Here is a 57671-nt window from a genome sequence, read left to right as displayed (position 1 = left end):
TGCTCGCGCTACTAACTGTTCATCCCCGAAGCGGGTAGCCAGCATATCTCCGGTCAAAACCACGAGGTCATAATCCTGAAATGCCCGCTCCGCGAGCCGGCCCAGCCAAGTCACCAAGTCCTCTCGCCCCTGATAGAAATGGGTATCGGACAAGTGGAGGATACGAAGCGAGGCTGTTTCCACCCCAGTCAAGCCGTCCCTCGACAAACCGTCTCGCGACAAGCCGGAGGCGCGAAAGGAAAAATGCCGCACTTGATAATCATGGGAGGCACGCTCCGCTAAGAAGGCACTCCCTCCGGCCGCAACTAGGCCGAGCTTCGCGAAAGTCGCGAGTTTATTGTGGTTTCTCATCCGTTTCTCCTGGGTTGGACTTCTTTTCTCAAATCACTCGCCTTGATGCCCTCATAAGACCGAGCATCGACTGGCAAAGTCAGTCTCTTCACTGCCTGGGATCCCCAGACTTAGCCACAACCGACTTAGCCGATACCGGTCTCGCCGCTACTGGGCTGAAGCCGGGTTAGCCGCGGGATTCGCGGCTGGATTCGCTGGAGCCGCGGGCGCGGGATTCGTCGGAGTAGGAGCCGGAGCGGGAGCGCTCGGACCAGCCCCGCCGGTTCCACCGTTTCCTCCAGTTCCCGGGGCGTTCCCGCCCGCACCCGGATTACCGGGATTAGCGGGGGGCGCACTCGGGGCTGGATTCCCGGAAGCTCCTGGTGAAGCCGAGGCTGAGGGCGAGGGAGATTCTGACGGTTTCTTTTCAAGATACCCCCCGAAGTTGCGTCCCCCTCCGAGATTGACCCGCGGGAACGGCGCCACCGGAACTCCGTCTAAAGCGGAAGTCATAAACGCCCCCCAAGTCGGCGCAGCAATGGAGGAACCGAACAAGGAGCCGTAGTATCGGCCCCCGATTCTTTGGTAGCCCACCGGAATGTTGCCGTTGGAGTGTCCCACCCAGATCGCGGCAGAAACTTGGGGAACAAATCCAGCGAACCAGGTGTTTTCATTCTCGTCTGTTGTCCCCGTCTTTCCTGCTGCCGGTCGGGAGATTGCTGCTGCCCGACCGCCGGCTCGCAACACGCCTTGCAAGGTGACGGCGACTTTATCGGCGACATCCGGCGTCAAGACCTGGTGGCAGTCTGGAGCGGGAACATCGTAAGATTTTCCGGTGGAATCAGTAACGGAAGTGATTCCTACCGGCGAGCAGTAAACGCCATGAGCTGCATAGGTAGCGTAAGCGTTAGCCATTTGGAGCGGGGTCGCATTACCGGCACCAATAATGAACGACGGGTTCGGGCTGAGCGGGGCACCGTTTGGCTTGGTCACCCCGAGTTTCGCGGCGGTGTTGGCAATGTCACAAAGGTCCAATTTCGCACCCATATTGATGAATACGCCGTTCACCGAGTTGGCTGTGCCGTTGGCCACCGTCATGGCACCGCGCCGGGCCCCGCCGGTTTCGGAAAACTTATAGTTGGTGGCGAGTTCCGGGGCGCAAGAAATCTTCCATTCGCGGTTCGGAATGTAGTAACGTCCCCCAATGACATCGTATCCGCCGTACCCTTCGATATACCACTGGGTCAGCGTGAATACCTTGAAAGTTGAGCCCGTCGGGAAACCAGCGTTTCCGCCGTGGGCGTAGTCGGCGTTGAACGAGGTTTCCGTCACCCCGCTGTTGCCCGGTTCCACCCCGAATTTCGTGTTTTGCGCCATCGCGAGAATCTTGCCGGTTCCCGGTTCCACGCTCGAAATCGCGATCTTCACATCTGAAGGATCCCCGATGGGGATTCGCGCCGTAATCGCGTTGAAGGCGGCCGCCTGGGTTTTCGGGTCAAGCGTCGTTTTAATTTCCAACCCACCGCGCAACAAGAGGCGCTGACGCTCGGCGTAAGTCGCGCCGAACTCCGGAGAGGACAGAATCTCGCCGACAACCCAGGAACAGAAATAGGCCGCGTCTCCCGCGAGCCCACAGCCCTGCTGGGCATTGGAAACATTGAGGAGACTTTCGACCGGAACCGCAGCCGCCTCTTTATTCTGAGCCGAAGTAATGTAGCCGTCTCGCTCCATCGCAGCCAGAACCGCGTGTTGGCGAGCCGTGGCGGATTTCGGGTTAGAAACCGGATCGTGTCCGTTCGGGGACTGGGGGATTCCCGCGAGAAGCGCGGCTTCCGCGAGCGAGAGATCCTTTGCTGACTTGGAGAAATAGTGGCGGGAGGCCGCTTCTACCCCGTAAACCGAGGGACCGAACTGGGCAATGTTCAAGTACCCTTCGAGGATTTTCGATTTGGGAAGTGTTTGTTCTAGCGACAAAGCGAGCTTCGCCTCGCGTGCCTTGCGCTCGATAGTAGTTTCGCTGGCGGCCTCGATCATATCCGGATCTCCCGCGACACGCCCTTGCTCAATCAGAAGATTCTTCACATATTGCTGGGTCAAAGTAGATGCACCCTGGAGGTCGTTTCCGGCAAGATTCGAAAGCACCGCGCGGCTCATGCCCTCCATATCCACGCCCTGATGTTCCAGGAAACGCCGGTCCTCGATGGCAACAACCCCTTGTTGGAGCGGCAAAGCGATGTCTTTGAGTGGAACCACGATGCGGTTTTCGGCGAAGAACTCGGCGAGGGGAGTGCCGTCAGCGGCGGTGATGATGGATTTCATGGAGGGTTGGGAGGCGGTGAAGCCTTCAGGGAGGTCATCAAGGGTTTCGGCGCCTTTGGCACTCACCAAAGCGGCTGCCCCCACCACCGGAAGAGCCAGGCCGGCGGTGAAAATCCCCGCCACGGCACAAGCTGCCACAAAAGCAATGAGAAGACCCATCACGCGAACTTTGCGAGTCTTGGTTCCACTCGCGTCTGATGCTTTGCCCATGAACCCAGTTTAGAGCCAATTCGCGCGAGTTTCCAAGGCGCCGCCAGATTTGAGTCGGGGCGAAAAACCCGCTGGTCTAGACAATTCGAAAATTCACTCTTGAAGTTTTACTTTTTGATGACTAAGGTTTTATGTGCAAGCTGGATTTTCAATCGAGAGAAAGAAAAACATGTCAGTCAACGAAGACCAAACCTGGGCAGCTCGAGCACTGTGCGCAGATTGTCCCCCAGATCAGCTTTTCGTTCAAGGCGCAGCTCAGCGCGAAGTGAGATCAATCTGTTTTGGTTGTCCTGTTCGCATTGAATGCCTCGCCGATGCTTTGGATTCTCGGGCTAGTTTTGGCGTGTGGGGAGGTCTGACTGAACGCGAGCGTCGCGCCATGTTGCGTCGCTATCCCGAGGTGAAATCCTGGGAAAAATGGCTGCGGGAGTCCGACGATGAACTCGCCGCTGAGTTGCGGACCAAGCACACTCCGCACGTGTTGGCTCATGTTCGCGCCGCCAAGCGGGCCGCGGCTTTGAAGTAGCCTCCGAGTAGCTTTCGAATAGTCACCAAGTAGCCGCGCGAGTTATTACTCGCCGGCAAAAACTTCTTTTCCAGTTAGACTGGGTTCATGACTAAGTGGGAATATATGTCTGCGCCGCTGTTGGTGCACTCGACTAAAGAAATTCTTGACCAATTCGGGGCGGAAGGTTGGGAACTCGTCTCGATTGTCCCGAGCCCCGGCCACCCCGGTTACGACGCATTGGTGGCGTATTTCAAGCGTCCGCTGGAATAGGCGGGACGTTCCGGATTGCTCCTAACTAGCGCGACGGATAAGGCGTTCCGCGTCGAGAATCGTGATGACGCGGGTTTGCTGTTGAATCCAGCCACGCGCCATAAAGTCGGCCAACACCTTATTCGTAGTTTCCCTTGAAGAACCGACCATCTGCGCCAACTCTGACTGGGTCAAGCCGCGCGGTAGAACCACTCCAGCCTCACCAATCTCCCCGAAACGGCGCATGAGCAGGAGCAACACCGCCGCCACTCGCCCGGGAACATCGAGGTCTCTCAGGTCCATCGTCCGCTCGTAACGCTGCTGGGTTTGCGCGCCGAACAGCCGGAGAAACTGGACTTCCAGATTCGGGTTACTGGCGAGATATTTCCGCATGTCTTCCACTCGAATCCACTGGATTTCCGCCGGTTCCAGGGAGGTTGCCGTGTAAAACCACACATTCTCCCCCGCCAGGGATTCCAAGCCGAGGACATCGCCCTCCCCGAGGATTTCGAGGACGTGATCGCGACCCATTGAGGAGGTGCGGGTGAGTTTCACTTTCCCGCTTTGCAGCGAAAAAATCCGGTCGAGAGGGTCGCCGGAGGCGAGGAATTGGAAGCGACCCTCCATGGTGGCGCCGTGGATTTTATCCGGCAATTTCCGCGCTACCTGGTCAAACAGTTCACCGGTTCGGAACCGCATGGTCGCTAAGTTGGTTTCCCCAGCCATGTTTCCTCCTCCCGAATAGCCTGGTGGGCGTGAACCCCAGTGGATTCATCAATTTGTTGGCTGTGTCGCGCGAGGCGACTGGCACTTACTGACTTCGCAAAGTCCCCGGTCGGCCTGGTGGGCGCTTCGGACCCCGCGGACGTTAGGTTTCTCGCCAGCCACTTTGTGCCGTTCCCAAGGTCTAGGGGCGCGCTTCCGCTTTCGCCAGAGCCTTGTCAGCAATCTGGTCGGTGCGGCCGCGACGTCGCGCGGTGTGACCGATAACCCCCACCATCAGCATAACTACGCCGATGACGAGGAATTGTCCGGAGAACGCTGAAGATTCCAAGAAATAGGACAGGTTCCTGAAGGCGATAATGGTCGATTCTGACAACCACGTCAACGTCGGACCCGCGAGTTCCTGCATCAAAAACGGTGCCGCCACGAAGGCGAGGCCGATAGCGGTGAGGAGAATTCCCCCGACAAACATCCCCAGGGAGGACAGTCGCACCGCGAGCCCCACCACTACGAGTAGAGCGAGTCCCAAACCGAGATAGACCAGGCCTTCCACGGAGTAGGCGCCTTGTTCCCAGGCGGAGTTGGCGCCCCCGTAGAGCATCCCGCTGGCGTGTTTCAAGAAAGCCCACGCGAAAGGCAGCGCGAGCAGGGACAACACCAGGGAGGCCGCGTGTGCGCCGGCGCGAGAAATCTTGGCGGGCTTGATGGAGGCTCCGGCGAGGACGGTAGCTTCGTTGAGAGACTGGTCATCGTTACCGAGGAGTTGGGCTTGGCGCGGTTGCCACTGGGGTTCAGCATCCTGGGCGTCTACGGGCTTCACCGGCGCGTGAGTTTCGGTGGTTTCTCCGCCGAGTAAGGATTTCCGCCGCACGACCGTAGTCTCTAATTCGCTGTTTTCTTCGGGCTGAGTAGTTGACGTGGTTGACGTTTCTGACAGGTAGGGGGTGGGCGAGGATTCGGCAACTGTGGGCGTCACGGTGTCGGTGGTTTCAGCAAGGGCCGGCTCGGGTTCAACAGTCGCCGTTTCCGGTTCAGCAAGGGCCGGTTCGGGTTCCGCCTTGTTCTCCACGAGAGCAGTTTGCTCGGAAGAAACCACCTTGGCGCGCGGAGTATCGTCGGTTTCACTCAAGAACGTGGTCCACGCCTGGGTGGAGGTGTCTTCCATGGCGGACTGGTTCGCTGGCTCCGTAGGAGCGCCGGCTTCCGGGGCTTCTGGGGTTTCCGGAGTTTCTGGGGTTTCTGGGGCAACGGGCTCCAGATATTGGTTGTCTGCTGCGGGCGTTGCTGGGTCGGCCGCTACCGCTGGATTTTCGGAAGTACCGGAGGAGTTTTGGGCCTCTTGGCGCAGGTAATCAGGCAAATCCTGGGGCTGATTTTCGTTCTCGTTCACGGGTTTCTCCTGTCGTCAGTCTCCCCCTAAATTAACCCAGGACTGTGAAATTTCTCACTTCCCCCGCCGTGGTCACCAAATTTTTTGATGAAAAGTCGCTAAAACATGAGGATGATGGAGACCAAGACGATTTTGAGGACGATTCCCAAGGCGAAAATCGTGACGTAGCCCGCCTCGATTCTTTCGTCGAAAACTCGCGACTGGGCGAAAGTGAGCAGGGCGGGTTGCCCCAAAATTCCCGCCATGGCTCCGGCACTGCGCGGCGCGGACAGTCCCAAGAGTTTTCCGGCGAGCCCCATCACCAGCAACGTGACGATTGCCACCCCAACCCCGAGGATAATCGCCCGAGCTCCCAAGGGTGTGGGCGCGGTTTTCATGAAGGCCGGACCGGATGTGATGCCCACCGCGGCGAGGAATAACAGCAGGCCCAACTGCCTCAAAGTGAGATTGGTGCCTTGGGGAAGTTGCCACACAAGCGGCCCGCTACGTTGCAGATACCCGAGAATCATTCCCACCACGAGAGGACCTGCGGCAGACCCGAGACTGAAGGTGGAACCGCCCGGCAAGGAGAAACTCACCATCCCCAGCAGCACCCCCATCGTGATGCCGAGACCCAGCGCGACCGCATCTACCTGGGCCACGCGAGTCGGGGAGTTGCCGAAGTAGTCAGCAATCCCCAGTTCTTCTTCTCTCGGAAAAGCCACAAAGAGCCGGTCCCCCACCTCCACCGTCTTGTCGTCTCCCGCCAAGATTTCCATGTCCCCGCGCCGAATCCGCGTCGCCACGGCTCCAAAGCGCGAAGCTAGGCTGAGTTCCGCGATGGTTTTCCCTGCAAACACGGGACGCGAAACTATGAAAGAGCGGAACTGCACAATCGAGCGGTCATCGGCGAGGTTCTCGTGAAGTCGCGAGCCGATGGCCTTTACTGCCCTCTCGACGTCTTCGGGCAACCCGACCACCACCACTTCGTCCGATTTTTGGAGGATTTGCCCCGGGGCCACCACCCGCGTCGTATCGCCCGAACGAAGATAGGACATCCTAATCTTTTGTTCCTGCCAGCCGGGAACTTCTCGCACATTGATGTCCTTATCAGCCACTGCGGTCACGGCGCGCAGGCTCTGGCCGGAAAGCGCCGGGGTGTCGTTTTTCCCCGGCCACTGGCGAGAAACAAAGAGCGCCACCATGATCAGCCCCACCACAACTCCCGCGGGATAGCCCAGGGAATAGCCGACAGCAGGCGTGTTGTTGCCGGTGATGTCGGTGGCTGCCGCCAGGGCGGGAGTGGTGGTGAGAGAGCCAGCAAACACCCCCACGCTGAGCTGGGTTTTCAGCCCCAGGAAAGCGCCTCCCACAATAGTTACCGCCACGGCCGCCAGGAGGGCGATGAGGCTCGATAGCATGAGCTTGTACTGGCTCTTGATATCACTGAAAAACGTTTGACCAGCGCTTAGACCTACGCAGTAGACGAAAAGTGCCAAGCCGAGTTGTTGAATCAGTGCCAGCTGCGCCCCGAGTTCGGGGACGAAGTAACCCACCACCAAACCCACGAAGAGCGCGCCCGCCGCGCCCAGGCGCAGTGACCCGAGCGGAATCGAGCCGAGTACCGCTCCGAGCGCCACTACCAAGAAGACGCTCATCAGGGGAGAGGCAGAAAAAAGTTCAATCATTTAGGTCCTTGTTGAAATTGCGAGTGCGAGTTGGAACGCTGTAAGTAATTCAAATCAAGCCCGCGGCGGCATAGTCTGCGAGTTGGTCTCGTTTTCCGGCTTGGCGACACCAGTAAAGGGTCAAGCCGCAGGCCACGAGAACAAATCCGAAAGCCGTGAGTGGCCCCCCGGAGACGTGCATCGAGGCGGTGAGACGCTCGGAGAGGAACTGCACCAGGTGTTCGGCCCAACCGGAGGTGGAAACTTCCCCAATGGTCAAGATGATCCCCGGAATAATCCCGCAAAGAATCCCCGCAACAATGAGCCCCGCGGCCGATTTCGAGCCGGCGTAAACCGCGATGAATAGGAGGATTATCCCGAGTATCGGGAGACCGTACTGGGCCACGGGCGGCAGGTTGCTGATGTGTCCCGCCGCGCCCGTGATGACCGCGAGGCGGTCGTGGAGGGGAATCAGGGCGAGCATCCCGCCGGTGGTACCCAGAATGGCCACGATGATGGAAAGGAAATGGTCACGGAAACGGGAGCGGGGAACTACGGGTTCACCAGGTTGTTTATCGACCGTTTCCATCGCCAAGCGCTCGCGCATCGTGGCGTCTCGTCCGGAAATATAGGCGATTTGGGAAGCCAGGGAGGCGCCGACCATGACAATCGCCATGGTCGGGAACAGCCCTGAGGCGGTCAAGGTCGAAACGCCGGTCAGGAAATCCCACCAGAAGGAATACTGCGAAATGCCGGTCAATGTGTCATTGTGGGACGCCACCATGCCCCGAATCGGACCGGCGAAAACCGTCAATAGCACTGGCCACAGCGCGGAAACTGCCCAGGACAGGGAGGAATAGTAGCCAGTGATAACGCCGGTCAGCGAAAGGAGAGAGGTACCGGCGAGGATTTCAAACAGACCCAGAATAATCGGAGCCACCCCGCCACCAAAACTCGCGCCCATCATGGTTTTACAGCCCCAGATCAAGAAAATCAGGGCGATGGGGGCGATGATTAGGCCGGAGAATATCCCGATCAGGTTCGCCTTTAACGTTCCTGGAGGAGGCTTCGGAGCGGAGGTCGCGGCCGTTGGTTTTGACTGGTCGCGCAGGTGGAAGAGGGGAACGGCGAGTTTGGGTTTGGCCGGTTCCTTCTCAGTTTGGGTCTTTTTTTGGGTTGCAGGATCTGCGGTTTTGGCGGGGTTTAGATTCGGCAAGTCAGCCAGCGCAGGCTCAGGCGCGGCGGGTTTTTCGGGGGAGGTTACCGGCTTCGCCAGGGGTTTTACCGGCGGGGTTGGCGTGGGTTGTGTCACCAATGAGGGTGTCGTCGGGGGCTGAGTTGCCGTGGGCTGGGTTGCCACTGGCTGTTTTGTCGCGGGTTGTTTTGCCGCGGGTTGTTGACGAGCTTCTGGGAGATTTACTTGCCCCTGACCTGCGACAGCACCTTGTTGAAGTCGTTGTTCGCGAGCCTCACGCCGCGTGCGGCGCGACGGGAAAGCCCGACCCCCGGGTTTACCTGGGGGCGTGGCGGATGAGGGCGGGACTTCTGCGGACACATTCTCGATTGTATAACGGAGGGCAAAACTCCGCTTTGAAAATCCCTTAACTTCCGTCTCTAGACCGCGTTTTCGGTGACCATTTGCGGAAAAGAGAGTTTTCCACAGGTGCAAATTAAGGCCTGAATTCACATGGTAAAAATTTTTCGCTGGCGTAAAACTCGCGGGGTGAAAACACTTGAGCCATGACAAACTTTGTGACCCTGTTCTGTTTAGAAGATGAATCCGCGTGGAGGGAGAGACTCCGCCGGTTAGCGGCTCTGGCTGGCGTAAGCCCTGAGTTTCGGGAGTCTCCGGTTCCTCCGCGGGATATCGGCGCGACCGAGGGCTTAGCCAGTGTCAGGTCTGGCGGTTCTTCCGCTTCCGCGGCCGGAGGTGGTCTGGAACTCGGTGGAGATTATCCGCCGCCGCCCCCGAACTGGGTTCCACCCGCGGGTGGGCTGGGAACCGACTGGTTTGGCGGTTCACCAGGGACGACTTCGGAGAGTCTCGCGCTGACTTCTCCGCGAGCCGCGGCTTCGGCTCCGAGGGGTGCCGTGGTGGTGTCGCTTGCTGGAGACGGAATCGAGGCGGGATTGGTGCTCCCCCAAGACGAGGCGCAAGTCCTGAATTTGCTGACATCCCAGGGAGAAGAAGGCCTCCTCGTGGGGGTTCACGGGCTCGCCGCGGGGGTCAATTCCACCCTGGTAGCAGCCCTGTTAGCGGGGGCGATGTCGGAGGTTTTCGAGGAATCCCCGAGGGGAGACTGGGATGATGAGTTCGCTTTCGGGACCCCCGTAGCCCCTGGTGACCGCGGAGTTTGCCTCGTTGATTTTACGGGTTCCACCCTTCCGCTCAGTTCCTATCTCGCGCCGGTGAGCGGCAATAACTGCGATTGGCGAGACCTCGTCTCCCCGGGTTTGCCCGCTCCGGCGCGTTTGGCGGGGGGTTTGCCCCGCTGGGGTGAAGTGGCAGTTCTTAGCGGTTCGGGATTCTTAGAACGTCACCAACGTCCCCAAGCGGAGGCCGTCTTGCGGGGTTTGAGGCGGGCTTTTTCCCTTGTGATAGTAGATTTTGGGAGCGGTAAGAGCCTGGTGGATTGCCCCGAAGCCGCCGAGGTTTGGGTCGGTCACTCCGAGCGGGCCTCCGTCTTGGCTTGGGAAGATCTACCCCTACCGCTCGGTCCGCAGACGGCTCGGGAGGTGAATATTCACCTGGTGTGCCAACCTTTTGGTGGGCTTAGTGCGTATCAAGCCGGATTAGCAATGGAGCTAGCGCACCTGGATTATCCCGTGTTCTACCCCGGGAAACATCCCAAAGACGAAAAACTGTGGCAGCGAGAGGGGATCGTGTGGCCGCCAACTAAGCGGACGCACGCTGAGTATCTGCAGTGGGCTAAGGAGCTATGGAACGACCTGAATTGTGATGAAAAACAGTCGATTTTTCCTGCCAGTTATTTTGGGTTTCCCGCTATCTCGCCCTACGCGCCTGGACGTGAGCGAGAAACGGGGCTGGTGGCCTCATGAGCGTCTTAGAGATGCGTCGCGCCGTCGCGGCAGGTTCTGCCCCCGAGGAGGTTTTCTTGCTAGAGGCTCCGCCCTTCGCGACCACAGAGGAGCTAGCCGAGGGTGCGCGCGGGCTGCGGCAGTCCCTGGAGGGGATTGATGAGTCTCTAGGGTCACTATTGGCTCTGCCGGGGGTGACTGACGTGCTCGTCAATGGCCCCGATGAGGCTTGGATCGATGCCGGTCAGGGGCTTGAGCGGGTGGCGGATTTCCACCTCGGGACTCCTGCGGAAGTGCGGCAAGTGGCGGTGCGGATGGCGGCCTCCGCTCGCCAGCGCCTTGATGACGCCACTCCGATTGTGGATGCTACCATACCGTCCGGAGTCAGGTTACACGCAGTTTTACCGCCGCTGTCTGGAAGTTGCACCGTGATTTCGCTGCGGGTTCCGGCCCCGCTCGCGATGACTCTGGGTCAACTCGTGGCCTCGGGAATGTTGACCGAGACGATGGCTGGGGTTTTGCAACGGCTTGTGGAGAAAAAAGCGTCGGGGCTCATAACGGGGGCGACCGGCACCGGAAAGACAACTCTTTTGGCGTGCTTGCTGGGGTTGGTGAATCCTCACGAGCGGCTGATTTGTATCGAGGAGGTCTCCGAGCTGCGCCCCGACCATCCCCATGTGGTTCATCTTCAGGCTCGTCGCGACAATGTCCAAGGCGCCGGTGGGGTGTCACTTTCCGACCTGGTGAAAGCCGCTATGCGAATGCGACCCGACCGGCTCATTCTGGGCGAGGCACGCGGGGCTGAGGTTCGCGAAATGCTCTCGGCTTTGAACACGGGACACCGTGGAGGTTGGGCCACGATTCACGCCAATTCAGCCGTGGAAGTGCCGGCTCGTTTGGAGGCCCTGGGGGCTCTGGCGGGGATGAGTCGCGATGCGGTTTGTGCGCAATCTTTGCCTGCCTTCGAGGTGGTGGTGCACTTGCAGCGGTTCAAAGATCCGGCGAGCGGGCGGATGCGCCGCCAGGTGGTTCAGTTGGCGCGTTTGGTGCGTTCGTCTTCGGGCGAGCTGGCGGCCGAGGCGGTCTTGGAGATCTCCCCTGCGGGGAAGCTACGGACGCTGCCGGGGTGGGCGGAGTTCTCTTCTCGCTTCGGACTCGGGGATTTTGTTGAGTCCTCAGGCCAGTCGAGGAGGCGCCACTGATGACAGAGATTCAAGAGATTAGCTTAATTGTTGCCGTTGTCTTGCTCCTCGGCTCGGGGATTTTGGCTGGCATCGGCGCAAATGTCCGTAACAGCTCCGCACCTGCGGCCAGGACGGGGGACGCTTCGGGTCTTTTGGGCGAGGAGTCAGGGCCCCGAGGGGAACGGCGGAGACGCCGCAATGGGACGCACTCAGTCTCGGTCCGGAGCCCAAAATTGCGAGATCTGGATGTGGGGATGCTCTGCGCCGAGGTCGCGACCCGCCTCGAAGCCGGGGGAAGTATCGAGTCCTCCTGGGAGGCGAGTCTACGCCGGATTCATCCCGACCTCGATTTTGCCGAGATAGAAGTCTTCGCAGCCCATCCGCGGCCAACCCTGCGCGAAAAACTAAATCTTCTGTTGCCAGTCGTTGGCGCGGAGCAAAGTGCAAATCCCCTTCGCCACCTCCAGCATAAAGAAGCCACCGCGGCGGCTCTGCGCGGCATGATTATCGCCACCCGCGTCTCTGGCGAGGTGGGAGCTCCTTTGGCGGAGATTTTGACGCGGGTTGCTGACGGAATTTCTGGAAGTCTCGAGGCGGCGGCAAAACGGCACGCCGCCCAGGTCGGGCCGCGAGCCACCGCGAGGCTCTTGGGGGTTCTCCCGCTCGCAGCCATGTTGATGGCGTCTTTCGTGGGAGTGGATGTTTTCTCCATGGCCTTTTCCGGGGGATTGAACTCGGGGATTTTCGCGGTGGGAATCGGCTTGATGGCAGTGGGAAATCTCTGGTCAATGTGGATGATTCGGCGGGCTACCGGCGTTCCGGTGAAAGGGCTCGATCCGACGCTTGCCATGGATATTGTCGCTGCCTGCCAGGAAAACGGGGTGTCTTTGACCGCAACCCTGGAGGCAGTTGGCGAGGCGGCAGACGAACCAGAACTTGGTGTCGTGGCACGGATGCTGCTCCTGGGGGCGTCTTGGGAGGAGGCGTGGGCAGGAGCCAATCCGAAATGGCACGAAATGGCATCCATTCTGCAGCCCTCTTGGGAGGAGGGGGCTTCACCGGTGCCGTTGCTGATTCGGGGCGCTTCGCGGACCCGCGCCCACGAAACTCACGAAGCGGTCAATGCCGCAGAGAAGCTCGGGGTGCGCCTGGTGGTGCCGTTGGGGATTTGTTTACTGCCGGCGTTCTTTGCCCTCGGGATTGTGCCGGTAGTGGTCTCAACTATCGAAGGGCTATTGCAATGAATTCAAGCTTCCCTTGCTATCCGGCAAGGGTGGGTCGATCGGGAAGTCCGTTCGACAATTTAGGAGAAGGAGAAAATCATGGAAAAAATCAAGAAACTCGGCAAGGAGATGTCTTGGAAACTCAAAGCTGAGGAGGGAATGGCGACCGCTGAATACGCGATCGGTACTCTCGCAGCGGCGGCTTTTGCCGGTTTGCTGCTCATGATCATGAAGGGCGGGGAACTGAAAGAAGCGCTGCAGTCCCTTATCGAATCCGCCTTGCAGGTGTGATTTTGCGTCCTTCACGGGCGGGAAAGGTGGCGCGCGCTTCGCAGAGCCGTGACGGTTTGCGGACTCGTTTGGGTTCGGAGGCTGGCATGGTGACCGCGGAGCTCGCGCTGACCTTCCCGGCAGTGATTTTGGTTCTCGTCTCCCTGGCCTTGACCGGGGCAGCCGGCATGGCGCAAGTGCAGGTCAGCGCTTCTGCACGGGCGGCTTGTCGGGCGGTAGCAATCGGCGAGGACACGGGTGCAGCAGTCGCAGCTGGCGAGCGTTTACTCGGCCGCGGCGGTGTGGTGAGCGTGAGTTCCGGCGGAAAAGATGTCAGTTGCTCCGCAAGCCGCGATTTACCGGCAATGCTCGGGCTGCTCGGGATGAAGGCCCACTCTGAGGCGGTGATTCCCCGTGAGGACTCTTGGTGAAAACACACATGAAAGCGGTGATACCCCATGAAGACCCTCGGTGAACTGCGAGATTCGCGCGGATTTTCCGGTCGGCGACTGCGGGATTCTCGAAGCTGCGGAGACGTGAGATTCTGCGGTGACGTCCGCTTCCGCCCGACCGTGTCTCGAACCAGAAGGCCACTCCTCGGTTTTGACCGCGAAGAATTCTCCTGGAGGGAACACTTCGGAGAGGAGCGCGGGTCGGGAACGGTAATGGCGGTTGGGCTCATCCTCCTGGGGCTGTCCCTGATTCTCGGGGTGGCCCAAGTCGGGGTGGCTGCGGCTGGCTCGGCGGCGGCTCACTCCGCCTCAGATCTTGCCGCGATTGCGGGGGCAACCGACTTGCTGGCAGGGGGCAGTGGCTGCGGCAAAGCTCGCGAGTACGCGTCCAAAAACCAGGCAATCGTGACCTCCTGTCAAGTTAGTGGGTGGATGGTCACCGTGGAGGTGGTGAAACCCCTTGATTTCGGGCTCGTACGCGAGGCCCGCTCGACGTCTCGGGCTGGTCCCGAGTTCGCCGGATAGCGCAACAAAAGGGGACGGTTCCCTTTCGCTCCGTTTTCACTACGCGAAACGGTAACCGTCCCCGGGCGCTCCGCCGATAACACAAAATACATTTCTATCCCTAACTCTCACCAAAACGGGCTAGGGGAGTATTATTCCCTAATCTAGGGTCAGCAGGTCTTGGGTAAGCCCTTGCTGACTTGAGAAAACTTCAAAGGAGGTGAAATTTTTCCAGGTGTCGACTCATGCGATAATGAGGGTTTGTGAGCGAAACCGATAATGAGAAGAATTCGAACCCCCAAGCGACTTCGCCGGCTGCGGCTGCCACTGCGGAATCCCCTACCATTAGAGATTCCGCGCGGTCAACCGGACTAAAGCCCCTCGCGGACGCTGCCCCGCATACCGAGTTGAAACGCCGTCTTTCCAGCGCACAAATCGCCATGATTGGCCTGTCAGGTGCGCTCGGAACGGGGCTGTTCCTCGGTTCCGGATCGACAATTTCTTTTGCCGGCCCCGGAACCATCGTGTCCTATTTCCTCGCGGGAATGCTGGCATTGGCAGTCGTATGGGCACTGGCCGAGATTGTCTCGGTGTATCCCATCCCTGGAGGTCATGGGGCAGTAGCTGCGGTTTTCCTCGGCAAAGGTGGAGGCTACGTGGCGAGGTGGAATCTCGCCATCGAAATGCTCGTTGCCGTTGGTGCCGAAGTCACTGCCGCCGCAACCTACCTCCAACACTGGTTTCCCGGGCTCCCTATCGGTCTCGGAACCGTGCTATGTTCGCTGTTCATAGCGGCTTTGAACCTCGCGACCGTGCGTTTGTACGGGGTTGCAGAATACTGGTTCTCCATGTTTAAAGTCACGGCAATCGTGGTCTTCATCCTGATGGGATTGTCGATTCTGCTCTTCGGTTGGCCCGCCCATTCCGGACCGGTCGGTTTTGGAAACCTCGTTGAAAACGGCGGTTTCGCGCCTTTCGGGCTGGCAGGAATTCTCCTCGCAACCTGCATGGCTGTGTTCAGTTTCGGCGGGATTGAAAATGTTTCGATTGCTGCGGCCGAATCCGAAAACCCGCGCGAGGGAATTCCGCGCGCGGCCCGCACCATGATTTGGCGCCTGGTGTTCTTCTACATCCTCGCTATCGGCGTCATCCTCGCGCTCCAGGATTGGCGCGCCACGGTCGCGGCCTCCGGTCACGCCGAGGCTTCGCCTTTCGTGAAGGTGATGGACATGGTCGGAATTCCGGCAGCAGGTCACGTCATGAACGCAATCCTGCTTATCGCTGCGCTCTCCTCGGCAAACGGCTGCCTCTATTCGGGCTCGCGCATGATTCACTCGCTGGCTCTCGACAAGATGGCACCGGCTTTCGCGGCGCGCACCGGAGAGAACGGGGCCCCGCGCGGGGCAGTGGCGCTCGCCACCCTGTGTTTCGTGTTGGCATCCGTGCTGGCGATTGTGAGTCCCTCGCAGGCGTTCATGTATCTCTACGGCTGCGCCACCGTTGGCATCTTGGTGACCTGGGTCATCATCATGCTCACGCACCTAAAGTTCCGCCGCCACTACGATGCCTTGACCTCCGAGAGGCCTCCCGCGAAACTGTGGGGCTACCCGGTCGTGAACTGGGTCGTGATTGTGGCCTCGGTAGCGGTCTTCCTGGCGCTACCTTTGACCGGCATGGCAGTGGCTTGGATCGCGGGAATTCCCTACCTGATTGCCCTGGTGGCATCCTATTTCGTTCTGTCACGGGTGCGGAAACTTCCGGATCCGGCGCCTCTGACCTTGCAAATCTAGCGAGGAAAAGATTCAAAAAGACGTGCACGAATGAACATTGAAAAACCGTTTAGCGAGCCTAACAAAACAACAACACCCTCTGAACTGGGGAAACAGTTTTCTGTCTTCTTCGCTAATTCAGGTTCGGGTTGGTTCACCGTACACTCGTGCACGCATATCCCCCTCAATCCCGGCGAAGGCGCAGCGAGTTCGTGACGACGATAACGGAGCTCGCCGCCATAAAAGCCCCGGCCAGCATGGGGTTCAACGCCCCCGCAGCCGCCAAAGGAATGGCGATGATGTTGTAGCCGAAAGCCCAGCCCAGATTCTGTTTGATGTTTCGCAAAGTGGCGCGGGAAATCCTGATGGCCTGCGGAATGGCCTCGAGGCTAGGATTCACCAAGGTGATGTCCGCCGCCGAGACCGCCACATCGGTTCCCGTGGCGAGCGCGATTCCGAGATCGGACGCCGCCAAAGCCGCCGCGTCGTTGACTCCGTCGCCTACCATGGCCACAGTTTTGCCCTCATCTTGCAGGTCACGGATGGTCGCAACCTTGCCCTCCGGAGCGACCTCGGCGATGACCTTGTCGATGCCGATCTCCTGGGCCACGCGTCTAGCCGGAGCGGAACCGTCACCGGTCAACAACACCGGCTCGATTCCAGCGTTTTTCAGCTCGGCAACGACCTCCTTGGCCTCGGGTTTCGGTGCATCGCTCAGGACAAACACCGCAACAGCCGAAGCCGACGGGTCAGACCTCTCTGGCGAAGCCGGCGGGTCAGATCTCTCTGGCGAAGCCGACGGGTCAGACCTCTCTGGCGAAGTTGCACCAGCAACGCAGCCAGAAGGGTCTGACCCAAACGGCGTAGCCGAATTAACCCTGCTGGCTAGGCGATTATTCGTCCCCGATTGCTCCGTTGACGCTAGCAAAACTGCCGTCTTCCCCTGTGCGGCGGTCTCTTCAAGCGCTTCGGAAATCTCCGGCGGCACGCTCGCCCCCAGCTCGCCCTTAATCCAAGCGGGCTTCCCAATTGCCCACTTTTCGCCATCAACACTCCCCGTCGCACCTTTGCCAGGCAGCGCTATAAAGTCGCTGGCTGGGGTTACCGCGCTTTCGCCCACGATTGCCTTGGCTATTGGGTGTTCCGATCCCGCTTCGAGCGCGGCAGCGACCCCCCGGGCCCGCCCTTTGTCGAACTCGCCAGCAACCATGACGCTCTCGAGCGTCATGATGCCGGTCGTGAGAGTTCCGGTCTTGTCCAAGACGATGGTGTCAACCCCGCGGGTTTCCTCCAGCACCTGCGGCCCCTTCAACAAAATGCCCGCGCGGGAAGCTCGGGTTGAGCCCACCAAGAGCGATGTCGGCGTCGCGAGGCCGAGTGCGCAAGGGCAGGCGATGACGAGAACGGAAACTCCTGCGGTGAAGGCGGCCACAAAGGGCTGGCCGAGAATCAGCCAAACCCCAAAAGTGATGATTGCTAACGTGATTACGACCGGAACGAAAACCGCTGAAACCCGATCGGCTAGCCGCGCCACCGGCGCTTTTCCGGTCTGGGCGCGGGTGACGAGACGGGTAATCTGCGCAAGTTTCGTCTCCGCCCCGACCCGCGTTGCTTCGACGACGAGCGTCCCTTCCACGTTCGTGGTAGCGCCGGTCACTAAGTCGCCCACTGTTTTTTCGACTGGAACTGGCTCCCCGGTCAGCATGGATTCGTCCACGCTGGATGCACCGTCAAGGACGCGCCCATCGGTGGCAATCTTCTCGCCCGGGCGGATCCGAAACCGGTCTCCGACCACAAGTTCACCCACGTCAACCGTGGTTTCGACCCATTCGCCTTTCGGGCCGCGTTCAAGACGGGTCGCGGTTTTCGCGCCGAGATCCAGCAGCGCCCGCAAAGCAGAAGTCGCAGAGGACTTGGCCCGAGCCTCCAAATACCGACCGGTCAGCAAAAACACTGTAATCATCGCGGCGGTTTCGAAATAGATTTCCCCATGCGTGGGGGAATCTCCATGCGCTGCCGCGAGCGGATTTAGGGACATGTTCATAGTCATGCCTAAATCTCCGGCAGAGGTGAAAACCAGCGCCCACCAGGAGTAGAGCGTCGCGATGAGGACGCCGAGGGAAACTAGCGTGTCCATTGTGGTGGCTCTACCTCGAGCCGCGTGGAAGGCGGCGCGGTGGAACGGCCACGCGGCCCACACCACGACCGGTAGCGACAACACGCCGACGGCCCATTGCCAGCCAGCAAATTGCAGCGCGGGAACCATTGAAATCGCCATCACCGGAAGGCCGAAGATAACCGCTACTGCGAGGCGTTTCCCAAGGTCGCGGCGTCTTGCTACCGTCGTGTCTAGTGCGGGATCGTGGCTCTCAGGCGAAGCCGGCGGGTCAGACCTTCGCGAAGCCGACGGGTCAGACCTCTCTGGCGTAGCGAGCCTGCGAGCGGAGCCAGAAGGGTCTGACCCCAACGGCGTAGCCGTATCGGTTGAATTCGCTACTCCGTTGGGTCGCACCCTTTTGGCTACATTCCCTTCGGTCATTACGCCAAAGAGGTTCGACCCGCCGGTTCCGCTCAAATCCGAGCCACCGGCTCCGCTCCCTTCAAGCAAACTCGCGCCATAGCCGGCCTTCTCCACTGCCCCGATGAGGTCTTCTACCGGAACCTCGCGCGACAAAGTAACGGTCGCCGTCTCGAGCGGAAGATTCACGCTCGCCTCGACGCCGTCTAACTTGTTGAGCTTCTTTTCCACCCGCACCACGCAAGACGCGCAAGTCATCCCCGTTACCCGCAGGGTTACTTCGGGGAGTTCTCGGGGCGGAACTTGGAGAAAATTGTTTTGGCGCTCAGGCGCACCTAGCTCGCCTGGCTCACTCGGCCCACTCTGGCCACCCGAACCGCGCGGACCTTGCGACCCACTTGCTGAGTTCGGTTCGGTTAAATCCTTCAAATTCTCCGTATCAATCAACTCATCCAACTGGTAGTTTTCAAACTGTTTCCACCGAGCCTCCGGCGGAGACTCTCAACCGTTAGCGATTAATGGCCAAAACCGAGTAATCTCCAGCGTCTTGCACCGTTTCGGTCAAAACGTCGTCGGCAGGAATCGCGTCACCCGTGACGGTCGCCACCGCAGACTTTCCTTCGCCGCGCACGACTTCCACCTTGCTGATTCCGTCCAATTGAGAGAGATCCTCGGTGATGTGCTTGACGCACATTCCACAGGTGAGTCCGTCCAAATTCATCTTCAAAGTTGCCATAATCAGTCCTTTCTCTAGGCTCAGCGGGTTTCAATAAGTCGCGCCGCCTACTTAGGTAAGCCTATCTCTTATAACGCCAAACGAGCAGCACTTATTCCCCGTCAGACGCACACACTAATAGAAAGGGCCGCCCGGGCCTGGGTAGGCAGACGCAGGGAAACCCGGGTCCTATTTCAGTCTAAAAACCGCACCATATCCGCGGCGAGCCCGTGATAGTTCGCGGGGGTAAGCGCCTGGAGTCGCGTCATGACATCGGCGGGGAGCCCCAAACCGGCCACGAAATCGTGCATGACCTCGGCATCTACTTTCTGGCCTCGCGTGAGCGCCTTTAGGCGCTCGTAGGGATCCTCCATCCCCGGGACTCCCGCGATTCCCGCCACGCGCATCGTTTGCTGAATGGCCTCGCCGAGCACCTCCCAGTTCTCATCCAAATCCGCAGCCATCGCCTCGCGGTCCACTTTCAGACCCGCGAGTCCGCGCCGGAGGTTATCAATCGCGAGGAGCGAGTGGCCAAAGGCCGTCCCGATATTGCGCTGGGTAGTGGAATCGGTCAGATCACGCTGCATTCGGGTTGTGACGAGGGTTTCTTCGAGAACCCCAAAGAGGCCCGAAGATATCTCCAAGTTGGCTTCGGCGTTCTCGAAGCGAATCGGATTGATTTTGTGGGGCATAGTTGATGAACCGGTCGAGCCCTGGGCCGCGAGATCCTGGGCAAAATAGCGCATAGAAATGTAGGTCCAGCAATCGGTGGCAAGGTTGTGGGCTATCCGGTTGAAATGCGTCACACTCGCATAGAGTTCGGCCTGGTAGTCGTGTGATTCAATCTGGGTTGTGAGCGGATTCCAGGTGAGGCCGAGCCTCTCCTCGACGAAGTCGCGCGACAATGTCGGCCAGTCGGCGCCTGGAACCGCCACCGTGTGGGCCGCGAAATTCCCCGTCGCACCGTTGATTTTTCCGAGATATTCCTGGGATTCCACGTGCTTTAGCTGGCGCGACATACGCCAAGCGAAAACGGCAAGTTCGTGTCCGAGAGTCGTCGGGGTGGCGGGCTGGCCGTGGGTGTGGGCAAGCATGGGAACCTCGGCGTTTTCGCGGGCGAGTCCAGCAAGTTGCTCTTGCAAAGCGCGCGCCGCGGGAAGCCAGACCCGCTCCACACCGTGCTTGAGCAAAATCGCGTAGGAGAGATTGTTGATGTCTTCCGAAGTACAGAAGATGTGGACGATTTCTTTCACCCGCGGAAGATCGGACGTGCCGCCAAGTTTGGCCGGCGCGGCCTCCAGAGCGGATTTCAGGAGATACTCCACGGCTTTCACGTCGTGTTTCGTTTTGGCTTCAGTCTTGGCAAGTTCGGCGATTTCATGGCCCCCAAATTCCGAGACCAGCCCGCGCAGATAGTCCTTTTCGGTGTCGGACAAACGCGGAGCTCCAGGAAGAACCTGCTGGTCAGTGAGCCAAATCAGCCACTCAATCTCGACAAATAAGCGCGCGCGGTTCAGGGCCGCTTCGGAAAACCAGTCCACCAGCGGGGCGACCACCCCGCGATAGCGCCCATCCAGGGAACCCAGTGCAATCGCTGGTTCCAACGCACCCAAATCGGTGTGTTTCTTCGGAAATTCAGTGGTCATCAATGGCTTCTTTCACTCGTTGTGGTCTCAAATTCATTCTACGCTAGGGGCCTTTTCCGGCTTCGCTTCCGCTGCAGCTTTGCAAGCAGCCGGCACGGCATCCAAAACTTGGTTCATCGCCGAGTCGTCTTGCCAAAGAGCCGCCGAGGTAAACCACGCCTCGAAAACCGAAGGCGCAATCATCACGCCCTGGCGGTGAAACTCCCAGAACATCGGGGCAAAACGCCAGGTCTCCTGGGCTTTTGCCCCAGCGTAATCCACAACCGGCGCCTCCGAGAAAAACACGGAAAAGAGCGATCCGGCCCTCCCGATGAAGTGCGGCACCCCCTCAGCGTTCAAGGCCGCATCCAGCGCTCCGGCAATCGTGTCCGCGGCCGCGTCTACTGCCGCGTAGACGGCCTCATCAGCAGCCGCCAGCGTCGCCAATCCTGCCGCGCAGCTCAAGGGATTTCCCGATAGGGTCCCCGCCTGGTAAACCGGCCCGAGCGGAGCTAACTGATCCATTAACTCGGCGCGTCCCCCGAGCGCCGCCAAGGGCATTCCTCCCCCGACGACTTTCCCGAAAGTGAATAAGTCCGGACTCCAGTCCGCTCCGAAGACAACACCCTCATTTTGAGCGGCGCGCCCGGTAGGGGGCTCGAAACCGAGTTTCAAGTTGGCTCGAGAGGTCGCTGCGGATTCCTCAATGGCCTGGTCTTTTGCTGAATCCTCCTGAGCCTCCCGCGGCCAGCGACCGGTAGACAACCCCCACCAGCCCGCGGGCGAAACCCGAAAACCGGTCAAGACCTCGTCTTGAATCATCAAGGCGCCGGACTCGTGGCAAAGCCTTGCAATCTCGGTCAAAAACTCTCCGCGCGGAGCGACTACGCCCATGTTCGCCGCCGCGCCCTCAACAATGACGCCGGCAATCTCTGCGCCTCGAGCGGCAAAACACTCCCGCAAGGCCGCCACGTCGTTGTAGGGCAGGACGATGGTAAGGGCGGCAACCCCCGCCGGAACCCCTGCTGAAGATGGCAAACCGCCGGTCGCCACGCCGGATCCGGCCTCGCTTAACAACCCGTCGGAGTGGCCGTGGTAGTTGCCGGCGAATTTCACGATGTAGTCCCGTCCGGTTGCCCCGCGAGCGAGGCGAATCGCGGTCATGGTGGCCTCGGTTCCGGTGGAAACAAAGCGGACTTTTTCGGCCAAGGGAACGCGGGCACGGACGGCTTCAGCAAGCGCAGTCTCGGCACTGGTAGGCGCCCCGAAGGACAAACCGCGCGCGGCTGCCTCCTGCACGGCTTCGACCACGCGGGCATCGGCGTGACCGAGCAGCATCGGCCCCCAGGAACATACCAGGTCAACAAACTCCCGCCCCTCGGCGTCCCACAGTCGGGCGCCCTTGGCGTGGTCAATAAATGACGGGGTCCCACCTACTGAACCGTAGGCTCGCACCGGAGAATCTACTCCGCCGGGGATTACCGCTTGGGCGTTCCGAAACAATTCCGCATTAGTGCTCATCAACAACTCCTTTTTATGCCAATCCCTCGGCGGCCTCTAAAGCGTAATACGTCAAAACAAGGTCCGCCCCGGCGCGAACAATAGAGGTCAGGGACTCGTCAATCACCCGCGCGCGGTCAATCCAGCCATTCGCCGCCGCGGCCTCAATCATCGCGTATTCCCCTGACACTTGGTAGGCCGCGACCGGAACGGGCGATTCCGCGGCCACGTCCGCCAACACGTCCAAATAAAGAGAGGCGGGTTTCACCATGACGATATCCGCGCCTTCATCGAGGTCAAGCAGGGTTTCCCGCATTCCTTCGCGGCGATTGGCGGGGTCTTGCTGGTACGTCCGCCGATCCCCGACTAAAGAGCTTCCGACAGCGTCGCGGAAAGGTCCAAACAAACCCGAGGCGTATTTCGCGGAGTAAGCCATAATCGCCACGTCTTCGAATCCGGAGTCATCAAGGGCCATCCGGATTGCTCTGACCTGGCCATCCATCATTCCGCTCGGCGCCACGACCGTAGCTCCGGCCCGTGCTTGTGAAACTGCAGTCGCCGCATAGCACGACACGGCCCAATCATTGTCGACGCTGCCGTCGTCTCGCAAAGGCCCGCAATGTCCATGCGAAGTTGTCTCATCGAGGCAGGTGTCGGACATGACCACAAGCTCGTCGCCGACCGCTTCGGCCAAAGCTGAAATCCCACGGTTTTGAATGCCGGCGGCGTCCCAGGCAGCCGAGCCGGTGAAGTCTTTGTCCTCGTCGCGAGGCACCCCGAAAACAATCATGGCGCCAACTCCGGCGTCCACGCAGCGCTTGCCAAGTTCCGCCAAAGACTCGGGAGTGTGTTGGAATTGTCCCGGCATGGAGGGAATCTCCACCGGCGAGGAAATCCCGTCACGAACAAATACCGGCAAAACAAGCTGTTCAGGCGACCAGCGGGTTTCCGCCACGAGCCGTCGCATCGCCGCGGACCTACGCAAACGGCGCGGTCGAATCACCGGCGTCGCTTCCAAAGCGAGCTTTCGCGCCGGCTCGACTTTGCCGTTTTCCCCCAGCGGCTCCCAACCGGTTACGCTAATCTCGACCGGAGTAAAATCCCCGCGGCCAGCAACGTCGCCGTGGGAATGTCCGCAACCGCAGCCGCAGGTCTCCGTCGCCGCCTCAGTCGGAGGCGCGGGTGGCGGGGTTAGAGGCGCGTCTCCCGGTCCGCTCTTGGTGACTCCCAAATTTCCTGCCTGTGGCAAACCCATCTTGACTCCTTACTCGCTAAAACCGGATGGCCCTTGTTGACCCCGCAAACCGCTAAAACCTCTCAAACCACTGAAACCACTGGGAAAACTATGACTCCAAAGACTTCATGACCTCGTCGTATGCCGCCATAACCCCTTCGGTGTCGGTGGTTTCGCAAACCGTGGCAGCCGGCCAGCCCAACTCGCTTAAAACCTTCGCGCTGGATTTCCCGAACGCGATCGGCACCGGCCACAGTTTCACGCCGGTCTGGGTGAACATGCGGTGCGCCGCCTGGGCCACGGAACCGGCGGTGATGAGGACAAAGGTAGGCTCCCCAATCGCCAGCGCCTCGGCCCATTCCAGCGGCAACTCGGGCAAAGCCACCGACTCGTAGAGTTTCAACCGCTCCACGTCATAGCCCAGACGATTGAGCCCCTCTGCCAGCGTCGGCGCCGCCCCCACGGCCCCTGGCAAAAGCACATTGCCGGAACCACGCGGGAAAACTTCCACGAGAGAGGCCGCGCTAGCCGGATCGGGGCCGACCAAATCCACGTGACCGCCGCGATTCTCAAGCGACTGCGCCGTTGCGGACCCGACGGCTGCGACCTGGACTTCCCTAAACAGGTCGGCGAGATCGTAATGTTCATCCAGAAAAGCCGCGGTCGCCACGCTCGAGATGACAACCCAGGTGTACTCCCCGTCTTGGAGCCGCTGCATCGGGTCGAACCAGTCCTCGGAAGGTGTCGGACGTTTTTCCGTCACGGGCGCACACACGACCGGAAGCCCCGCTTCGGCTAGTTCGCTTGCCAAAATGTCGCTCGGAACGCGCGGCACCAGCAATTTTGGTTTCATTATTCTCCCCACAAATCTTTCGCGACCCTCTCAGCCGCCGGGTTTTCGTTGTTTTCCTTGTTTTCGTTCGGGTTCAGCAAGGGGCTGGCGGGTGTCGCGGATTCAGCAAGGGATGTCGGCGATTGCTCGCGGTTTGCTGACGTTTCTCCGGCTTGGCCGGGCGCGCCTGATTTGCTGGCTTTGAGATCAACAATCTCCCCCGCCCCTTGCTCCAACATTTCCTGGGCCAAATCCACGCCGAGCTGTTCAGCGGCCGCCAAAGCAAACTCCCGCTGGTCGCGCGCCGCGCCCAGCAGGACAGTGGTTTCCCCACTCACCTCCACGGTTTGCCCCGCGTCTCCGACGACTCGCGCCGTGAGATCCAGGCGACCCGCCGGCGTTTCCGGATGGGCGTTTCCCCAGGTCAGCTTGGCTCGCACCCCGAGCGGTGCGGCGCAACCAGCCTCCAGATAGCGCAGCAGGGCCCGCTCCGCGCTCACTTCGAGGCGACTCGGCTCATCATCAACTATTCGGAGCGTTTGCGCCAAGATTCTAGCTTCGTCTCGTTCCAGAGTTTCCGCCACGCACTCCAGGGCGAGCGCACCCTGCCCGCCGGCGGGAAGCACGACTTCCGAGAGAGTATCGGTGGCGACAGCTTCGACTCCGAGCCGGCGCAGTCCCGCGCGGGCGAGGATGACACCGTCGAGATCCTCCTTGGCTTTACCCTGGTCCAGACCCATTTGTGTGGCTCGCTCGCCGAGGCCTTTGACCCGCCCGAGACGGGTTGGAACATTGCCGCGAATATCTACCAGGTCAAGGTCCGGGCGCGCCAGCGCGACTTGGCGGGCGCGCCTTGGTGAACCGGTTCCGACCCGCGAGCCCGGTGGGAGGTCCGCGAGCGTGAGCCCGTCGCGGGCCACGAGGACATCGGCGGGATCCTCACGTGGCGGAATCGCCGCGACAGTAAGGCCGGGGACGGGGAGGGTCGGGAGATCCTTCAAAGAGTGAACAATGAGGTCGCACCGGCTTTCGAGCAGCGCCACCCGCAGGGCGGCGGCGAAAACCCCGCTCCCTCCAAGGCTCGACAGTGACGCGCGGTTGGTGTCGCCTTCGGTGGTGAAGGTTTTGATTTCGACTTTGAGGCCGCGTTGTTCGAGGTCGGCAGCGACTTGCTTCGTCTGGGTGAGGGCCAGTTTCGAGGATCGCGTCCCGATGACAAGCGGCCGCTCGGCGCTCCCAATCAATTGCATAACTCCTAGCTTAAGCCATTCTTTCGCCGATCCCGCATTTGTCCGTGTTTTTTCTCCCTAAAACTCCTCGATTCAAGCCGTCACCCCCGCGGGTTCCGCCACAAATCGCGAACCCAGGCGTGAATTTTCCGTTCTTCATGACATTTCCTTTCCAACCCTAATTCCGGGTTTTCACAAAAACGTCTACTTTTCGGGATCCAGGTCAACCGCGCTTGCGTGCGTGGACGGATTACGAGCGGGCTATTCCCGGTTGCACAATTGAGGGGTGTGTGGGCGCGTCCGTTCTGCGCGGCCAAAACCTCGACGCGGCTCTGCCTGCATACATCGCCAAACTGGGCGGTTCTGGCCTGGCCGTTGAAGCTACGCTAGGGTGTTCAAAGTAGCCCGTAGCGATGACTGGACACCGTTCCAAATTTTGCAGGACATTGGAAAAACCTATGACCCTAAAAAAAATTTAACTATGGCGGGAATATGAGTGGGTTTCTAAAGCCAAACGCACTCTTACCTGGTCGAAAACCTTGCGGACTTACTACGAAATCGTGGAGCTAACAGACGAATAGATTGCAGCTGAGGAAATCGGAGATGAAGCGGTAGCGGTAATAAAGAATCGGGACTGGAAACGAGCCCAACCCCATGCGGGTTATCTCCTCGATATGTGCGAGCTGTACGGGGTGCGCGATCCAGGGTCTGCGCTATCCGATTTAGGTATACCGTGGAAGTTGCCCGAGTTAGGAGCACACTTCTGGGGTGAACTATGCCCACAAGATCGAAAAATCCTGGTTGGTCTTCCGGACTGCTCAATTTTGGGGTAAATTTTTAGCTGCAAATCGTCCATCTGCCAACATAAGGGGGAAAAATGAGCAAACGGCTTGCCAAGGCATTGGGCGTAGCAATAGTGCTGTCACTAAGTATTTTTTCGGCCTCCATCCCTGCATCTGCGGAATCTTTGGAACAGCAAAAAATTCATAGAATCAATTCCTTTGTAAAGGGTGTTTACACACCTCCAAAAACCATTGTGCACATTGATCCTGCTACAGGCGAGATTATTGAAACCTATTCTGCTGACGCAGAAACTCAAACTCGCATTTATCAAATTTTGCCGGGCTGTGCTAAGACATCGTTATGTCTGAATGAAGCGTCTGGAAGAATATTCTATGGCTTTGAGGGCAAAGGGGTTCTCAATACCTGGTGTCCAAATATATATGCATACGATTCAAGGAAATGGACTGTCTAATTGAAATGGATATACAAAGGCAAACTTGTTACTGATCCGATTATATGGCCCAATAGCTGTGCGCATTTTGGAAATGCCACCGTTACGGTAGCTCAGGTTAAAATCTACGGAGTAGAAATCCCTGTGTAATAGCGGCTCTTCGCTTTTAAGGGTGCTGTGGGGGGACTGTGGATTTAAGTGTGTAACTGGTCTGATTCGCTGACCCGTTCGGTGGGAAGGATTGGTTGTGCACGAATGTACGGTCTAACCGGTTTGTTCGGGGTTTTTCGATTGAGCGTTTAAGTGTTTGCGCTGGTCTTGGTGTTTTGGAGTTTCGGGAGACCGGGCGCGGTAGGTTTACGCCGTACATTCGTGCACGGTCTAAGCCCAAATTGAAGAAATCCGAGCAATACGTTCCAACGGAGTATCGCAGACGCGGCATTTCATAGTATTCACGCCGCCAGCATGAGTCGGTGAGCTTTGAACCCGTATTTCCCCGACAACACAAGCAAAACCCGGGAAAACTGACACGCAATTTGACCCGACTCGTGCAGGTTTTTAGGTTTTTCGCGATTTGCTTGATGTTTCCGCAGTTCAGGGGGCTTTGGTTGGTGTTTTTGCTTGAGATTGGTCGCCAGGAGTTGCGCTCTGACCAGCTCGAGTTTGACCTGGATTATCTCGGTGTGAGTGCCAGCGTGTACCCGGTGGTTCAGTCTCAACGTTCGGCTTTGTTGTGGGGCATATTGCGTGACGCTTACAGTATTCTAGGATTCGACCGTGCGGTAGAAGACGTGGCGTTTGAGCAGCTGGGCGCGTATTGTCGAGCCTGTTTCTAAGGCTGACACGGTGCGGGTGTTGGATGAACTCGGGGTTGAACACGTGAGCCTGAGAACCATGTTCAACAGTCTGGAGCGTTGCGCGGGGCGTGACTATCGGTCTCGTGTCGCCGAGGCTTGTTTTGCTCACGCCTCCAGGGCTGGGGATTTGTCGCTGGTGTTGTATGACGTTACTACCTTGTATTTTGAGGCTGAGAACGAGGACGAGTATTGGGGTCCGAACGAGGGGCTACGTAAGCCGGGGTTTTCCAAGGAGCGACGCGTGGATCCACAAATCATGGTCGGCTTGTTGGTGAACCGGAACGGGTTTCCCCTCGAGGTGGGTTGTTTCGAGGGCAACAAAGCCGAAACCTTGACGATACTCCCGATCGTCCAGGACTTCCAGACCCGCCACGGTATTGAGGGTCTGGTGGTGGTGCTAGCAGCACTGCGTGTTGCGCGCCGCTTCCTTGACCTCGGGCAATCGAGCAAGCTCCTTGCCTCTCGGTCTTCGTCGCGGTGGCATGTGGAGCAATCCTTCCGCATGTCCAAAGCTGACCTGCGTGCCCGCCCGGTATTCCACCACCAAAAAGACGCTATAGAAGCCCACCTGACCGTCGTAATCGCCGCATTTGCGGTCTCACGCTATCTCTACCAAAAGACTGGAATCACAACGAAAAAACTCATCCAAATCCGGAGCTATTAAGAGAAATATCCATCAGAATGCCCGGCGGACAGGAACCCACAGCAAAACCAGAAATCACTCCCGAAACCCGCAAAATCCTCGAAAGTCTAAAAGGTCACTAAACCTGCACGAGTCGGGTTCGTCGTCGTCCGCGGAGCACCTTATTGAACGCACCCTCGTAGCTGCGAAGGGCTTCTCCCGCTACCCGAAGCGCCCCACTACACCGATTTAATGAAACCGCAACCCGCGGGCGACGACGGCGGTGATGCCGGTGCCCGCCACCCAGGCCCCCTCAAGCTCCAATCCCTCAACTCTCTCGGCAGCCTCCGCCACGCGGTTGATGACCTCGCGCTCTTCCCGATTCGGATGCACCATCGAGTCTCCCCAGAAAATCCGGCGAGAATCCAGCAAATCCGACTCCGTGAGCTCCACCCCGAGCATCCGCGAGGCATCGGCGAGCGCCTGCTGAACGCTGACCTGATAGACGAAACCGTCGGGATCGCCTTCCCGCCCGTAGGAAATCCGCAAGACATGAACATGGGGCTCCGCCCCAGCCATCGTATCGGGCCATTTGCGGGAATAATGCGTGACTGCTTTGGCGCGAAGCGCGCCTGGCTCATCCGGTGGGGGCCCGACCAGCATCCCCGATCCACGCGGGGCCGCGTCGAGGGCCTCGGAGCGAACCGCGAGGGTCACGTTCATGACGTGAGTGCCCTTGTGGACTTGGAAGTTCGTCGTGAGGTCACCAATTTCTTCAAGAGCCGCCTCATCAAAGCGCAGGCTCGCATCTCGACCTTCCCTTTCGGCGTGGAATTTCAGTCGAATCATCGAGGCCGCAGCCGAGTTCAGGATCTTCAAAGCCGGATTTGTCGGGAGCGCCACCACAATCCTGTCAGTGGCGAGTCCGAAAGCGTTGCCGGTTTCTTCCGGGGGTCCGCCTTGGAATTTCCGGTTGGAAATTGTGTGTTTACACCACACGACCCAGCGGGGATTGTCCTGGCCGATACCGGCTTCGATATGCAAGGCGCGCACGTGGTTGTCGATACGCCCGCCCGCTGCCGTGATGCGAGACACAAGTTCATCAACGAGTTTGAACATGCCGCCTTTAGGCATCATGACGACGACCGCTCCGGGCTTCCGGATGGCGGCTACTGCCTTCGTGAGAGAACCCTCGCGGCGGAAGGCCTCCATCAGCCCCGGCGCGACCCGCTCGATTGAGAGCCCGTAGGGGTGGGTCGAGTGAATCCCGCCCGCGAAGGGGGTTACGAAAGTTTCAAGGACGGCTTCACCAAGGCGCGCGGCCACCAGTTCGCCGAAGTTCTTGGCGTCTCGGCCGACTTCTGGGGGTAGTGTGAGGTCTTGGCGGGCCCGCTCAACCGCCTCGTCGCCGGCAACTGCCCGCAGACCCTCGACGAAAACCGGATCATCAATGTCGGCGGGAATCCCGAAAGTCCCTTGCGGAATCCGAACTGCCGTGTTGTGGGCGTGATCCCACACCCAAGAGTCACTCACCGGCGGAACCACCTCGAGGCCGAGCTCCTTACACAAATCGGTAACCTCGGGAGTGCGCGTGGCGTAGGACTCCGCCCCGATGTCAACAGTGGCTCCCCCGAAAACCCCGTTGCACACCAGCCCCCCGGGTCGCCCGCGCTCCTCCAAAATCAAAGGCCGCAAACCCTGTTTGACCGCGGCGTATCCCGCCGAAAGCGCACCAAGGCCGCCGCCCAAAATAATCATGTCAAAGCCCGCGCCTGCGGGTGTTTCTTCGTTTTCCATCATTTCCCCTTTACCGTTCGGTGTAATGGCCTTTGCACTGCAAGACATAAACCGAACTTGCTTCTATATTAATCCGGTAGACAAAACGATTCTTCGTGTCAATCTTCCGCGAGACACAACCGCTCAACTCGTATTTCAAGTCTTCCGAGGAATAGTTACCTTTGGTCTCCGGCCAAGTTGCCACGATTTCCTCTTGGATTATCTTGATGGTTTCAAGTTGCTTGGCTGCGTGTTGCTTCTTCCAAGTGTTCAAATCTTTGAGGGCTTCGGGGGAATACTCGAAAATGATTTCGCCCACGTCACAGGCTCTCAATCAGGCCATCGAAGTCCCGGGCCGTTGTTCTTGCAGCAACTTCCCCACGAGCCTCTTGTTCCAGGGCACGGTCTAAAGCGGCTTTGTTGGAGTCAGAATAGAACGGGTCATTGTTTTGAAACGGAACCCCACCTTCAATGACGGATTGGTGAAGAAACATGCTGATGGCTGTGGAAAGACTGAAGCCGAGGTGTTCGAATAGTTCCGCCGCGCGCTCTTTCGTTTCCCGATCCACCATGGCCTTAACTTGGACTGTATCGGCACTCATCTTACCCTCCTTCGGGTACGCTTATGTCACTTAATGGTATCATACAGCCCCCAAAATGAGTCATGGGGACGTGCTTTTTGACTCATTTTTTCGGCGCGGTCACTTCTTCGGCACCTTCACCGTCCCGGTCGCCAGGCATGAACCCGGGCGACGAGCTCGGTCAAAACCCCGGGATCAGTTTCGGGCAAAACCCCGTGTCCCAGGTTGAAAACGTGAGCGGGGGCGGCACGTCCGGCTTCGAGGACTCTCTCGGCCTCAGCCCAGGCGGCCTCGATTGGGCTGGTGGGAGCGGATGTGGACGCGGTTTCCATCCGGATGGGAGCGGCGGCGTCAGCAAGCGGCTGTGCGGGATTATCCGCGTTTGCCCTTGTTGAATCCTCCCCCAGAAGCAACTCCGGATCGAGATTTCCCTGCAAGACTTTCCCGGGGAGCCGCCTTGCTGCCTCGTCCAAAGTCACGTCAGTCCCTACCGAAACCACCTCGGCGATTTCACCAAGCGCCTCCAGGAGATGACCGGCACCAACCGCAAAATGCACGTGCGCGGCCCCCGGAGCCCCCTGAAAAGCCAAAGCCGAGTAGGGCAGCGCCACGCGGCGATACTCCTCAAGCGTCAGCGCGCCCGCCCAGGAATCGAAGAGCTGGACTGCCTCGGCACCACCGTTTATCTGGGCTTTCATGAACTGTCCGGAGAGTTTCGCGCACCAAGTCGCGAGTCGCGTCCAGGCGGCGGGCTCGCTCTTGATGAACTCGCGCGTCCGGCGACATTCGCGACGTTCGGCCTTGGAGCCCCCCGACCCCGATTCAATCAGGTACGAGGCCAGGGTGAAGGGCGCTCCGGCAAAACCGAATAAGACCTTGTCAAAGGCGAGAGAGCGGCGAACCATGGTAGCGGCCTCCTCAATCACGGCCCAATCCTCAACCTCGAGGGCGCTCAAGCGATCCACGTCCGCCGCCGAGCGCACGGGCTCATCTAGAACCGGCCCGATTCCGGGAACGATGTCGATTCCGGCGCCCGCGAGATAGAGCGGCACGACAATGTCGGAATAGAACACGGCCGCGTCCACGTCGTGGCGGCGCACGGGCTGGAGGGTTATTTCCGCGGTGAGGTCGGGGGTCGTGCAGGCCTGGAGCATCGGAATCCCTCGGCGCACCTCGTGGTATTCCGGCAGCGAGCGACCGGCTTGGCGCATAAACCACACGGGGGTTTGCGCTGGTCGCGATGCGTTCAGCGCCGCACGCATCGGAGAATCGAAAAACAGCGGGTTCAGTCCGGTCATGTCCCTTATCCTATCCAAACGTGGCTGTTGTGGGAGAGGCCTAATTTGTCGAAATCTTCACGACTTTGCCCCCGGGCTTTTACCGGTGGGGACGGGCCAAAGTGGTAAATGTGCGTTTTTTACCAGTTTGGCCCGTCCCCATTGGTAAAAAAACTTCCCCTATCCAGGCCGAGGTTCAGACCGAGGCTTTTGGCTAAATGGCGCAGTTTGCGGTATAAAAGGAACGATGCCTTTTCAGCTTTACACCGTCAACCACCTCACCCACAGCCTCGATGAGGTGAGCCGCGCTGCCACCCTGGCGGAGGCGGCGGAGTCGCAGTGGCGCGACCGCGACGGGGTTCACTCGCTGGTGATTCTCTCGACCTGTAACCGCGTAGAAGTCTATGTTTCCGCAGATCCCGAGGTGCGCTTGGTGGACTCGCGCGAGGTTGACGAAGAGGATGAAACCGCCCAGGCTATCCCGCTCCACGAATGCGACTGCCACGCCCACCAAGCCCAAACCGCCATCCCACCAGCCGACACCTCCCCGAATCCCCCTCTAATCTGGAATTTCATCGAGGGCCGCGAGGTGGCCGAGCATCTCTATCGGGTCGCTGCCGGCCTCGATTCCATGGTTGTCGGGGAGGCCGAGGTAGCCGGCCAGGTTCGCCGCGCTTTTACCCGCGCCCAGGAGCTCCACGAGGTAAATGGTCTGATGATAAGGATGTTCGAGGGGGCGCTGGCGACTTCTCGGCGGGTGTCTTCCGAGACCTCCTTGACCGGTCTCGGCCGCTCGGTTGTTTCGGTGGCCCTGGACCTCGCCGCAGGGGATCTCATGGCGGGGTCGGAGCGGGCGGAAGGCGCGTCCGGTTCATCAAGGGAGGTCGCGGGAGCCTCGCCAGGGGATTCAACAAGGGATTGGCGAGGTATCAAGGCATTACTCGTTGGAACCGGCGCCTACGCGGGAAACGCGGTCGCGCAGTTGCGCGCCCGCGGAGTTCGAGACCTCGCCAATGTTTCAACTTCCGCGCGGGTCCACGCTTTCGCCCAAGCCCACGGAACTCGGGTTATCGACCCCGCAAACACTGTAAATGCCCTGGCAGAAGCGGATTTAGTCGTGGCTTGTCGCGGGATTGGCGCTCCGGTTTTGACCCGAGAACAGGTCGCGGCCGCGCTCGCCTTACGAGAAGTTCACCGAAATCCGCTCATAATCCTTGATCTTGCCCTCCACCGCGATGTCGAAGAAACCGTCCGTGACTTGGGCGGAGTCAAAATGTGGAGCCTTGAAGACATTCGCGGACACGTCCCTGCCCTCGCAGTCACCCAAATCCGTCGCGCCAACGCCATCATCGAGGAAGGCCTTGCCGACTACGATGCTGCTGTCGCTGCCCGCCACATGGACCCCGCAATTGTCCAGCTCAGAGCCATCTTCGAACAGGCCGCCGGCGAGGAAATCGAGCGACTCCCCCAAACAGATCTGATTCCTCGCGACACCGCGATTCGCGCGATTCGCCACGTGGTCGCCAAACTGGCTCACACTCCGACGGTGTCGGCTCACATGGCAGCGGAATCGGGACTCGGTGCCGATTGGGTTGAGGCGCTCGCAACGGTTTGGGGATTGACCCCCGAGGTCCTCGAAGCAGCCTTTGTTGAGGAACGCTAAGGGCCTCACCTGGCACTTTGATGAGACTAATACCGTTGTCACCCGTGAAATCGGCCCTGCCAACCCTTCAAGTCACCCCCACAACACCCCGAACGCTCCTAAAAATACACTAAGGTAAACCTTATGAGTGATTCTGTCTTGGAGCCCTACGACGCATTGATGCTGGTCAGTTACGGCGGGCCAAACGGCCCTGAGGACGTGCTACCATTCCTACGCAACGCCACTGGAGGAGCGGGGATTCCCGACGAACGTCTGGAGCAAGTGGGGGGACACTACCGACTTTTCGGCGGAGTTTCCCCGATTAATGCCCGTAATCAAGAACTCTTGGACGGGCTGAGGGCTCGTCTCGGCGAGGACATCCGCTACGGAATCGGAAACCGCAACTGGCACCCGTACTTCACGGAAACCCTTGCTGAACTCGCAGCTGGGGGGGCGCGCCGGATCCTGACACTCTTCACTTCCGCCTACACTTCCTATTCCGGATGCCGTCAATATCGGGAGAATCTTGCCGCCGCGCTTGATGAATTCCACGAGTCTCACCCGGACGTTCGGCTGCGGTTGGACCGGGTGAGGGCTTTTGCGAATACGCCGGGCTTCGTGGGGGCGAACGCGCGGGCGGTTGCGGACGCACTGGCCCGATTCAACAATGAGCGAACCGCGCTTCGCGGCGGACCTGACGGGACATTCCCCCCCACCAGCGACTCTGCCACCGAAGCGCCGCAGATTCCCCCTCACACCCACCTAGTTTTCGTCACCCACTCGATTCCGCTGGAGATGGCGCTCCATTCCGGTCCGGCGCAGAAAAAGGCTAAGGAAACGGGTACGGCTACGCTGTCCAGTCAAACCCTTCCGGCTACGCTCCCCTCAGTCACTACTCCGGAGAGGTCCGACCCGACGGCTACGCCCAAGCCCGCGCTTTTCGAGGACCGCGACGCGCTCGGCCCGAACGGCGACCTCAGCCAGCGAAACCCGGATTTCACCACCCAAGATCTCTCCGGCCTCCTGCCGGTAACCCGCGAGCAGGACGTTCTCGGGGAGGGCTGGACCTATTTGGCTCAACATCTCGCGGTGGCGGGCGCCATTAATCGCCGGCTTGCCGCGACCGGCAGCCAGCTCCCATGGACGCTGGCCTTTTGTTCCCGCTCGGGGTCCCCCCGCCAAAAATGGCTTGAACCCGACATTAATGACCACTTGAAAGACCTCGCCGCGGCAGGCGTAGAAAACGTCGTGGTCGCCCCGATTGGTTTCATCTCCGACCACATGGAGGTGGTCTATGACCTCGACACGGAGGCCTTCGCTACCGCGAGTGAACTCGGGCTTAACTATCAACGAGCCGCAACCGCCGAGAGCAATGCGGGTTTCCTTGACGGGCTTGCGGAACTCGTGCGGGAGCGCGCGGCTCTGGCTCGGGGGGAGCGCCCAAACCTTGTGGTGGAGCCGGGAACCTATCCGGCTTTCGGGGAAAACTGCGGGCCAGACTGTTGCCAGTACCCGCGACCGAGCCAAGCCCACACCAAAGCTAGGGAGAGTTGATCTGCCTAAGTCATACGATTTTTGAATTTATTGCCGAATAAGGCAATAAATTCAAAAATCGTAGGTTGTAGGCGCGATTAGACTGTTAACCAATCGAGATAAGGAGAACCAATGGAACATCCCCACCACATTTTGACCGCGCCGGAAATCACCGGTGACCCGCGAGATTACGCTGTTGACTACCGCGAGGTGAACGCTCGCGAAAACTACTCGATTCACATGGTGTTCAAGCGGACCCGCCCGCTACCGACTGACCCGGAGCGCCTCACCCGCATCAAGCACCGTCTGAACGAAGCCCTCGAAGGCACGGTGGTGCGCGGCTGGTACGATGTTTCCGGTTTTCGCGCGGATGCGGATTTGATGGTGTGGACTTTGGCAGATAACCCCGAGGCTCTCCAGGAGGCATACCGGAAGATGACGGCTATCGGAACCTGTCACGGGCAGCCCGCGCTTTTGGAGCCGGTCTGGTCAGCAATTTCCCGCCACCTGCCCGCCGAGTTCAACGAGTCTCACTTGCCGGCTTGCTGGGGCGGTTTTGCGCCCCGAAAATACATGACGGTCTATCCTTTCGTGCGTTCCTGGGATTGGTATTACCTCCCCAAGGCCCGCCGGAATGCCATCTTGAAGGAACACGGCCAAAACGGCGCGGAGTTCAACGATGTCGCCGTTTCGACCTTGGCGGCTTTTGCGCTGGGTGACTATGAGTGGACGGTGACACTGGAGGCCGACAAGCTCGATCGAGTGATGGGGGTTTTGCGCAAGCAGCGTGAAGTGGAGGCTCGCCTCTTTGTTCGGGTCGACACTCCGTTCTATACCGGTGTCCGGGTGGAGGCCGGCGAGTGGGTGGATCTTCAACCGAAGCGTGACCAAGGGAGGGCCTGTGACTGAAAGCGATTACCACTTTGAGGTCCGTCACAATGAGAAGGACGGACGCTTCGAAGCGATTCGCGAGGGCCAAGTCGTGGGTTTGCTGCGCTATACCGTGGATGGAGAGCGGTTCTACGCTGAGGAAACCGTGGTGGATCCCGCCGCTTCCGGCCACGGGATTGCCGGCGCGCTCGCGAAGGCAGTCCTGGAGTGGCAGTTGGAGGCTGGAGACAAGCAGGTCATTGCGAACTGCCCGTTTGTGGCCTCCTACTTGAACAAGCACCCGGAATATAAGCCCCTCGAGCTGGCCCCGTCGAAGCGCTAGCGGCCGTGAAGAGCGGGGGCTGTGGGGTCGGTTGGCGCTCCTAAAACCTAGTCAGCTCGCGCGGCGCTCGTTTAGTTTGCGCAGTTTGTGCCGTTTGCGCCGCGCCCGTAAAGGTTGTTTAGCCCGCGCTGTTTGCGCCGCGCCCGTTGAGTTCTCTTCGCAAGGAGCGTTCTGCGGGTAGCTTCGAAGCCAACAAGGCGTGAAATTCCGGTCCGTGGTTCGGGAAAAAATAATGCGTGAGCTCGTGGGCAATCACGTATTCGAGATATTTCGGGTCGCGGGTCGTGAGCTCCAGGTTGAAGGTCAGCGCGCGGGTTCTCGGGTTGCACGAACCCCAGCGTGATTTCATGCGCCGGATTCGAACCGGCCCGGGTTCCACCTCGAAGGCTGCGGCCCACTTGGGGAGCAAAGCCGCCAGCCGAGTTTCGAGGGAGTTCTTGCGGAGTTTGTCGAGCGTGCGTTGCCGTTTTTCGAGGTCGGACCCCGGTGGCACAGTTAGCCGCACCACCTCCCCGAGGACTTCCGATTTGGCTCGCCCGGGTTTTTCTTGAACTTCTAAGCGAAGATTGGCCCCCCACCAGGGAATAACGTCTCCAGTTTCGTAGCGGGGCTTGTCGGAGGCGCGAAAACGGTAGCGGTCTTGCTGAGCCGTAATCCAGTCGCGCTGTTCTTCAATGAAGCCCTCCGCCAGCCGAAGCGGGGCCCTCCAGGGAATCGACAAATGGAATTCGCCGCTGTCGGTGATTCTTAGTCGCAGGTGGCGAACCTGTTTTCGGGTGAGGTAGATAGGGATTTTTTGGTTCTCGCCTGGGGAGTCAAACTTGTTGCGGGAAATGTCCAGCCAGTAAATCCCCTCAGCTTTTCCCGCTTTGCTTGCCACCCGAATATTTTAGGTCACAGCCTGGTGAGACGGGAAAATGAGTTGATCGGGGACACACCTAATGTGGGAGGCACAGGCACCAAGCCTGAGAGGGTGTCCCCGATCACTAAACTTTGAATCGGCAATCCGCACTCGCCCCTGAAGGTTTCATCCGGATTTTACAGATTTGGCTTTACAAAGCGGTTAGCGCTGCCAATACGCGGTTGTTATCGGCGGGAAGACCCACCGTTATCCGCACGCCTTCGGGGAAGGGCCGCGCGGTAATCTGGGCCGCGGCTAAGGCCGAGGTGACGGGGGACACCAGGTCGGCTCCGCCAATCCAATAGAAGTTCCCTTGAGCGTCAGGAATCTTCCACCCATTCCCCCGCAACGTTGCCAAAACGCGCTCTCGCTCGTCCACAATCGAAGTAACTTGCCGCGAAACCTCCGCCTCATGGCGCAACGCCTCGCGAGCCGCAGCCGCAGCCGCCACGTTAACCCCAAAAGGTGTAGACACCTTGCGGATTGCCCCGATAAGTTCCGGATCCACCCCCGCAATCCAGCCGACCCGTAGACCCGCGAGCTGATAGGCCTTGGAGAAGGTCCGTGACACCATCAGATTCGGGTAGTCCGCCAGTAGCTTCAGCCCGTCTACCGCCTCCGGAGAGGTGACAAACTCGATATAGGCTTCATCCAAAATCACTACGACCTGGGGTGGGACCTGGTCCAAAAACTCCCGCACGGCGCCTTCGCCGAGGGCCGGTCCGGTGGGATTATTCGGCGAGCACAGCATGACGGCCTTGACGCGTTCCCCGCCGCGCTGGATGGCCTCCAGCATTCCCCGGAGGTCATGTTCGGCGCCGGACTCGGTCAAGGGCACGTTGATGATTTTCGCTTGAGTGGTGCCAATCACAATGGGGTAGGCCTCGAAGGACCGCCAGGGCTCCACTACGAGGTCACCGGCTCCGGCCACTGCGGTAAGCGCGTGGTTCAACAAGGCGACAGAGCCGTTGCCGACCACGACCGAATCGGTTCCCAAGTCGTAGCGTTCACCAAGGGCTTGGCACAAGTCATCGGCGTACATTTGGGGATAGCGGTTCACTTCCTCCAGGGCTCGGCGGGCTGCCGATACCACTTCGGGTAGCGGATCAAAGGGGTTTTCGTTTGATGACAGTTTCAGGGCGTTCTCACCGGAACCCGATTTCCCGGGAATATAGGCCGGCATTTGCTTCACATTGTCAAGGACCTTCACAGCGCTCATGGTGTTTACTTTACTCCCCGGACACCAATCACCATTTTTCCCGAGCAATGCAAATCCCAAAACCTTCCAACCTGATACTTTGCCATCCGGACACTATCTTGATGCGTAGTTAGTGTCCGTATGGATTAAAAACTTCGGCGTCGAGCCCGAAGGCTCGACGCCGAAACTTAGGGATATGAAATTCCAATGAGTTATCCGATTGCCATGGTCTCCTAGTGCCGCTCTAGGATTTAGTACTGTCCGAAGTTTTGGACGGCGTAAACCCAGGTGCGTCCGGTCGCCACCCCGATGCCGGTGCGGTTGAAGCGCCGGTCAATGAGGTTCTGCCAGTGACCGGGGGACTTGACCCAAAGATCGGTACATCCCGCCGCATAGGGACCGGGCTCAATATTGTAGTAGCCCACCATGTTCTCGCCCGCGTACCTCCATCCGGCCGGGAATAAATCTGCATACTTCAAGGATCCGTTGGAGTGAACGAAAACATCGGTGCGGGCCACTTGCTGAGCCCAAGCGCGAGCCGCGTCATCCATCACTGCGTCGCGGGATAGGGAAGCCACTCCGTTAGCGTTACGGGTCGCGTTGATGGAGTTCAGAATGGCATCCTCGCGCGCCCCGTCAGTCGGGGAGGGCTGCATGGAGTACTTGGTGTAGACCTGGTGGGCACCCGCGACCGGAGCCTGCTGAGTCGGCTGTGGGGCAGCCTGCGGTTGGGCGTAACCCGCGGCAACCTGCAAGGTGTTGTCACTAACCGAGGCGGCGTCACCAATCGCCACCACATTCGGGTTCCCAAACGCGGTCACGAGCCCGCGAGTGTTGGTATCGGCGTTAGCCGGAACGAGAACAATCGGGCCGTCGGTCAAAGTACCGGCCACCAGAGCGTAGGCCAAGTCAGAGCCTGATGCCAGATAGGCTGTGCCAGCCCCGCCGCCGAATACGGCCTTCCCGATAGCGACGGAAGTCTGGTAACGGTTGGCGCCGTACAAGCGGGAAGTGGCCGCTCCGCCGGCAACCTGGTTCAGGGTCGCGTCTGCCACAACGGCAGATCCGCCGAGAGCCACAACTCGGTTCGCGCCGAGCGCCTTAATGGTTTGCGCCACGGTCGCGATGTCGCCTCCGTTGGGGCTAACCGTCAGAATCGGTCCGTCACGCAAGACGCCACCGGCAACGGCATCCGGAGAACCCTTGCCGCCAGCACCAATGGCGTCAGCCACATAGACAGTCGGGTTTCCGCCCGGATAGGCGTAACGAGCAATCGCTGCTGCCGTCGCCACGCGGTTCGGCCCCGCAAGCCGCTGGGTGGATTTACCGGTGTAAGTCGTAATCTGTCCAGCCACGCCGTCGCTAATCGCGCCAGTACCCCCGAGGATAACGACCTTTCCGGGATTCAAGCGCTGAATTTCATTGAAAACTGCGGGGGGCACGTTTCCGTCGTTCGGAACGAGCAGAATCGGGCCGTTGGGGAGGATGGAAGCCGCCAAAGCATCCACGGGATTGTCAAGGCGTGCCAAGTAAACTTCTGAAGCCCCACCGGGGAAAGCACGTTGGGAAACCGCAACGGCAGTTGCTGCCGCACCACCGCCGCCAAGGCGAGAGGGCTGAGAAGGAGCCGGCGCCCCACCGGGGCCGGCCGGGTTGTTCAAAACATCACCAGGGCTGGCGTTAACCGTTGTCTCGGGAGCGCCCACCAAGGGAGTTCGTGCCAAGTCAGCAGTTCCATTAAACATTGAAACGGCAATCATACCGACCAGTGCCGCGCCTCCCACGAGGAAGCGCCCAAAACGCACACGACCATGCACCACGGGGTGAGCGGTCTCGCTCCCCCTGTTCGCCACCGGCGAGTTTACTTCCGAAATCTGGGTCTTGGGTTTCATATCCTTATTCACCTACCCTGTAGTTCCTTGGCAGAATCCTTCTGCTGAATCAATAATACCTGCTCCCTTCGAGAATTAGAAGCACTTTTCCGCAGAATAACGCTGAAAAATGGCTGAAAAATCACAATTCTTTTCCTGTTGGATTGCGCCCTAATCCCCTCCTATCTCGGATTTCTTTCAACCGTAGTTTCTTTCTATTTCAAATCTTTGCGTGGTGGCTTTGACGATTTCTTCATCAAAGCCCATCACTTTGTCACGACATTCCAGGAAATTATCAACTTCCGCATAGTGAAAACTCTGGAGTTCATCCATCATCTCGGCATAGACCGCATCACGATTGTGAACCTCTTCTGGGTTTAAACCCTTCTTATAGTCTTTGTAAACCGTAATGTGGTTTGGGGAGGGCGGATTGATCGCTCCGTCAAGCTTGGGAACATGGTCATAGATATTTTCAAGGTTCAAAGTCTTGATTTTCTCTGGAATTGGAGCATTCGCCACCGGAGAGCCCGCAGTGATTACGGTTTGCACATTGAAGCGTTTGGTGAAGCCGGAATCCGCCGCCAAATTCGAAGCCACAATCCCCGCTTGGGAATGTCCCACCAGTTCCACCGGAGTATCGGCTGATACCCCGAGCTGTTCCAACGCCTCAGCCACAGCCTTTTCCACCCCCGTTTGTAGTCCTGCTACCGACTCCGTGTTCGTCAACATATCCTGCACTTGCTCAGAACCCGCATCCCACGTCTCGGTACCTCGAAGAATCACCCGCGCCCCTTTCTTACCGCTGGCAGTCTCCCACTGTTGAATCTCAAAAGCTCCCCCCTCTTGGGGATCCTGCGTGTTGGCGTAGCGGAACGTATCACCCAGCTCATGAGGCAGGTTACGTGTCATGGTGCCATCCCCATTGGCTATACAATCTCCGGAAGGATCCAGCCCCAACTGTCTTTCTTCCAGTCGCTTCGCTCTAGTGGTTCCTACCGATTTCGCCGTGACAGTCTTGGCAAACTTCTGGCCTTTTTCCGCCCGAGATTGGGCCTGGGAGTCCGAAAACAATCGATACCAGTCCGGACCTGGACCGCGCAAGATATCTTCGAAAATTTTGCCACCCCGCGGAAGAAACAGCGCCGCAAATACAGTGGCCTGCAATCCCGTGAAACGAGCCAAACGGCTTAACCAGGGTTCATCCTGATCCGCAATCTTGGCGTATCCAAAAATTTGGTCTTGAATTTTCTTGGATTCTTCTGGAGATAACCTTGAAATATATTTTGCAAATGCTTCATTGAGTTCCGGGGAATCTTCAAAACCGTCAACCGGAATTGAGACATCTCCATCCTGAGAATGCAAAGTTACGGAATGGCTCGAGCCAAAAATATCCTCACCCTGCTTCGCCTGCCACCACGACAAAAATATTGCGGCCTTTTGAATATCGTTTAAATCTTTCGCAAAATAAGTCTTCCCTCCCACGGTGAAAGTCTCCGGAAACTCTAGAGAGCCAGAAATCTTTTTCGCCAACAGGCTCAAAGCACTTTGTTCCAAATAAATCCTCATCATCTTGTTGACCTGGTCTTCGGTCAACTCATAGGTCCCAGTGGCCCTCGCCAGCGCAAGGCTCAACTCTCCCGTATCCGAAGCCAGTCGCCTCGCCCCGCACCTGTCGTATTGCACCGGATAGTAGTCGTTCTCAAATTGCGCCCAAGCCGCCATCAACCTCGAGATTTTTTCGGCCGCTCCCTCGTTTCCCGCAGCTAGTGACTGGTTGAGAAAATCCAATTCCGTGAGGTACCGAAAAAACAGATCTTGATGAACTGCCAGCACTTGTTGACCCAGACCTTCCAGCCTATCTCTAGCTAGAGAGAGTCCCTGGCTCATGGCCTCCAGTTCAACGGTGTCCACGCAAAGTGGTGCGGCTCCACCGTCAATAAGATAATCATCAGAGCGAATGAATGCCTCACGATTTTTTTCCAAGTTGTACCAAGACAGCTGGTCAAACTGGCTATGTGAAGTCCCAGTGGGGTCAAGTAGTAGCGTGTCACTCACAGCAACGCCTCCAACCGCCCGCGGGAACCTTCGAGTTCGTTAATGTAGGACCCTAGAATCTGGAGGTAGCCCAGCAACTCGTCATACTTGGCTTCGTAGTAATCCGCGGCCTTCCCCAGCCAGGTCTGGTTCGCGCCGTTGCGGTAGTTACTCATGGCGTCGTGGTATCTTGTCGTGAAATCTCCGTAATAACACAGGTCTGCCATTGGTGCTCCTTTCAACAAGTGCCATCCGGTTTGATGACACCAAACTAAAAGGAGCGCGCGGGTAAGCCAAGCCGAAAATTTTTACCATGTGAATTCAGGCCTTAATTTGCAGCTGTGGAAAACCTCAAACCCGCAAAATCCCGCAAAATTGGGACTCTTTCCAATGGGGACGGGCCAAAGTGGTAAAAAAATTTACCACTTTGGCCCGTCCCATTGGAAACTACGCAGAAAGGACTAATTCTCCTCCAGCACCATGCTGATAGCCCCGCAAGGACATTCTTCGGCGCAAATCCCGCAGCCCTTGCAGTAGTCGTACTTGAACTCGTACTCCGTAGGTTTAATCTTCAGAATCGCATTATCCGGGCACACCCCGAAGCAGTTATCGCAACCGAAACAGTTCCCGCAGCTCATGCAACGTCGAGCCTCGAAAACTGCCGATTCCTCGTCCAAGCCCTGCACGACCTCGTCGAAGGTTGAAGCGCGGCGCGGGCCTTCGATCTTGTCGCGAACCTGGCGCGGCGCATCAGCGTAATACCAGGTGTTCATGCGCTTGATGGCGGCATCCTCGGCTTTCGGCGGAGCCACGTATTCCTCGCCGCGAAGATAGGCATCGATGCAGCGCGCCGCCTTCTTGCCGTGACCAATCGCGATGGTGACGGTCCGCTGAGAAGGCACCATGTCGCCACCGGCGAAGACGCCTTTCATTCCGGTCATCATCCGTCCGTCGACCTTCACGACGCCCTTCTCGATCTCGATTCCGGGAGCGTTTTCGACAATGCCGAGGTCGGATTCTTGACCCAGAGCCATGATGACCGAGTCCGCGCCGAGGTCTTCGTACTCGCCGGTTCCCACCGGGAATCCCTCATCGTTCAAGACCATCTTCTCGATCTTGATTTCCCCGCCGTCCACGTGCTTAATCGTGGACAGCCACTTCATCATGACGCCTTCTTCTTCGGCTTCCATGATTTCGGAGTCGTGGGCCGGAGCACGGTCGCGGGTGCGGCGGTAAACAATAATCGCCTCTTCCGCGCCGAGACGCTTCGCGGTACGAGCCGCGTCCACGGCCGTGTTCCCGCCGCCGTAAACCACGACGCGACGCCCCAGCATGGGCTTTTCGTTGGATTCCATATCGGCGAGCATGTCCACGGCATCCATCACCTTGGCGGAATCCCCCGCGGGAATATCGGCGTGACGACCCATCTGGGCTCCAATCGCCAAGAACACCGCGTCGAAATCCCCAGCCACATCGGCCACGTTTTCGACCTTCGAGTTGAACTCGAATTTCACTCCCAGCTCTTCAATCCGCTTGACTTCCTGGTCGAGGATGCCGCGCGGGAGGCGGTAAGACGGAATCCCGAAACGCATCATGCCGCCCGCCATCGGCCCGGCGTCACGGACGGTGACGGTGTGGCCCATGCGCCGCAGGTGGTAAGCCGCGCTCAAACCCGAGGGCCCCGCGCCGACTACCAGGACGCGCTTGCCGGTTTCCGGACTCAACAGTCCAACCTTCCAGCCTTCCAAGAGCGCCTTGTCGCCCACGAAACGCTCGATCGCGTTGATGCCGACGGCCTCATCAACCATGCCGCGGTTACACGCCGTCTGGCAGGGGTGATAGCACACGCGTCCCATCACGGCGGGGAGCGGGTTGTCGGCCATCATCTGTTCCCAAGCCTGGCGATAACGCCCTTCCTCGGCATAGAACAGCCACTGTTGGCAGTTCTCTCCGGCGGGGCAGGCCTTGTTACAAGGCGGCAGGTTGTGGACATAAACCGGACGTTCCGTGCGCCACGAGCCGGTTTCGTTCTCCAAGGAGGAACCGACCTCGAGGGTGATGGCGAAAGGAATCGTTTCTTCCTGTTTCAGTTCTGGTTTCAATGTGTCTGTCATGTTTTCTTTCCTTCAAGCTCTTCGTAGATAAGCAGTGAAGCCGCAAGCGGCTTTAGAGGTGCTCCGGCTAAAACGGTCCACTGGACCGTTTTTTAACGCCTCCGCCGTCAAGCGGTTTGCATCGACTCTGTTGGCTCCGCCAGCAGAGTCGATGCAAACCGCCCCGTCGGGTCCTCCGGCGCGGAGAGAATGCGTTTCTGCACGTCTTCATCAAGGGATTCCATCTCAATCAGCCCGTAGCGCTTGATGTTCCGGTCAGCAATGGCTTGGAGCCTCGCGATAACCTCGGCAGAGTCCGGCTCCTTGAAAACGTGAGCAAAACGCCGCTGCGGCTTCAAGTATTTCTCCACCGGCACGGGGCGGCGAATCTTCGTCACCGAAGTGATTTCCCCGCCTTCAGCCTCATAGACCGGGAAGAGACCCGTCTGGGTCGCGAGCCGCGCCAGCGTCACCGTCAGGTTCGAGTTCGATCCCCAACCGAGCGGGCAGGGCACCAACACGTGAATGTAGCGCGCCCCGTGGTAGCTCATGGCCTTTTGGACCTTGTATTCCAAGTCGCGCAAATCGGCGACGGTCGCGGTGGCAACATAGGGAATCTCGTGAGCCATTGCGATTCGCGGCAGGTTCTTCCCCTGGGTAAATACGTTGCCGGGATGTTCCCCGACCGGCTGGGTGGTCGCGGTACGAGCCGCCGGCGGGGTCGCGCCGGAGCGCTGCACGCCCGTGTTCATGTAGGCCTCGTTGTCGTAACAGATGTAAAGCACGTCGTCGTTGCGCTCAAACATCCCCGACAAACACCCGAAACCGATATCGACCGTTCCGCCGTCGCCGCCCTGGGCGACCACCCGAATATCGTCTTTCCCCATGGCTTTCAGTCCGGCAGCCGCACCGGAGGCCACCGCGGCCGTGTTCCCGAAAAGGGAGTGAAGCCACGGAATCGTCCACGCCGTCTCCGGATAGGGAGTCGAAAAGACTTCCAAACAGCCCGTGGCGTTGATGGCCACGATGTTGTTGTTGGTCACTGCCGAAGCCGTATCCACGGCGTAACGGGCGCCGAGAGCCTCACCACAACCCTGGCAGGCGCGGTGGCCGGAAGTCAGGGAGTTCTTGCGGTTCGGGTCGGATTGGAGAGACCGCCATTGCAGGTCGGCCAAACGGTTTCCGACCGCGTAAGACCCGACCTGATAGAACTTGACCTGTTCGCGGGCCGGAATGGCGGTAGCCTGCGACTGGGCAATAGTGTCAGTAGTAGTTTCGCTCATCTTTAGTTCCTTCCCTCGGGCAAAATATTGATGGCGTCGTCTTTAATGGACGGCGAGGCGACGCGGGCAATACCGACCTTGTCGGCTTGCGGTTTCTCGCCCTGGGCGGCCACGTTGGCGTTGGTACGCTCGACCGCGTGGCGCATGACGTTTTCGGCAGTAGATCCGGAACGACGGGTTGATTTCTCGCGTTCGAGTTCCGCGTTCACGAGGTCCATGTCGAGGTCGAGGAAGGTGAGGTCATCAATGGTGCCGTCGGCCACCTTGTCGAGCATGGAGTTCAGTGACTGCTTGGTGATGTTGCGTCCGCCCAGACCGCCGATGACCTCGTAGCAGGTAAACGGGGTTCCGCGCATGGCCGCGCGCAAATGGGAGGACACAATTCCGCCGATGCCGACCGAAAAGGCCTTCTCGAAAGACACCGTTACCTTAGCGTTCTTCAAGACTTCGTGTACCGCCTGGGTCGGGAAGGGACGGAAGGAACAAATCCCCAAGACGCCAATCTTTTCGCCCTTTTCGCGGCGTTCATCAACGACGTCCTTGATGGTTCCGATAACCGAACCGAGCGCGACAATAATGGTCTCGGCGTCCTCGCACTTGTAGGGGTGAACCAAACCGCCGGAGTCGCGTCCAAAAATGTCTTTGAACTCTTGCTGCACCTTCGGGATGAGCTCGAGGGCCTCCATCTGCTTGTGGTGGGCGAGGTAGCGGACTTCCGTAAAGGCCTCCGGGCCGACCATGGCACCAATCGAAATCGGATCCTGCGGATCGAGAACCTGACGCGGCTCATAGGGCGGGAGGAACTGATCGACTTTCTCCTGTTCGGGGAGGTCAACCTGCTCCACCGCGTGGGTCAAGATGAAACCATCCATACAGACCATCACGGGAAGGCTCAGCTCCTCGGCAATGCGGAAGGCCTGAACGTGGAGGTCAGCGGCCTCCTGGTTGTTTTCCGCAAAAAGCTGGAGCCAGCCGGAGTCGCGTTGGCTCATGGAGTCGGTGTGGTCGTTCCAGATATTGATCGGCGCACCAATCGCGCGGTTCGCGACGGTCATAACAATCGGGAGACCCAGGCCGGACGCGTTGTAGATGGCTTCGACCATGTAGAGCAGGCCCTGGGAGGCGGTCGCGGTGTAGGCGCGCGCTCCCACTGCGGAGGCGCCGATACAGGCGCTCATCGCCGAGAACTCGCTTTCCACATTGACGTATTCGCAGTGTTCGAGTTTCCCCGATTTTACGAGCGCAGAAAGCGCCTCGACAATGTGGGTTTGGGGGCTAATGGGATAGGCGGCGACCACCTTGGGACGGCAGGCCGCGACGGCTCGGGCAATAGCCTGCGAGCCCTCAATTTGTTTCAGCATTTTCTTTCCTTCTAAGCTTTCTGTTCTTTCACGTATTCATAGGCGGTCGCGGCGGCCTCCACATTGGAATCCCCAACCTTGCCCTTGAACTTGTCGCGAATCGCGTTTTCCACCGACTCCAACTTGATGATTCCCGTCAAGGCAGCTAGCCCTCCGAGCATCACCGCGTTAGGCATGGGTCGCCCCAGCTTCTCCATGGCGATATCTGTGGCCGGCATCGACATGAAATGCCCTTTGGGGAGCCGGTTCAGCAGTTCATCAAGCCCGAGTTCGGAGGGAGACTTTTGGGAATTCACCAAAGCGTATCCGTCCGATTTCAGGCCCGAGAAGGGATCCATGATCGCAAGCAAAGTCGGGTCTTGGACGATAACCACATCGGGTTCCAAGATGGGCTCGCGAGAGCGAATTTCCTTGTCTTCGATACGGCAGTAGCTCACGACCGGCGCGCCGGTGCGCTCGGAGCCGAAGGAGGGGAAGGACTGGGCGTGGTGGCCGTCAGCAAAGGCAGCATAAGCCATGAGGTCAGCGGCGGTAACCACACCCTGCCCGCCGCGACCGTGTACTCGAATTTCAACCATATTTTGAGCCTAGAACAATGCGGTGAAAAATTTCAGTTTTTCATTAATTTCGCCTATTTGTTGCTATTTTTTGGCAATTTTGTTGCCGTCCCCAGGCGATATTTACAAAGCCGATGTTGTTTTATCCCCCACTCCCCTACGCTACACTCTGAGGGTGACTGATTCTTTCAATCGCCTTCTCGGTCTCACAAACCCGAAAACCCGCCAGGACACCACCCGCATTGTGGCCTTCGACCTTGCCCGCGGCCTAGCCATTCTCGGGATGTTCACCGCCCATATGTGGGTCACACCAACCAATGAAATGCCCGAACCTCCCCTCGGTTTTCTCGTGGGTCTTACCCACGGTCGCTCCGCTTCGCTCTTCGCGCTCCTAGCCGGCGTCTCGCTGGGGATTATCAGGGATTCGCTCTACCGATCCTCTTCCTCGGATGACCCCACGCTTTCGCTCACAGCGCTGCGCCGGAAAACAGCGCTCAGAGCTGTCTATCTCATCGGAATCGCCGCCACTCTCGCGCTTTTTAATGAACGCATCTTGCTGATTCTCGACAACTACGGCATCTGGTTTCTCGCGGTCATCCCGCTCCTGAGCCTGCGAACCCGGACGCTTCTCTGGATCGGAACGTGCAATCTTCTCGTTTTAGTTCCCCTGTTCCACTACCTGAAATACGTACCTCTTCCCTACCTGGTTACCTTGGCCTTGGGGATAACTGACTACTATTTCCCGGTCTATCTCACCTATGTTTTAGTGGGACTAGTTCTCTGGCGCTTGGGTTGGGGGCGACGCCGCGAACTGGCGCGCCGGTGCGCCAAGTGGGGTGCGGTGGCAGCGGGCGTCGCGCTGTCGGCAGGAACTCTCCTCGATTCGTGGCGACTCGGGAGGCCTTCGCTGGCGTGGCTCGGAATGGAAGCCTATAACTCCGTTTATCTCGTTCCGGCTTCACCGGAAACCGGCGCTGTCGAATATCCGGACTTGAACTTGTTGACCCCCGCCCACTGGCAGTTTTGGTATAACGCCTACCTCTATATCGCACCCCACACCGACTCGACTCTGGAGGCGGTGGCGAACCTCGGGTGGAGCGTGGCCTTGGTGTCGGTGATGTTGCTGGCTCCGTCTGGGCTCTATCGGGCGCTGTCTCCAGTGGCCGCGCTGGGTTCCATGGCGCTGACGGCCTACTCGCTACACATCGTGTGGCACATCTTCACCTGGAAGTTTTTCGGGCCAATCGGGCTGTTTCCGTCATATGTCCTGATGATTGCGGTTTTTCTCACGCTCGCGAGTCTCTGGCGGCTGCGGTTTCGCCGCGGACCTTTGGAGGCATTGTTTCACCGGATTTCAACCCCCAGCGCGCCTTAAAAGTTTTGGGCCGGTCTTGCGACCGACCCAAAACTCGCTTTAGTTAACCGATTACGGCAACGCCAAGCCGAAAATCGGCACTGCCAGCGCAAACACGGTAATCGTAATCAGGACCAAACCGACCAGGGCGATAATGAAACCACCCTTAATCATGTCGGTAATCTTCAGGTAACCCGAACCGTAGGCGATAGCGTTCGGCGGGGTCGCGACTGGTAGCATGAACGCGCAGGTCGCTGCCAAGGCGGCCGGGATCGTCAGAATCATGACGTTCGGGCCTTCGAGACCGATACCCATGGCCACACCACCGATAATCGGAAGGAAGGCTGCCGCGGTAGCGGTGTTGGAGGTCAACTCGGTCAGCGCCAACACGAGCGCGGCCACGGCGAGAACAATCAAAACGATCGGAGCGCCGGCGAGACCCTTGACCTGCTCACCGATGTAGTAGGACAGGCCGGTGTGCTCGAACTGCTTCGAGAGCGACAGGCCGCCACCGAAGAGGATAAGAATATCCCACGGAATTGTCTTGGCTTCATTCCAGGTCACGAGGCGTTCGCCGTTCTTCTTACCCGGGATGATGAACAGCAAGACTGCGGCAGTCATAGCAACGATGGAGTCGAACTTCGGGGGAACATTGTCTTGCCCAACAATGAAGGGGACAAAAATCCAGCAGAACACGGCGGCGACGAAGAGCAGGGTCACGAGACCTTCTCCGGCACTCATCTTGCCGAGCTTCTTGTATTCCTGATTGATGAGTTCCTTTCCACCAGGAATCTCCTCCATTTCCGGCTTGAACATGACGGAGGTCAGAATCCACCATGAGAACAGGGTGAAGACCACCACCATCGGGAAGCCCATCAAGAACCACAGGCCGAAGTTGATTTCATAGTGCAAGGTGTCAGCCATGTAGGCCTTCAACAGGGTGTTCGGCGGGGTACCAATCGGGGTCGCGAGAGAACCGATGGAGGCGGCGTAAGCAATCGCCAGCATCAGGCCAACAGCGAAGTTCGAACGCTTGATGCCCTGCTTTTCAGCGGTTTCGCTAGCAGCGTCTTCATCACGGTTCACCAAACCGCCGAGAACACCGCCGTGGACGGACCCACCGTAAGCGGCCTCCACGTCCAGGCCATTTTGCTCCTTTGCTGACTGGAACAACTGCACCACCGACAAGCCGATGGGGAGCATCATGACCGCGGTGGCGGTGTTGGAAACCCACATGGAGAGGAAGCCGGTCGCAATCATGAAGCCGAGAATGAGGCGCTTCGGCTTCACGCCAACGATACGAACGATGCCGAGCGCGATGCGACGATCCAGGTTCCAGCGCTGCATGGCGATTGCGAGGATGAACCCGCCCATGAACAGGTAAATCGTATCTGAAGCGTAGGATCCCGCGGCGCCGGCATAGTCATTTACCCCGAGCAAGGGGAACAGCACCAGCGGAACCATGGCCGTCGCTGCCAGCGAGATAGCCTCAGTCATCCACCAAATCGCCATCATGACCGCGATACCGGCCACGATATAGACCGCACCGACATTCATTTCTTTTTCCGCAATCGTGTCGGCACCAACCGAATTCGTGATGATGTCAACAGCATCTCGCGGTAGCAGGAAGTAAACCAAAACCCCCAGGATAACGCCACCGAAAAGACCTGCTAAGCGGACTTTCGAGATTTTCTTTTCGCCCTCGGATTGATCCACAGCCTTCGGATCAACGGGAGGTACTTCTTTCACACTCATACTTGCGTGCCTTTCTTTGTCACCTTTGCCCAGTTTGGGACACGACGGTTAAGATATTACTCGAAAATTCGAGCATAAAAAACAGGCCGGGGCGGATTTGACGGATTTTTCCCAGGATTGTCCCAGTATTGTTTCGTTATTTCCGCGGGATTTCGCGGTTTTCTCGGTGCCTTTGGCGCGTTTCGAAATTTTACATTTTGTTAAAAATTGTAAGGTTTAAGACAGAAGCCTTTCCTGTGGGGCCAATAGCCTGTGGAAAACCTGTGGATAAGATTTTGGTGGCGGCAGAAAATTTCTCGTTCGTTCGCTTGATTTTCAACCTTGAAGTGTGCTAAGGCTTCGTGTATTGGCATGAATTAGCAGGTCCGAGCCATTTGGGGAAATTAACCCTGAATTCGTGGTTGAAGGTTTCCGATTTTTCTTCGAGATTTTTTAATTCACATCCCCTGTGGATAACTTGTGGGGATTTTCCGCGCGCTATTTGGGGTTTTTCATCGAAGATGAAAGCCAACTGTAAATCCATGTAAATAATCCCCAATTGAATCCACCGCCTATCCACAGGAATTCGGGGCTTTTCCACCAGTTTTGCACGGTTTAAGGTTTGCTTCCGCGCTGAAACCCCGCTATTTTTGAGCGGAAGAAGGGAAAGGAAACGACAATTGAGCGAGGCACCCGTTTTAGATCGGATTCCACCCAACAACATCCTGGCGGAGCAGTCCGTTATCGGCTCGATGATGCTTTCGAAGAACGCCATTGCTGACGTCTACCGACTCCTCTTACCGAGCGACTTCTACAACCCGAACCACGAGATTATCTTCAACATCATCATGGATCTCTATTCTTCGGGCGACGCAGTAGATGCCATCACGGTCGGTGCGGCTTTGGAAAAACGCGGGGAACTATCCAAGATCGGGGGTCTGGAATATCTCCACACCCTGGTCCACACCGTCCCCACCGCCGCGAATGTCACCTATTACGCTGAAATCGTGCGCGACCAGGCGACTTTGCGCGGGCTCGTGGAGGCCGGCACGCGGATCACCCAGCTCGGTTACGCCATTGATGCCGGCGACACTGATGACCTCATCAATACGGCTCATATGGAACTCGATCGGGTCAGCGAAAAACGCACCTCGGAGGACTATAAAATCCTGCAAGACCTCTTGCCGATGGTGACCGAGGAGATTAGCAATACCGACGAAGATCCCGGAACGGTCCGGACCGGTTTTGCTGACTTCGACAAGGAAACCCAGGGGCTCCACCCCGGCCAGATGATTATTGTCGCCGCGCGCCCCGGCATGGGTAAGTCCACGTTTGCCCTCGATATTTGCCGGTACGCCGCGATTCACGACAACAAGACGGCCGCGATATTCTCTTTGGAAATGTCTTACGAGGAGATCATCAAGCGCCTGATTTCCGCCGAGGCGAACGTGCCGTTGTCGGTGATTAATGCGGGGGTCCCCAAGGAGGATGGCCCCCAGTCAAAGACCTATTGGGAAAATATTGCGCGGGCCACCAACCGGATGTTTGAAAAGCCGCTCTTCATCGACGATTCGCCGAACCTCACGATGCCCGATATTCGCGCGAAGTGTCGGCGGCTGAAATATAACCACAATCTCTCGATTGCCGTGGTCGATTATTTGCAGCTGATGCAGGGGCATCGGCGCTCCGAGTCGCGTCAACAAGAGGTTTCCGAGATTTCGCGCTCTTTGAAACTCCTAGCGAAGGAACTCGAGATTCCGATTATTGCCGTGGCCCAGTTGAACCGCGGGCCAGAGTCTCGTACCGACAAGAAGCCGATGATGAGTGACCTGCGTGAATCCGGGTCTTTGGAGCAGGACGCGGATATGGTTTTGCTGCTGCACCGCCCCGAGTCCTATAACCCCGATGATCGCCCCGGCGAGGCCGATTTGCATGTTGCCAAACACCGTAACGGGCGCACCGGCACGATTCACCTCATGTTCCAAGGACACCTCTCTCGGTTCGTCAGCGCCGCGCGTGTCTCTCCGGAGGACGCCCCGCCACCTCCCGAAGATTATTGAAATATAACCGGGCGGCCCGAAGCGAAACCTTAAACGTTTTTGGGGTTGAGCCGAAGCTCAACCCCAAAAACTACGAATTCCTGAAACTAGAATCTTAGGCGTTCGCTTTTTCCGCGCGCACCGTCACCTCGAGCGGAGCGGTCAACTTCTCAAAGAGCCGCACCGTCAACTGGTAGGTTCCCACGGACTTAATCGGCTTTTCAATCGCAATCTTGCGCTTGTCGATTTCGGCGTCCTTTTGTTCCTTCACCGCTTCAGCAATCTGCGCGGTCGTAATCGCACCGAACAAGCGGCCGTTCTCACCGGCCTTGGCATCGATCAAAACCGGATCCCCTTCGGCAAGCTTTTCCTTGACTGCCTGGGCGATCTCCATGGAAGAAATCTGCTGCTTCGCCACAGAGGCCTTCAAACGGTCGATTTCTTTCTGGGAGCCCTTGGTCCACGGCATCGCAAGACGGCGCGGAAGGAGGAAGTTTCGGGCGTAACCCGGACGCACCTCCACCACGTCTCCGGCAAGACCGAGCTTCGCTACTTCGTGAGTGAGAATAACTTTCGTGTTCTGAGTCATTAGCTTTCTCCCTTCGGTTTAGCGAGCCGAGCTCGAGTAGGGGAGCAGGGCCATCTCGCGGGCGTTCTTGACGGCCTTCGCGATTTGACGCTGTTCCTGCGTGGTGACGCCGGTGACGCGACGAGCGCGAATCTTGCCGCGATCGGAGATGAACTTCCGCAAAAGCGCGGTGTCCTTCCAATCGATCGGTCCGACCTTGTGTGCCTTTACCGGAGCGAATTTCTTCCGGCTAATGGGTTTGGAATTCCTGGCTTTGTTACCCATGTTTTCTCCTTGGTAATAGTGTGGCCTGGTGGCCAAAAGTTTCTTGAATGTGTGTGTCGTTCCGGTTTAGAACGGCGGATCGTCTTCGAAGTTCGACTGCGGGGCAGCATCTGTTCCGTAGCCGGCAGGTGCCCCCCACGGATCATCGGCGCCACCTCCGGCGGGCTGACCATAGTTGGCCTGAGGGCGCTGTCCGCCACCCTGAGAGCCGTGGCTACCTTGACTACCGGCACCACCCTGGCCGCCGAAGCTATTGCCATAGCCCTGGCCGCCTTGACCTGAGTATCCGCCGCCATTGCCACCGAAGTCGCCTCCGCCGTAGTTGTCGCGGCGTTGATTCCGGGTGACCTGAGCGGTCGCATATTTCAGCGAGGGCCCAATCTCGTCCACAGTCATTTCAATCACGGTGCGACGCTCGCCCTGTTGGGTTTCCCAAGAGCGCTGTTGCAGGCGTCCCTGAGCCACCACACGCATCCCTTTTTTCAAGGATTCCGCAATGTTTTCGCCCATTTCTCGCCACGCGGAGCAGCGCAGAAACATCGCTTCTCCGTCTTTCCAGCTATTGGTCGCGCGATCAAAGGTTCGCGGGGTCGAGGCAATCGTGAAAGATGCCACCGCAGTCCCGTCGCCAATCCAGCGCACTTCCGGATCCGCCGTGAGGTTTCCGACAATCGTGATAATCGTATCGCCAGCCATTATTACTCCTTACTAACTCAGCAAAATTATTCATCCAGCCAGGATTACTTCCAGCATAAACCGAGGCTCTAAACGAAAATTTCGCTAACTTGCTTTCAGGCGTCTCGGCGCAGCAACTTGGTCCGCAAAATGGACTCGTTTAGCGTCAATTGACGGTCGAGCTCCTTGGCAACCTCCGGAGTAGTTTCGAGGTCAACGACTACGTAAATTCCGTCAGTCTTCTTCATGATGGGGTAGGCCAGGCGGCGCTTGCCCCACACATCGAGTTTCTCAACTTTCCCTCCGAGGTCGTTTACCTGTCCAAACAGGGCGCTCATCGAAGGTTCCACGGTGCGTTCATCAACCTCGGGGTCGATGATCACCATCATTTCGTACTTTCGCAATGTTTTCTCCTTTGGTCTTTTGCGGTTACGGTCCTTCCGTAACAGGAGTGGGCTTGTCCTTGCGAAGAGATGCCAAAGCAGGCATCCCACTAGACAAACTATCCAAGTCTAACGGTTTTGGCTCTGTTAGGCTAATTCGTATCTGTTCCTTGTATTCTCGATTCTTCACCAGGTTCGTAGTAGTATCCATATACTTAGTCACCGCAATGAGTCCTAGTAGATGAATGGGCTGGAGCCACTCCGTAGCATAATCTGGAAGTAAAAACACGCAGGTGCAAGGTTGATCCAAACGAGTGAGCGTGTTATGCCGCGTGTATGATGAAACAATGCGGTCGAAACCATTTTCAATCCTTGCCAAGCCTACGGGAGCTTTGTGCAATTTAGATTGCACCTACTGCTTTTTTCTCTCAAAGGAATCGCTCTACGATGAGCGCCAACGAATGAGCGAACAAACACTCAGATTATTTCTTAAGGGATATCTTGATTCACAGCCAGATGGAGACGTGACAATAGCCTGGCAAGGTGGAGAACCAACACTACGTGGTCTAGATTTTTTTAAGCAAGCGGTGGCTATCGCCAAGGAACTTGCCCGTCCAGGTCAGCATTTATTTCACACGATTCAGACAAACGCCACACTCATAGACGAGTCTTGGGCAGATTTTCTTGCCACAGAAGGTTTTTTAGTGGGAGTCTCCATCGACGGCCCAGAAGCAATTCACGATACCTACCGGGTGAACAAGGCCGGTCGTGGCACTCATTCACAGGTGGTAGGAGGTTACCGTAAACTCCAAAAAGCCGGGGTTGAGATTAATATCCTCTGCACGGTTCACGCAGCGAATCAAAATCATCCACTTGAGGTTTACCGTTATTTCCGCGACACGCTCAACGCAAGGTACATTCAATTTATCCCGATTGTCGAGAGGGTTTCACGCAAGTATTTAAAAATTGCAGAACAAGGTTGGAAAACAGATAATAAGAAGCGACTTCTCTATCGCCAAGCGGGTAATGCCGTCACCTCACGAAGCGTAGAACCTAAGGCTTTCGGTGCTTTCCTCAGCGCAATCTGGGACGAATGGTTCAAAACAGACGTTGGTACTGTTTTTGTTCAACATTTCGATACGGCCTTATCCAATGCTTTTGGCGTACATTCGTTATGCGTGCATTCTCCCACCTGCGGCCAGGCTCTAGCCGTAGAACATAACGGCGACGTCTACTCATGCGACCACTATGTGGAACCAGGGTATTTATTGGGAAACGTGGCGACCGATCCGCTCGCAGCCATAGCTTTCAGCCCATTTCAGCTCCAATTCGGACAGGCCAAATCGAAACTTACGAAACACTGTCAGCAATGCCCAGTGAGATGGGCCTGTTTTGGGGGATGCCCCAAAGATCGTTTTGCAAAAAGCCCAGATGGAGAATACGGCCAGAACTACCTCTGCGCGGGCTACTATGATTTTTTCAGCCATATAACCCCAGGAATTGCACAGATGGTTCAGCTTATCCAACAGGGTCGTGAAGCGAAAGACGTGATGAACGAAAAGAAACTAGATTCTAGGCGATAAATTGTCAGGTCCACATTTTGTTCCGATCCAAGCCGACACCCCCCAACCGCGGCAGCCCTTAACAAACCCCCACAACCATTCACACAGACACGCACATCCCTAAGGCTAACGACCACCTCCACCTCCTTCAACACACCGGTAATCTAGACGCGAGAACCTAAACAACCCAGCAGATACTTTGTCCTTGAGAGTGTCTACCAAACATCTTCACCCCCACCCACAAGCAAACCATTAACCGGCAACACCTAACACACCTAAAACTGAAAGTCCAGAACACTCCACATTCCGCTGGACAAAGCACGGCGCCCGATGCTGGATATCAACATCGGGCGCCTAAACGGTGCGGCTTATTTACCTAAACAACCGAAAAACTCGGAATGCTGATCGGTTAGATAAATTGAGCGTCGTATTCTTGTCTACTTACCAGCAGCCACGAAAGCTTCACCGTGGTAGAACTTTGAAGGAGGAACAGGATCGCCTTCAATTTTACCGGAAGCAACATTGGCATCATTCATACTCTGCAGCCATCCCTCGATAGTACCGTCCTCAGTCATCTTATCGAGATCGGCGGAACTGTAGTATTTGGCATGAATGGCGTCGTTCTTCATGGAATCAGCATCCACACCAGTGAACTTGGCCGTAATTTTCACTGCCTCATCCATATTGTCTGCACGCCAGTCGTTTGCTTCACGCAGAGCTTTCAGAACCCGTGTGGTCTTCTCTTTATCTGGATCTACCCCAGCTACAAACGCGCTGGGAGCAATGAGATCTGGGAAATCAGTGTTCTTAGCAAGCTCTACAAGTTCTGGTACTTGCGCTTTGATGGTGTCCACAAGTGGATACCAGATACCAGCAGCATCTACCTGACCAGAGGCAAAAGCAGAAACCACTGTGGAGGCATCCATGGCCACTTTTTCGATATCATCCATGCTCATACCCGCTTCCTGGAGTGCACGCTGGACGATGGTGTCCCCTGAAGTGCCCTCAGGAATAGCTACTTTTTTGCCTTTGAGGTCTTTAATCGAGTTGATTCCTGGCTGAGCAATCACGCGATCTGCTTCGCCCACAGCGTTAATCATAATCACGGATGCCTGACCAGATGCCGGGAGCCACATAGCACCGTTACCGATGTAGCCATAGTCGAGATCGCCGGTTCCAAGTGCCTGGATCTGCAGCGGACCATTTGTGAACGGAATTGCCTCAACGTTAAGACCGTTCTTTTCCCAGAGGCCTTGGTCTGCAATAATAGCGGCCAGTGAAGCTCCGTTATAGTCTGCAATATAGCCAAATTTCACGTCTAGTACTTCCTGGCCTTGCTCTTTAGGCGTCTGCGTAGCCGCCTCGTTTTTGGAGCAGGCACTAAGTGCTGTAATCGCGAGGCCGACGCTGAGTAGCCCTGCGAGGGTTTTCTTGATAGTGTTCATTGGTTCTCCATTTCTAGGGTTATTCATCCTGGTTATCCATTTGTTTTGATTACACACATGCTGTTTGCATCAAAAACTCGCTAACAGATCCTTGTATGTAGAGGAATCGTAATCTTCCTCATTT

Annotated in this window: 49 protein-coding genes and 1 pseudogene (1 of these 50 cut by a window edge); 18 read left to right on the top strand and 32 right to left on the bottom strand. The window is 58.0% G+C overall.

The features are described 5' to 3' along the window. Both FYJ63_RS02720 and FYJ63_RS02715 read right to left on the bottom strand, forming a co-directional pair. Positions 1-351, bottom strand: the beginning of a protein-coding gene (locus FYJ63_RS02720) for a metallophosphoesterase (RefSeq protein WP_154543534.1). 870 nt of this gene lie to the left of the window's left edge; 351 of the gene's 1221 nt are visible here — the first part of the coding sequence; its start codon is at positions 349-351; the stop codon falls past the left edge of the window. Between the two features lie 147 nt (positions 352-498). After that, a complete protein-coding gene (locus FYJ63_RS02715) occupies positions 499-2859 on the bottom strand; it encodes a transglycosylase domain-containing protein (RefSeq protein ID WP_154543532.1) in 2361 nt (786 codons plus the stop codon). A gap of 169 nt (positions 2860-3028) precedes the next feature. On the opposite strand from FYJ63_RS02715, the gene FYJ63_RS02710 reads away from it, so the two are divergent. Next, the gene (locus FYJ63_RS02710; RefSeq protein WP_154543530.1) at positions 3029-3385 is read left to right on the top strand and encodes a WhiB family transcriptional regulator; all 357 of its coding nucleotides are present in this window, start codon (positions 3029-3031) and stop codon (positions 3383-3385) included. A gap of 87 nt (positions 3386-3472) precedes the next feature. Then, positions 3473-3637, top strand: a complete 165-nt coding sequence (locus FYJ63_RS02705) for a Sp36 family protein (protein WP_154543528.1) — start codon at positions 3473-3475, stop codon at positions 3635-3637. A gap of 21 nt (positions 3638-3658) precedes the next feature. Here FYJ63_RS02705 and FYJ63_RS02700 read toward each other — a convergent pair whose 3' ends face one another. The 4 genes from FYJ63_RS02700 to FYJ63_RS02685 all read right to left on the bottom strand — a co-directional run bounded on the left by FYJ63_RS02700 (position 3659) and on the right by FYJ63_RS02685 (position 8930). After that, positions 3659-4342, bottom strand: coding sequence for a Crp/Fnr family transcriptional regulator (locus tag FYJ63_RS02700; protein WP_154543526.1), 684 nt, complete (start codon positions 4340-4342; stop codon positions 3659-3661). A gap of 181 nt (positions 4343-4523) precedes the next feature. Then, complete coding sequence (locus tag FYJ63_RS02695) at positions 4524-5729, bottom strand: hypothetical protein (RefSeq protein WP_277026254.1); 1206 nt, start codon at positions 5727-5729, stop codon at positions 4524-4526. 98 nt (positions 5730-5827) lie between these two features. Further along, positions 5828-7396, bottom strand: coding sequence for an aspartate:alanine exchanger family transporter (locus FYJ63_RS02690; protein ID WP_154543524.1), 1569 nt, complete (start codon positions 7394-7396; stop codon positions 5828-5830). 49 nt (positions 7397-7445) lie between these two features. Continuing rightward, positions 7446-8930, bottom strand: coding sequence for a hypothetical protein (locus tag FYJ63_RS02685; RefSeq protein ID WP_229769881.1), 1485 nt, complete (start codon positions 8928-8930; stop codon positions 7446-7448). A 185-nt stretch (positions 8931-9115) separates the two neighbouring features. On the opposite strand from FYJ63_RS02685, the gene FYJ63_RS02680 reads away from it, so the two are divergent. From FYJ63_RS02680 to FYJ63_RS02650, 7 genes are all read left to right on the top strand, one after another. Beyond that, positions 9116-10435, top strand: coding sequence for a CpaE/TadZ family protein (locus FYJ63_RS02680; RefSeq protein WP_154543522.1), 1320 nt, complete (start codon positions 9116-9118; stop codon positions 10433-10435). Continuing rightward, positions 10432-11616, top strand: coding sequence for a TadA family conjugal transfer-associated ATPase (locus FYJ63_RS02675; protein WP_154543520.1), 1185 nt, complete (start codon positions 10432-10434; stop codon positions 11614-11616). The genes FYJ63_RS02680 and FYJ63_RS02675 overlap by 4 nt, the downstream gene beginning before the upstream one ends. Then, positions 11616-12842, top strand: coding sequence for a type II secretion system F family protein (locus FYJ63_RS02670; protein WP_154543518.1), 1227 nt, complete (start codon positions 11616-11618; stop codon positions 12840-12842). Before FYJ63_RS02675 ends, FYJ63_RS02670 begins: the two co-directional genes overlap by 1 nt. Positions 12843-12920: 78 nt before the next feature. After that, positions 12921-13112 carry a DUF4244 domain-containing protein gene (locus FYJ63_RS02665; RefSeq protein ID WP_154543516.1) on the top strand — a complete coding sequence of 64 codons (192 nt, stop codon included), beginning with the start codon at positions 12921-12923 and terminating at the stop codon, positions 13110-13112. 26 nt (positions 13113-13138) lie between these two features. Beyond that, complete coding sequence (locus FYJ63_RS02660) at positions 13139-13522, top strand: TadE family type IV pilus minor pilin (RefSeq protein ID WP_338106795.1); 384 nt, start codon at positions 13139-13141, stop codon at positions 13520-13522. A gap of 27 nt (positions 13523-13549) precedes the next feature. Beyond that, positions 13550-14068, top strand: a complete 519-nt coding sequence (locus FYJ63_RS02655) for an Rv3654c family TadE-like protein (protein WP_154543514.1) — start codon at positions 13550-13552, stop codon at positions 14066-14068. A 419-nt stretch (positions 14069-14487) separates the two neighbouring features. Next, positions 14488-15837 (top strand): amino acid permease, encoded by a 1350-nt coding sequence (locus tag FYJ63_RS02650; protein ID WP_154543566.1) that lies wholly within the window; start codon positions 14488-14490, stop codon positions 15835-15837. Positions 15838-16000: 163 nt separating this feature from the next. On the opposite strand, the gene FYJ63_RS02645 is transcribed toward FYJ63_RS02650, so the two are convergent. The 7 genes from FYJ63_RS02645 to hemC form a co-directional block, all read right to left on the bottom strand. After that, positions 16001-18790: a heavy metal translocating P-type ATPase gene (locus FYJ63_RS02645; RefSeq protein ID WP_229769880.1), complete on the bottom strand. Its 2790-nt coding sequence runs from the start codon at positions 18788-18790 to the stop codon at positions 16001-16003. A 52-nt stretch (positions 18791-18842) separates the two neighbouring features. Beyond that, on the bottom strand, positions 18843-19070 hold the full coding sequence (locus FYJ63_RS02640; RefSeq protein ID WP_154543512.1) for a heavy-metal-associated domain-containing protein: 228 nt from the start codon (positions 19068-19070) through the stop codon (positions 18843-18845). Positions 19071-19243: 173 nt separating this feature from the next. Then, positions 19244-20695: an adenylosuccinate lyase gene (purB, locus tag FYJ63_RS02635; protein ID WP_154543510.1), complete on the bottom strand. Its 1452-nt coding sequence runs from the start codon at positions 20693-20695 to the stop codon at positions 19244-19246. Between the two features lie 33 nt (positions 20696-20728). After that, positions 20729-22195, bottom strand: a complete 1467-nt coding sequence (locus tag FYJ63_RS02630; protein WP_154543508.1) for a glutamate-1-semialdehyde 2,1-aminomutase — start codon at positions 22193-22195, stop codon at positions 20729-20731. Between the two features lie 13 nt (positions 22196-22208). Beyond that, positions 22209-23429 (bottom strand): porphobilinogen synthase, encoded by a 1221-nt coding sequence (gene hemB, locus FYJ63_RS02625; RefSeq protein ID WP_154543506.1) that lies wholly within the window; start codon positions 23427-23429, stop codon positions 22209-22211. A gap of 88 nt (positions 23430-23517) precedes the next feature. Continuing rightward, positions 23518-24261 carry a uroporphyrinogen-III synthase gene (locus FYJ63_RS02620; RefSeq protein ID WP_154543504.1) on the bottom strand — a complete coding sequence of 248 codons (744 nt, stop codon included), beginning with the start codon at positions 24259-24261 and terminating at the stop codon, positions 23518-23520. Then, positions 24261-25490 carry a hydroxymethylbilane synthase gene (gene hemC, locus FYJ63_RS02615; protein ID WP_154543502.1) on the bottom strand — a complete coding sequence of 410 codons (1230 nt, stop codon included), beginning with the start codon at positions 25488-25490 and terminating at the stop codon, positions 24261-24263. Before hemC ends, FYJ63_RS02620 begins: the two co-directional genes overlap by 1 nt. Positions 25491-26346: 856 nt before the next feature. Here hemC and FYJ63_RS02610 point away from each other — a divergent pair. Beyond that, the gene (locus FYJ63_RS02610) at positions 26347-26724 is read left to right on the top strand and encodes a hypothetical protein (protein ID WP_154543500.1); all 378 of its coding nucleotides are present in this window, start codon (positions 26347-26349) and stop codon (positions 26722-26724) included. Positions 26725-27311: 587 nt separating this feature from the next. After that, a pseudogene (locus FYJ63_RS02600) lies at positions 27312-28325 on the top strand (IS1634 family transposase); the annotation flags it as partial. A gap of 106 nt (positions 28326-28431) precedes the next feature. On the opposite strand, the gene FYJ63_RS02595 reads toward FYJ63_RS02600, so the two are convergent. From FYJ63_RS02595 to FYJ63_RS02580, 4 genes are all read right to left on the bottom strand, one after another. Beyond that, positions 28432-29982, bottom strand: coding sequence for a protoporphyrinogen/coproporphyrinogen oxidase (locus tag FYJ63_RS02595; protein WP_229769878.1), 1551 nt, complete (start codon positions 29980-29982; stop codon positions 28432-28434). Positions 29983-29989: 7 nt separating this feature from the next. Continuing rightward, positions 29990-30277, bottom strand: a complete 288-nt coding sequence (locus FYJ63_RS02590) for a type II toxin-antitoxin system YoeB family toxin (RefSeq protein ID WP_195839315.1) — start codon at positions 30275-30277, stop codon at positions 29990-29992. Between the two features lies 1 nt (position 30278). Next, the gene (locus FYJ63_RS02585) at positions 30279-30560 is read right to left on the bottom strand and encodes a type II toxin-antitoxin system RelB/DinJ family antitoxin (protein ID WP_154543490.1); all 282 of its coding nucleotides are present in this window, start codon (positions 30558-30560) and stop codon (positions 30279-30281) included. A gap of 116 nt (positions 30561-30676) precedes the next feature. After that, positions 30677-31837, bottom strand: coding sequence for a uroporphyrinogen decarboxylase family protein (locus FYJ63_RS02580; protein ID WP_154543488.1), 1161 nt, complete (start codon positions 31835-31837; stop codon positions 30677-30679). 226 nt (positions 31838-32063) lie between these two features. Here FYJ63_RS02580 and FYJ63_RS02575 point away from each other — a divergent pair, with 226 nt between their 5' ends. The 4 genes from FYJ63_RS02575 (at position 32064) to FYJ63_RS02560 (ending at position 36204) form a co-directional block, all read left to right on the top strand. Beyond that, positions 32064-33479 carry a glutamyl-tRNA reductase gene (locus FYJ63_RS02575; protein WP_154543486.1) on the top strand — a complete coding sequence of 472 codons (1416 nt, stop codon included), beginning with the start codon at positions 32064-32066 and terminating at the stop codon, positions 33477-33479. A 123-nt stretch (positions 33480-33602) separates the two neighbouring features. Beyond that, complete coding sequence (locus FYJ63_RS02570; RefSeq protein ID WP_154543484.1) at positions 33603-35012, top strand: ferrochelatase; 1410 nt, start codon at positions 33603-33605, stop codon at positions 35010-35012. 111 nt (positions 35013-35123) lie between these two features. After that, entirely contained in the window at positions 35124-35900 is a 777-nt protein-coding gene (gene hemQ, locus FYJ63_RS02565; protein ID WP_154543482.1) for a hydrogen peroxide-dependent heme synthase, read from the top strand. Continuing rightward, on the top strand, positions 35893-36204 hold the full coding sequence (locus FYJ63_RS02560; RefSeq protein ID WP_195839314.1) for a GNAT family N-acetyltransferase: 312 nt from the start codon (positions 35893-35895) through the stop codon (positions 36202-36204). The genes hemQ and FYJ63_RS02560 overlap by 8 nt, the downstream gene beginning before the upstream one ends. A gap of 118 nt (positions 36205-36322) precedes the next feature. On the opposite strand, the gene FYJ63_RS02555 is transcribed toward FYJ63_RS02560, so the two are convergent. The 9 genes from FYJ63_RS02555 to FYJ63_RS02515 all read right to left on the bottom strand — a co-directional run bounded on the left by FYJ63_RS02555 (position 36323) and on the right by FYJ63_RS02515 (position 47523). Continuing rightward, positions 36323-37084, bottom strand: coding sequence for a M48 family metallopeptidase (locus FYJ63_RS02555; RefSeq protein WP_338106793.1), 762 nt, complete (start codon positions 37082-37084; stop codon positions 36323-36325). A gap of 172 nt (positions 37085-37256) precedes the next feature. Then, positions 37257-38324: a histidinol-phosphate transaminase gene (locus FYJ63_RS02550; RefSeq protein ID WP_154543478.1), complete on the bottom strand. Its 1068-nt coding sequence runs from the start codon at positions 38322-38324 to the stop codon at positions 37257-37259. A 230-nt stretch (positions 38325-38554) separates the two neighbouring features. After that, the gene (locus FYJ63_RS02545; RefSeq protein ID WP_154543560.1) at positions 38555-40195 is read right to left on the bottom strand and encodes a cell wall-binding repeat-containing protein; all 1641 of its coding nucleotides are present in this window, start codon (positions 40193-40195) and stop codon (positions 38555-38557) included. A gap of 177 nt (positions 40196-40372) precedes the next feature. Then, the gene (locus FYJ63_RS11415; RefSeq protein WP_154543476.1) at positions 40373-42229 is read right to left on the bottom strand and encodes a PGAP1-like alpha/beta domain-containing protein; all 1857 of its coding nucleotides are present in this window, start codon (positions 42227-42229) and stop codon (positions 40373-40375) included. Continuing rightward, the gene (locus tag FYJ63_RS02535; RefSeq protein WP_154543474.1) at positions 42226-42435 is read right to left on the bottom strand and encodes a hypothetical protein; all 210 of its coding nucleotides are present in this window, start codon (positions 42433-42435) and stop codon (positions 42226-42228) included. The genes FYJ63_RS11415 and FYJ63_RS02535 overlap by 4 nt, the downstream gene beginning before the upstream one ends. Positions 42436-42669: 234 nt before the next feature. Beyond that, positions 42670-44322 carry an NAD(P)-binding protein gene (locus FYJ63_RS02530; RefSeq protein ID WP_154543472.1) on the bottom strand — a complete coding sequence of 551 codons (1653 nt, stop codon included), beginning with the start codon at positions 44320-44322 and terminating at the stop codon, positions 42670-42672. Positions 44323-44429: 107 nt separating this feature from the next. Then, positions 44430-45584, bottom strand: a complete 1155-nt coding sequence (locus FYJ63_RS02525) for a thiamine pyrophosphate-dependent enzyme (RefSeq protein ID WP_154543470.1) — start codon at positions 45582-45584, stop codon at positions 44430-44432. Positions 45585-45586: 2 nt separating this feature from the next. Then, positions 45587-46945 (bottom strand): pyruvate ferredoxin oxidoreductase, encoded by a 1359-nt coding sequence (gene porA / locus FYJ63_RS02520; protein WP_154543467.1) that lies wholly within the window; start codon positions 46943-46945, stop codon positions 45587-45589. Positions 46946-46956: 11 nt separating this feature from the next. Beyond that, entirely contained in the window at positions 46957-47523 is a 567-nt protein-coding gene (locus tag FYJ63_RS02515) for a 2-oxoacid:acceptor oxidoreductase family protein (protein WP_154543465.1), read from the bottom strand. Between the two features lie 154 nt (positions 47524-47677). Here FYJ63_RS02515 and FYJ63_RS02510 point away from each other — a divergent pair, with 154 nt between their 5' ends. Continuing rightward, positions 47678-48877: a DUF418 domain-containing protein gene (locus tag FYJ63_RS02510; RefSeq protein ID WP_338106792.1), complete on the top strand. Its 1200-nt coding sequence runs from the start codon at positions 47678-47680 to the stop codon at positions 48875-48877. Between the two features lie 51 nt (positions 48878-48928). Here FYJ63_RS02510 and FYJ63_RS02505 read toward each other — a convergent pair whose 3' ends face one another. Continuing rightward, on the bottom strand, positions 48929-50611 hold the full coding sequence (locus tag FYJ63_RS02505) for an SLC13 family permease (RefSeq protein ID WP_154543463.1): 1683 nt from the start codon (positions 50609-50611) through the stop codon (positions 48929-48931). Between the two features lie 659 nt (positions 50612-51270). Here FYJ63_RS02505 and dnaB point away from each other — a divergent pair. Continuing rightward, on the top strand, positions 51271-52650 hold the full coding sequence (dnaB, locus tag FYJ63_RS02500) for a replicative DNA helicase (protein ID WP_154543461.1): 1380 nt from the start codon (positions 51271-51273) through the stop codon (positions 52648-52650). A gap of 94 nt (positions 52651-52744) precedes the next feature. Here the strand turns inward: dnaB and rplI are convergent, their stop codons facing one another. From rplI to rpsF, 4 genes are all read right to left on the bottom strand, one after another. Continuing rightward, complete coding sequence (rplI, locus tag FYJ63_RS02495; protein ID WP_154543459.1) at positions 52745-53218, bottom strand: 50S ribosomal protein L9; 474 nt, start codon at positions 53216-53218, stop codon at positions 52745-52747. An 18-nt stretch (positions 53219-53236) separates the two neighbouring features. Next, positions 53237-53482 carry a 30S ribosomal protein S18 gene (gene rpsR / locus FYJ63_RS02490; RefSeq protein WP_154543457.1) on the bottom strand — a complete coding sequence of 82 codons (246 nt, stop codon included), beginning with the start codon at positions 53480-53482 and terminating at the stop codon, positions 53237-53239. A 66-nt stretch (positions 53483-53548) separates the two neighbouring features. Continuing rightward, positions 53549-54178 carry a single-stranded DNA-binding protein gene (locus tag FYJ63_RS02485; RefSeq protein ID WP_154543455.1) on the bottom strand — a complete coding sequence of 210 codons (630 nt, stop codon included), beginning with the start codon at positions 54176-54178 and terminating at the stop codon, positions 53549-53551. Between the two features lie 95 nt (positions 54179-54273). Then, entirely contained in the window at positions 54274-54561 is a 288-nt protein-coding gene (rpsF, locus tag FYJ63_RS02480) for a 30S ribosomal protein S6 (RefSeq protein WP_154543453.1), read from the bottom strand. A gap of 326 nt (positions 54562-54887) precedes the next feature. Here rpsF and FYJ63_RS02475 point away from each other — a divergent pair, with 326 nt between their 5' ends. Continuing rightward, the gene (locus FYJ63_RS02475; RefSeq protein WP_154543556.1) at positions 54888-56123 is read left to right on the top strand and encodes an anaerobic sulfatase maturase; all 1236 of its coding nucleotides are present in this window, start codon (positions 54888-54890) and stop codon (positions 56121-56123) included. Between the two features lie 416 nt (positions 56124-56539). On the opposite strand, the gene FYJ63_RS02470 is transcribed toward FYJ63_RS02475, so the two are convergent. Beyond that, positions 56540-57547, bottom strand: a complete 1008-nt coding sequence (locus FYJ63_RS02470) for an aliphatic sulfonate ABC transporter substrate-binding protein (protein ID WP_154543451.1) — start codon at positions 57545-57547, stop codon at positions 56540-56542. Positions 57548-57671 lie beyond the last annotated feature (124 nt).

Source organism: Mobiluncus porci (assembly GCF_009695935.1).
Taxonomy (GTDB): Bacteria; Actinomycetota; Actinomycetes; order Actinomycetales; family Actinomycetaceae; genus Mobiluncus; species Mobiluncus porci.
Note: the sequence above shows the minus strand (reverse complement) of the source record. Positions and strands in the feature narration are given on the sequence as shown.

Excerpts from the sequence above, each read along its gene's own strand:
- FYJ63_RS02715 (WP_154543532.1), bottom strand. The coding sequence starts at position 2,859 with ATGGGCAAAGCATCAGACGCGAGTGGAACCAAGACTCGCAAAGTTCGC.
- FYJ63_RS02710 (WP_154543530.1), top strand. The coding sequence starts at position 3,029 with ATGTCAGTCAACGAAGACCAAACCTGGGCAGCTCGAGCACTGTGCGCA.
- FYJ63_RS02705 (WP_154543528.1), top strand. The coding sequence starts at position 3,473 with ATGACTAAGTGGGAATATATGTCTGCGCCGCTGTTGGTGCACTCGACT.
- FYJ63_RS02700 (WP_154543526.1), bottom strand. The coding sequence starts at position 4,342 with ATGGCTGGGGAAACCAACTTAGCGACCATGCGGTTCCGAACCGGTGAA.
- FYJ63_RS02690 (WP_154543524.1), bottom strand. The coding sequence starts at position 7,396 with ATGATTGAACTTTTTTCTGCCTCTCCCCTGATGAGCGTCTTCTTGGTA.
- FYJ63_RS02680 (WP_154543522.1), top strand. The coding sequence starts at position 9,116 with ATGACAAACTTTGTGACCCTGTTCTGTTTAGAAGATGAATCCGCGTGG.
- FYJ63_RS02675 (WP_154543520.1), top strand. The coding sequence starts at position 10,432 with ATGAGCGTCTTAGAGATGCGTCGCGCCGTCGCGGCAGGTTCTGCCCCC.
- FYJ63_RS02670 (WP_154543518.1), top strand. The coding sequence starts at position 11,616 with ATGACAGAGATTCAAGAGATTAGCTTAATTGTTGCCGTTGTCTTGCTC.
- FYJ63_RS02665 (WP_154543516.1), top strand. The coding sequence starts at position 12,921 with ATGGAAAAAATCAAGAAACTCGGCAAGGAGATGTCTTGGAAACTCAAA.
- FYJ63_RS02655 (WP_154543514.1), top strand. The coding sequence starts at position 13,550 with ATGAAGACCCTCGGTGAACTGCGAGATTCGCGCGGATTTTCCGGTCGG.
- FYJ63_RS02650 (WP_154543566.1), top strand. The coding sequence starts at position 14,488 with ATGATTGGCCTGTCAGGTGCGCTCGGAACGGGGCTGTTCCTCGGTTCC.
- FYJ63_RS02640 (WP_154543512.1), bottom strand. The coding sequence starts at position 19,070 with ATGGCAACTTTGAAGATGAATTTGGACGGACTCACCTGTGGAATGTGC.
- purB (WP_154543510.1), bottom strand. The coding sequence starts at position 20,695 with ATGACCACTGAATTTCCGAAGAAACACACCGATTTGGGTGCGTTGGAA.
- FYJ63_RS02630 (WP_154543508.1), bottom strand. The coding sequence starts at position 22,195 with ATGAGCACTAATGCGGAATTGTTTCGGAACGCCCAAGCGGTAATCCCC.
- hemB (WP_154543506.1), bottom strand. The coding sequence starts at position 23,429 with ATGGGTTTGCCACAGGCAGGAAATTTGGGAGTCACCAAGAGCGGACCG.
- FYJ63_RS02620 (WP_154543504.1), bottom strand. The coding sequence starts at position 24,261 with ATGAAACCAAAATTGCTGGTGCCGCGCGTTCCGAGCGACATTTTGGCA.
- hemC (WP_154543502.1), bottom strand. The coding sequence starts at position 25,490 with ATGCAATTGATTGGGAGCGCCGAGCGGCCGCTTGTCATCGGGACGCGA.
- FYJ63_RS02610 (WP_154543500.1), top strand. The coding sequence starts at position 26,347 with ATGAGCAAACGGCTTGCCAAGGCATTGGGCGTAGCAATAGTGCTGTCA.
- FYJ63_RS02595 (WP_229769878.1), bottom strand. The coding sequence starts at position 29,982 with ATGATGGAAAACGAAGAAACACCCGCAGGCGCGGGCTTTGACATGATT.
- FYJ63_RS02585 (WP_154543490.1), bottom strand. The coding sequence starts at position 30,560 with ATGAGTGCCGATACAGTCCAAGTTAAGGCCATGGTGGATCGGGAAACG.
- FYJ63_RS02580 (WP_154543488.1), bottom strand. The coding sequence starts at position 31,837 with ATGACCGGACTGAACCCGCTGTTTTTCGATTCTCCGATGCGTGCGGCG.
- FYJ63_RS02575 (WP_154543486.1), top strand. The coding sequence starts at position 32,064 with ATGCCTTTTCAGCTTTACACCGTCAACCACCTCACCCACAGCCTCGAT.
- FYJ63_RS02570 (WP_154543484.1), top strand. The coding sequence starts at position 33,603 with ATGAGTGATTCTGTCTTGGAGCCCTACGACGCATTGATGCTGGTCAGT.
- hemQ (WP_154543482.1), top strand. The coding sequence starts at position 35,124 with ATGGAACATCCCCACCACATTTTGACCGCGCCGGAAATCACCGGTGAC.
- FYJ63_RS02550 (WP_154543478.1), bottom strand. The coding sequence starts at position 38,324 with ATGAGCGCTGTGAAGGTCCTTGACAATGTGAAGCAAATGCCGGCCTAT.
- FYJ63_RS02545 (WP_154543560.1), bottom strand. The coding sequence starts at position 40,195 with ATGAAACCCAAGACCCAGATTTCGGAAGTAAACTCGCCGGTGGCGAAC.
- FYJ63_RS02535 (WP_154543474.1), bottom strand. The coding sequence starts at position 42,435 with ATGGCAGACCTGTGTTATTACGGAGATTTCACGACAAGATACCACGAC.
- FYJ63_RS02530 (WP_154543472.1), bottom strand. The coding sequence starts at position 44,322 with ATGACAGACACATTGAAACCAGAACTGAAACAGGAAGAAACGATTCCT.
- FYJ63_RS02525 (WP_154543470.1), bottom strand. The coding sequence starts at position 45,584 with ATGAGCGAAACTACTACTGACACTATTGCCCAGTCGCAGGCTACCGCC.
- porA (WP_154543467.1), bottom strand. The coding sequence starts at position 46,945 with ATGCTGAAACAAATTGAGGGCTCGCAGGCTATTGCCCGAGCCGTCGCG.
- FYJ63_RS02515 (WP_154543465.1), bottom strand. The coding sequence starts at position 47,523 with ATGGTTGAAATTCGAGTACACGGTCGCGGCGGGCAGGGTGTGGTTACC.
- FYJ63_RS02505 (WP_154543463.1), bottom strand. The coding sequence starts at position 50,611 with ATGAGTGTGAAAGAAGTACCTCCCGTTGATCCGAAGGCTGTGGATCAA.
- rplI (WP_154543459.1), bottom strand. The coding sequence starts at position 53,218 with ATGACTCAGAACACGAAAGTTATTCTCACTCACGAAGTAGCGAAGCTC.
- rpsR (WP_154543457.1), bottom strand. The coding sequence starts at position 53,482 with ATGGGTAACAAAGCCAGGAATTCCAAACCCATTAGCCGGAAGAAATTC.
- FYJ63_RS02485 (WP_154543455.1), bottom strand. The coding sequence starts at position 54,178 with ATGGCTGGCGATACGATTATCACGATTGTCGGAAACCTCACGGCGGAT.
- FYJ63_RS02475 (WP_154543556.1), top strand. The coding sequence starts at position 54,888 with ATGCGGTCGAAACCATTTTCAATCCTTGCCAAGCCTACGGGAGCTTTG.
- FYJ63_RS02470 (WP_154543451.1), bottom strand. The coding sequence starts at position 57,547 with ATGAACACTATCAAGAAAACCCTCGCAGGGCTACTCAGCGTCGGCCTC.